This window comes from Litoreibacter albidus (assembly GCF_900107015.1).
In the GTDB taxonomy this organism is placed as follows: Bacteria; Pseudomonadota; Alphaproteobacteria; order Rhodobacterales; family Rhodobacteraceae; genus Litoreibacter; species Litoreibacter albidus.
Genome location: NZ_FNOI01000002.1, coordinates 168,404 through 223,442 on the forward strand (window position 1 = coordinate 168,404; position 55,039 = coordinate 223,442).

Here is a 55,039-nt window from a genome sequence, read left to right on the forward strand (position 1 = left end):
GCAGTTGATCGACAACGGCCAAGACTGGATCGAGCGCATGGTGCTCATCGCCAGCGAAACCTCGGCCTTCGAGAACACCTTCCACGTCATCATGTCGGTGGCGATGAATATGGTGCCGAACTTCTGGTCCGAGATGGTGGGCGTCGTCACCGGCTTTATTCTGCCCGAGGTGCTGATCGAGATTGTTTTGGCCGTCATCGCGGCCCTAACGGGGGCCGGCGTGGCGCTTCTGGCGGGGCGGTTTGCGACGTTTATCGTTAAACTGCGCGGCTTGGCGGTGAAGGCCAAAAGCCTTGGTGTTTTGGCCGATATTCTTGAGGCCTTCGGGAAGGCCATCACAGCCCTCGCCAAAATCGGCAAAGGCCTGCATGATGAGATCGAAGCCGCGACCCGTGCTGGTGCCGACGGCATTGCTCGCATTCGCCACGCGTGAACCAATATAAGGTTGAGATTGATCCGAACACGTTGGGGATGAACGGTGGGAACATTCGGATTGTGCGCAAAGTAGGCAATCCACGTATTCTGGATGGAAGCTCCAGAAAGTGGTGGGAACATATTCAGAAACGCCACATGCCACCAGACGGTGAGGCAGATTTGTTTGCACCAGGGACCACACGGGAGCAGTTGCAGGCAGCGACAGACGAAATCGTGCAAAAAGGTGTGAGGCAAACGCCTCCTACTAGTCGCGTTCAGACGTTTGAGCGTCGAATGACGATTAACGGGCTGCGAGCAAATTATAAGGTTGTTGTCGATACTGTAGATGACAGCGTCATAACCATGTATCCTATGTTTGGAGGACGTTAATGAAGCTTTATATTAGTACAGTTGCTGGCGCTGAACCTGATCCTTATGATTTGGGGCGGATTCATCTTAGAGATGAGGCGGCTAGACTGTGTAGTGAGGATGCAAAACCCAAATCAGATTACTTAGTCTATGTTGAGCTGCTGAACCTTTTTGGCGCAGCTATGACTGCACGCATAAATTCAACTAAAACCTCCTACACATTGCCAGATGGAAGTAGGCTAGCATGCGATGGATCGAAGCTCACTGCTAAGCTGAAATTTCAAAATGTTAAGCTAGATTTGGGGTTGCTAGAATTACTAATTGAACTGAAAGATGTCCTTCAGGTTTCGTTCAATAGGTTGTCAAATTATTCAGACAAAAATGACTCTCTATTTTTAGATCTAGTTGACGCCCTAGAAGACAGTCAAAATGTCTAAGGAGGCTATTTGTTGGCTTTACCATGAGTTGTCGTGAGCGGATTTTGTATCTACCCTGCTGCTTAATCCCCATTTCAGAATAACCGAAAGATGTGGGTCATGTGACCCATTTCCGCTGCGATGGGACGCTCAAAACCGGAGGTCGCGGACATCTTCCGTGCCCATGGCGGTGCCTATCGTCGTGAACAAGCAGGGCACCTGAACCTGCCACAACTGAAGGTGATGTCGGCGATTGAGAATTGCCGCACGGCAGCCCTCGGCGGTCACGTCGCGGCTTGCACAAAATGTGACCATCAGCACCACGTCTTCAAAGTACGCTCTTACGATGGCCAAGGGCTCTAATGCGTTTGCAGCGAACTTCCGCTTTCCGCCCGAATGGCGATGACCGACGCCGTCAGGGAGGTTCTCGGTCGCGACGTGGCCCTCGCTCAGAACTATCTGGGCTACGATCAGGTAAAGACTAGTACTCCTGCGTTGCTGGGCGACTACGTCGATATCCGTAGGTTGGAGCGGTCGCCGGGGTATGAGGCCCTAAGCGGGTGTTCGAGGAGAGGATGTCCTATCTGGGTGAAGGGGTGGGGGTTAGCACCTCTCCCCCGCACACCCCCTATTCCATTACTCATACCTATCAACTCAGCCGCCCTTCTCAGACACAGGAGACGGCCTCGAACCAATAGATAGGGGAGCGCGATCGGTCAGACCTACGATGCTCCCTCAGCACTCGCCCGAGCTGGGGCATTCCTTGGGGCACTTTAGGTACACCCGTGGCCCGCGGGCCCGTTATTCTACTGAACAGTGGAGGTTGGCTGGGATGGTAGGAACCCCTGCACCCCGATGAACCCGTTGGCCTTTTCTCTCGGTTGAGGGCAACTGGGGCAGTTTTTGGGGCCTTTCGGGTGCCACGGGTGGCTGTGCGCGACGTCTCGAAGTGGGCTCGTTCATACCGCTACGACCGTCACCCGCAGCAACATCCCAGCCGCCACCCTTGCCCTCGGTCTCTTCCAATGGTGAGCGCACGCTGTCGGGGGGGGTAGAACGGCCCATTGCTGACATTGAATATGTGGCCAAGATTCTGCTGAGCGGTCCGACGAACCAGTCGTTCGCTCCGACAGCGAATTATCGATTAGTTTTAGGGCTGTTAGGAGTAACCGAATTACGCGCGATCCACCCAAAGTAGAGTCTGAGGTGTGAAATTGCCAATCGCGGCGACGTATTTCGCGACGTTTGAACTCGAATTACCTACGAAGGAGTCACAGCGGGCCGCCACATAGGTATCGAGAATGATCTCTTGGCCGTTGGCATGCCCGTCAGACCCTTCATCGAGAAAATTGGGTGTCATCGCGTTGGTACGGAAACAATCCTGAAGGATAATGCGATCTTCGGAAAAGGCATTTTGCCAGCGCTCGACGTAGTTTTGAGAATCTGTAAGCAAGAAGATGCTACGGTCCGCGCCGCCTTTCAGCCAAGTGCCAGCGGCCTCGAACGCGATCTCATTCTGGTCGAAGAGTGCTTTGTTCTCGACCACCTTGTCGGACCCCCGCATATGAACGGCCATTACTTCTCGACCTGCAAGTCGGTCGCAATAGAACCGATCGACACGATCCTTGAGATGGGGTTGCAGATGTATTCTTTCGTGCATCATCCATGCACGCAGTTCCTGCATGCTGAAACGTGAGCGCGTGTCATCCCGCGGCAAAGCGGCGATGATATTTTCAGGTTTGTCCCAACAATATGTGACAACGACTTCTTCGGAACGGCTCCGAAGTGCGCGAAATTTCCGATGCCATTTGGGGACATCGCGCTTCTCGCTGGACATGTGGTAAATGCCATATTTCGGATCAACCAGCCCGGTAGTTGGAAAAGGCAGATCGTTCGGCAGGTTTTCAATTGTCCAATTTTCAGGATAAATGGAGGCTGGCGTGTCACTTAAAATGGCGTCCGACACAGGCTGAAAATACAGGCTGAAGGAGTCCTGATTCCCATTGGCGTAAGGTCCCTCACGCCCCCATTGAACGATTGGTTGACGTCCCATAATTTCAGCTGCCAAAAGTTGTTCGACAACCAGATCTACATCTGCCCAAAATCCTGCACCCAGTCTTTTGATCAGCAGATAACCCGCACTTCCATCTTTTCGTGGTCGGCTCTTAGCAAATAGTCTGGATAGATCGCCCAAAACTGCCATAATCATACTCTCCTTCACCGACACTTTCCAAGTGGTCTGCTGTTTAGGGTACGATTACCTGACGTTTCCCCCAATGTTCAATTGTTTTCCGTCTCGGATCTTGGCTGCTGCCGCGCTATTGCCCGTTTTAGTGAGATCAAAACGAAGCTGCGTTGATGACACCGAAGGTTCTGTAGCCACCTTGAAAGGTGGACCCGTCAAGAAACGCGGTCTCACCAGAGAAGTCATCCTGCGGTTTCCTGTATTTGGGCTTGGAGGCGAGTATTGATCCAAACTTGACATCTTCTGAAGATGGTAGGCAACTCACGAGGGTAAAAGCCACGTTCAAGAAACCGCTGGAAAATTAAGTTTCTGAGTGCGAGAGAAGGGCTACCCATATCTGGTATCAGATACCATAGTCCCAATACTTGTGCAGTTCAGAACTTGATCCGCCCCACCTAAGGGGCCCGTTTGAATGTTCGTGCATGATTGGCCTAGGTTCCATTGGGATGATGGTTTCGGGAGCCAGTGAGCGGCAACCCAAAGCACTATGAGGTCGTGTGGTGTTGTAGTGTTTCCTCCCTTGTTCGATAAAAATTTAGGCTTCTCGTAGTCTGTAGAAGACCTCCCTGTTCAGTAGTTCGTCGCGAAGATGGTAGGGGATATCTTGGTAATGGGTTCCGCCAATGAAGATGAGCCACAGTCTTTCAGATTTTGCGTCTGAAATATACAATACCGCCTTCGCCGCCAATGTTCGCTTCGGGTATTCCGCCTGCATTTTTGCACCCGCAGCGAATTCACACTTTCCGCCCAACACCTCAAAACCGAGGAACTTCATGCATCTAAAATAGAAGCAATCAATGGAGTAACTCATGCCACTACGACTTCTATTTTCCCTCGCCCGATCGTCCCTGCGCCTTCGCCCCCGGAGCGAACTTGAGGCGGTCTTCGTGCTGCTGATGTTCGCGGCCCGTCACTGGAGAAAGCGATGAAGGGGCTGGAGCCCGGCGTCACCGTGGTTCTTCGGGCCTTCGACGACGTTCCTGAACACCTCTTCCTCGTGCACACCATCGAGGACGACTGCGTAACCGGTGTTGCGCTGACTGGCCCTCTCGCGGGGGCCTACGGCGAACCCCCGTTGGACCTGATCAAGTCGGTCCACCAACCCTAACCATCCCCACAGTCCAACCAACTCAAACTGGAGCACGGCTCCGGAAGGAAGACTCATGTCTAATCGTATTCGCTATGCCTACCTCAAGGGGCACACGTGGCTCTATCGCCGCAACTACCCCGCCGACGTCGCCCTCGTTCTCGGCGTCGCCGCCCTGAAGCAGAGCCTCAAGACCAGTGACCCGAAGATAGCCGGTCTCAGGGCCGCTGAGGTCAACACCCGCTACGAGGCAACTGTGGAGCAGGCCCGCTCGGGGCTGGAGGTGCGCCTCTCTGATCCTGCATGGGCAACCTCCACCACTGACGCTCTCGCCAACCTACGGGCCACTCTGGACGCCTCAGGGGCAGTTGCGTTCCCCGCGCGGGGTAGACAACCGGCTGCTACCGTCTTCGCCCTCTCACGGGCTTACCTGCGGCACCGCGCGGAGGAGTTGCGCCCCGGCGGCTACAAGAGCGTTCGCTACTCGGTCGACCTGTTCAGCACCAAGTTCCCTGATCGCCCGATCAACACCCTGACACGAGAAGACGGGCGGTTGTTCCTCTCACTGCTGCCCCGTCTCTCGCGGTTAATCGGCAAATCCCCCTCTACGCAGGGCAAACCGATGGATGCGCTCCTGGCGTTCTCAACCGATCGCAGGGACTGGATCACGCCGAGAACTCAGAGGCGTATCTGGGGGCAGGTGAACCACTTCCTCGATTGGGCGGTCTACAACGGGCATCTCACTCAGAACCCGTTCCGCACGATCAGGTTCGAGGGCAAGGTCAGACCCGCCCCCTACGCCGTGCCGACCGATGCTGAGGTGAAGGTTCTTCTGCGAGAGGTGAACACCCCGATCCATGACTTACTGAAGCTGTGCCTACTCACGGGGATGCGGTCAGGGGAAGCGACGGGGCTGCTCCGAGAAGACCTTCAGCAGAAGGGCAACCTCGGAACCTTCGCCCACGTCAGACCGAACCGATTGAGGGCGCTAAAGACCGACGCCAGTGAGAGACTCGTACCGCTGCATTCGGAACTGGATCAGGTGCTCAGTCGGTTACCAGCCGAGGGCCCTCTCTTCCCCCATCTCTCGGTGAACCAAGTGACCAAGGCGTTCACTCACCTGAGAGAGAAGCTGGGACTGGAAAGGCCCGGGTTGGTCTTCCACGGCACCCGCAAGTGGTTCATCACGCAGTGCGAGCGAACGGGCGTGCCCGAACACTTTACCGCAAGCCTCGTGGGCCATCAGTCGGCGCGGTCTGAGAACCAGCTGACCTACTCGATCTACTCAGCGGGTATCTCTGACGAGCAGAAGCGGGGCATCGTTGATCAGATACGGTTGCCCGCGTAAGCCAAGCCCTCGGCGGTTCCTCAGGGAGTTGCCGGGGGTGCACTTTGCTTTTTTTATCAAAAGTCAGCAACGCGTACGATGTACGTCCTGGTGCATTTTTGAAAAGTTTCGCCGAGGGGGCAAACAATCTGAAGCAGACCAGCTCGGGCAGGCCTTAACGAACCTTAGATGGCGGCCTTAGGCTCACTCGAAACAGTTTTCTTGATGCGCCTACGATCGGATCACGAGCGCCGCAAATCACTGCATAGGCACGAAGTAGAGACGCCCTGTTCCTGCAAGGCGCGAATTTATATTGATAATTCAAGTTAAAGTGAGCGATAACCTGAGGGTTCACTAGGAGTAAAGTAAAGCAATGGTTTCGATTAAAAACGCGCTTACAGCGGCTTGTTTCATGACAGCTTCCTGCGCAACCGTACAAGTAGCAAACGCACAATCCGCAACCGATTGGTCTGGTTGGTACGTTGGTGGTCAGGTTACCGGTTTGCGAGGAGACGATGACTGGACCTTCGGCAACGGTGCCTCGACAAGCAATGCCCCCTCTGGTGGTTCCGCTGGGGTACACGTGGGCTATAATTGGACGTCTAACGGCTGGGTCTATGGAGCAGAGCTTGAGTATAACACCTCAAATGCAGATGCTGCCGCCAGCTGCCCTAATACTAATTTTAGTTGTTCTACGGAAATTAAGTCCTTTGCGGCAGTAAAAGCTAAGATAGGTAAACCAATCACTAACGGGCTTCTTTACGGGTTTGTGGGCGGCACGGTTGCCGATGTTGGGCACACAACGACGTCTATTGCGACGGGGGCACAATCCGGATCGTCGAAGCAAACCCACGCAGGTTGGATCGCTGGATTAGGCTACGAAGCAATGATCGGTGCCACAGGCTGGTCTTGGCGCGGGGAATACGCCTATAGCGTGTTGGAGGCAGAGACCTTACCGGCCGGGATAATTGGCGGTATCTCGACAACAGATTTCAACTTATCTTATCAGACCCTTAGTCTTGGCGTCTCAAGACGGTTCTAAAGGCGGTCGAAACGGAGAAGCCGTGAGATCGGATACTTCTGCAAGGGTGATAGCAGAAGTATCCGATAGTTGAACAACGGTAATTTGGTCTATCCTGCGCGCCGACAGCAGTTGCCGAGAGCTATCATTGGGGCAGGCATGATAGAGTTCACCTTGTCGCACAGCCATCATTGAGCCACCGTGACAGCCCTCTCGCCCCCGTCGCACCGCCCCCCTTCGCCGCTCTGCTCCTCCGACGACCGAAAGGCACCCGAGCTGCCCCGAGGGCAGTGCCAACCGCCCCAAAAACTGCCCCAGTTGCCCTCACCCGAGAGAAAAGGCCAACGGGTTCATCGGGGCGCAGGGGTTCCTACCATCCCAGCCAACCTCCACTGTTCAGTAGAATAACGGGCCCGCGGGCCACGGGTGTACCTAAAGTGCCCCAAGGAATGCCCCAGCTCGGGCGAGTGCTCCCCCCGCTGTCTGCGGGAGGAACGGGTTTATATAATTTTACTTGGTGAAAGCAGGGCCTCAGCCCCGAAGCAGCAGCGCGAAGTCGACCCCATTCGCTCGAAAGTCACGATCGTCCTCAATGTTTTCCAGCTGCGTCCCGGCGACAAGGTGATCGGGGTTGATGCAGCGGCGATTGTTGCAGCGGTGGCGGACCACTTCTCCGGCTGGGGGTGATCTATTTGACATTGCTACGAATGGGTGAGAGAAGGCGCGCGTTCGGATGGCCTCCGGATGCCGATGCTCACATCGGGATATAAAGAACCGACAGCCTGTGCACGATGAGTGCAAATAGACCTTGAGGCTGACGTACAGCGCAAAAATAGCCGCTTCCAGCGATCCCGGAAATGTTTCTGGGACCAATTTTTTTGCTCAAATGAAGGTCGAAAACTATGAAAAATACCTCACTAAACCCCACTGCTGTGGCGGACCAAGAACGAAATCAGCCCTCTTCCACTGAGGAGAGACGCCCCTCGCAAACCCCTAAAACCAATAAGAAAAAGGAAGAACTCCTATCTCCGGAAATGCTCGCTCATCGAGAAACTCTCTGCAAGGCGGTGTCGAGCTGGTTTGTCAGAAGGGAGAACCGCTATTTCGATGTCGATCGATGGAACACATCTCTTAATTCAACGGATCTTCAGCGTATCTGTATCCTTCGATTTGAAGTGCAATTCCCTGAAATCAAGTTGACCAATGAGCTACTCTCAGCTGTTTTTTCTAAAGCAATTGAGGCGAAGCATACCGATCGCGAACAATCGATCCCCGTTTGGAGTGGTTCACGTGTGTGCAAGCCAGATGTGCAACTGCCATATGTATGGCGCGACGGACTCGTGACCCTTAACACTTGGACAGAACCAGCCTACCGGAGAGCAAATCCGAAAGGAGACGGTTTTGGCATTTGGACTCAGTTTCTTAACAAGGCAATTCCCAGACGCGAAGACCGTGTGATGTTTCTGAACTGGCTCGCGTGGTGCCTGCAGAACGAGGCTGACAAACCAATGTGGGCTCCTTTCTTCTACTCTCGCAGGAAAGGTACAGGGAAGAGTACCCTTTGCCAGATGGTCGTCAAATTGTTTGGGGAGAAGAACTCGAAAACACTGAATAGTGTCGACGGTCTTACCTCAAAGTTCAATTTGCCGATCTTGCTTTCCAAGTTTGTGGTCTGCGAGGAATTGCAACTCCGTCCGGACTCTTCGCAAGGCAATAAGCTGAAAACCTACATGACGGAGAAAGAGACAGCGGCGGAGGCAAAAGGAAAAGACCTAGAAGCCATTTCCCAGTGTTGCTGCTTCATTTTTACTTCGAACCACCTGCCAATCTGGATAGAGGCCGACGAACGCCGCTACTACGTCATCGATTTTGATCACTCTGGTCATGCGTCAGGAGAGGATGCAGAGGAATTCGGCGAACTCGTTGGGCAGCTAAGGGCGTTCATGGAGGATGATGGCAATATTGCAATGCTCTATGAGCGCCTGATGGAACGGAGATTTCCCAACTCATTCAATGCGCTAACCCTTAACGTGTCGCAACTAACGTCTCCGATAATGAAGAAAATTCAAGGAGCTTCACGACAAGTCACTGTTGAGCAACTGGAGGAACTTCTCGCAGCGCGAAAGGTGTTTGCAATATCGCAAGAGGACTTGGTCGGCCTTTGCCATTCAGCTCTGAAGTGCAACCCCAATCAAGTGCGCCACATGATGACTGAGCTCGGCTGGACGCGGTCAAATGTTAAGTGGGGTGGGGTCGATTACGCCCGCTCAATTTGGGTTCATCCAGACTACTACGTGAATGAGGGCAAGGTTACTGGACCGGACGGGGAGTCGAAGAAAATCGAGGGTGAGTTTGATGACATCGAGATCGTAGGAGCTGACACCGATACGTTGCCCACACTTGGAAAGGTTCAATGATGCCCTCTACTGATTTCTTCGAGTATCAATCCCGTTCGCGGGTTTTCTACGACCGTATTCTGGTGGGGTATCACGACGAGGCGCTTAGGTTAGTTGAAAGGCTCCTAAACGACGCCGAAACTGATGCGAATGGGTGCATCGTTGCAGACACTATCCACCCAAAGAAAGTTCGTTTCATGGGATACCAAGATCGAGCCTATCGATTTGTGTTCTACGTAAGAAACCGCAGATCACCCCCAGCCGGAGAAGTGGTCCGCCACCGCTGCAACAATCGCCGCTGCATCAACCCCGATCACCTTGTCGCCGGGACGCAGCTGGAAAACATTGAGGACGATCGTGACTTTCGAGCGAATGGGGTCGACTTCGCGCTGCTGCTTCGGGGCTGAGGCCCTGCTTTCACCAAGTAAAATTATATAAACCCGTTCCTCCCGCAGACAGCGGGGGGAGCACTCGCCCGAGCTGGGGCATTCCTTGGGGCACTTTAGGTACACCCGTGGCCCGCGGGCCCGTTATTCTACTGAACAGTGGAGGTTGGCTGGGATGGTAGGATTCGAACCTACGATCTACTGTACCAAAAACAGTTGCCCTACCGCTAGGCCACATCCCAATACCGAGTTGTGATTTAATGCGCCTTTCCGGATGCTGCAACCCCAAAATCGCGCCTTGTGACAATGAAGAGTGCGGTTTAAGTCCAAGCCCATGGAAGCACAGGTCGTAATCATTGGCGCGGGCGCGGCGGGCATGATGTGCGCGATCGAATCGGCGCGGCGCGGGCGCTCCGTCCTGCTGCTGGATCACGCCAAGTCTGCCGGCGAAAAGATACGCATATCCGGAGGCGGGCGCTGCAATTTTACCAACCTCGACATCCAGCCCGACCGCTTCCTCTCGCAAAACCCCCGCTTCGCGCTCTCGGCACTGAAGCGGTACACCCAGTGGGACTTCATCGCGATGGTCGATGCCGCGGGAATCCCGTGGCACGAAAAGACGCTGGGGCAGTTGTTCTGTGACACTTCCGCGAAAGATATCATCGCGATGCTGGCGGGACACATGCAGGACGCGGGTGTAACCGTAAAACTAGGCACCACGGTCGACGGCGTGACGCGGGCCGCTGGCGGTTACAGCGTCGACACCTCGCTGGGGGCGATCCGTTGCGAGAGCGTCGTGATCGCAACGGGGGGCAAGTCCATCCCCAGGATGGGCGCCACCGGCTTTGGCTATCACGTGGCGGAGAGCTTCGGGCTCCCGATCGTTGAGACGCGGCCAGCGCTTGTGCCGCTCACCTTTGCCGAGCAGGAACTGGCGCAGACCCGTGCGCTTGCTGGCACCTCCGTGCAGGCGAATGTGGCCTGCGACGGGGCGAGCTTTAACGAGGGGCTTTTGTTCACGCACCGCGGTCTGTCCGGCCCGTCGATTTTGCAAATCTCGTCGTACTGGACGGAAGGCCGCACGCTGGCAGTCAACTTGGCCGCGACGCGCGATGTCGCAGCGGAACTGAAATCGCTGCGCGCGGAGGCTGGCCGCATTTCAATCAAGAACGCCTTGGCGCGGATCATCCCTGAAAAGCTTGCAGCTGTGGTCGTCGCAGAAACCGGCCATAGCGGCAATCTGGCTGACCAGAACAACGCGTCCCTAGACGCCCTCGCCGAGCGTGTTCACACTTGGATCATCAAGCCAGTGGGTTCTGAGGGGTACCGCACGGCGGAGGTCACCTTGGGCGGCATCAACACCGACGCTTTGAACGCCAAAACGATGGAGGCAAAAGATGCGCCCGGCCTCTATTTTATCGGTGAAGTCGTCGATGTGACCGGCTGGCTGGGCGGGTACAATTTCCAATGGGCGTGGTCGTCCGGCTGGGCTGCCGGACAAGTCGCTTAGCCTAAACGCGGCAGGGGTTGGCCTTGGCCAGTGCGTCAAACTCCATCAGGCTCTTCATGAGGTCCGGCATCTGATGCAGCGGAATCATGTTCGGCCCGTCAGACGGTGCGCGGTCGGGTTCTTCATGCGTCTCGATAAACACGCCAGCAATGCCCAGCGATACCGCAGCACGCGCCATCACCGGCGCAAATTCGCGTTGCCCACCGGAGGAGCCGCCCTGCCCGCCTGGCTGCTGCACGGAATGGGTTGCGTCCATGATCACCGGATAGCCGGTTTTCGCCATCGTCGGCAGCGACCGGAAGTCGGCAACCAGTGTGTTATAGCCGAAGGACGCGCCGCGCTCCGTCAGCATGATGTTTTCGTTGCCCGTGCTTTCCACTTTGGAAATCACGTTCGGCATGTCCCATGGCGCCAGAAACTGCCCCTTCTTGATGTTCACCACAGCGCCTGTTTCACCCGCCGCGACCAGCAGGTCGGTTTGACGGCTCAGGAACGCGGGAATTTGAATGACATCAACCGCGTTCGCGACGGCGGCGCAGTGATCAGGTGAATGAACGTCTGTCAGTGTCGGGCAGCCAATTTCGGCGCGCACCTCGTCCATAATGCGCAAGCCCTCGTCCAGCCCCAAACCGCGCATACCGGACACCGACGTCCGGTTGGCCTTATCGTAGCTGGCTTTAAACACGTAGCCCGCCCCTGCATCCGCGCAGGCCTTGGCCATCGCTTCCGCGATCATCAATGCGTGGTCCAGACTTTCCAACTGGCAGGGCCCCGCGATCACGGTCAGGGGCAAGTCGTTGCTGCACTTGAGCGCGCCGATATTGATAGTTTTCATGGGATTTACACCTGTTCACGAAGGATGGAAGCGGTCAGCGAGACCATCAGATAAATGCCCGCAAAGATCAAGAACGCCAAGATCGTATTCTCAAAGGCACGCGGGTATGTCGGCTCGTCGGGGGCCACCGGGCTCACGCCGACCGACAGGTAGCGCACTTGCCGGTTGGCCTCCAGACGGGCGGCCTCAAACTGGGCTTCTGCTGCGGCGAGGAACTCTTGACGCATCGCCAAATCGCCCTGCGCCACCATTAATTCGCCCGAAATCCGCGCCAACGATCCGGTGTTCGCGTTGCTCTCTGTCAACTGGCCACGGTACTCCGCGATCAGTTTTTGAAGCTCCGCGATTTTGTTTTCCTCAGCGCTCACCTTGGCTTGGTTGGGGCGCGCGTTCGCCAGATATTGTTGCAGTGAAATGCGTGATGTCAGCAACTCACTCTCAAGCTGGGTGATCTGGCCAAAGATGGCCTGCACTTCGCTCTCCGGACTTAGAACGCCCAGCTTTTCCTGCAGCTCCACGATGCGGTCTTGCGCAGCGCGCATCTTGGCCTCGGCCTCGATACGGCTGTCAGCGGCCCCCTGCATCTGATCCCCGCGCAAACGCGATGTCAGCTCATCCACGCGTTCTTCCGCGTAGGTAATCAGCTTCTTGGAGAACGCGGCGGAGGTCTCTGGATCAGCGGCGCTCACCTCCATTTTGATCACGCCCTCGGCGGGATCATAGCCAATTTTGACGTGCTTTTTATAAAGCGAGTATGCCGCCTCATTGGTGCTGTCCATTTCGATGCGTTGCAGCGCGTCGACGTTTTCTTGGGAGAAATGGGTCTTGAACCCCTCATCCTCGTTCAGGCGCAGCATCGCGTCGCGGGACTGTAAATACCCCTGCACGGTGATACTGTCCTGCGATGTCGCAAGCCCTGTGCCCGAGAACAAACCGCCAAGCTGGCCAGCTGATGACGGCTCTGCTGTCTGGATAATGAACTCTGACTTGGTGGCATACATCGGCGTCGCCACGGCGTAGTAATAGTAACCCGCAACAAAGGTCGGGAGCATGACAAACACCATCATCCGGATTGCCAGCAGGCTGGCGCGGCGGCGGCGGCGGCGTGCGATGTCGCGCTGAATGGCCATGATATCCGTCGCGCGGCGATCCTCGGTGATCACCTCGGTCGACGGCAACGACGGCTTGGACACAACGGTCGACGGCAACTGATCCTTGGACGGCGCTTCGGACGCATCCTCTGGGCCATCGCGCATCACCAGTTCAAGCATGTTGGAGCGCTTGAACGGGTCAATTCCCTTCTCGCGCAGAAGGCGAACCGCGTCGTAGTCCGACACCGGCGCCAAACCCTGCTTTTGCGCCACACGGCGGGCCATGCGCAGTTGACGTCCCGTCAAACCCTCGCGGCGAATGGCGTCAATCATGTCAGCGGGGCTTTGCGGGGCCGCAGGTGTCTGCGCCTCAACCTCGGCGGGCTTCGCCTCGGGCTTGGGGCGGAAGTCCTGCTTGCCGAAACCATCATCGGTCGAGGACGCGAACATCATCGGCTCTGTCTGCAACAGCTCCGTCACAGCGGCTTTGGTGGCGTCGGGCGTCTCCACATTTTGCGCGGGCGCGGGCTTAGGCGCCGCTGCCGACTGACCTTCACTCCGCCGCAGACGATACTTTTTAGCTTTGGGTTTCGTAATCATACAGTCGCTTCGCTTCTTCCAATGTGTCGAACATGACCAGCTTGCCCTTGCTCAGGACGGCGGCAGATCGACAGAATTTCTCCAGCGTTTCAGCTTGGTGCGATACCACAATTACGGTGGCTTTCTTCAAACGGTCCTTCAGGATGGAGCCCGCCTTGCGGTTGAACTCAACGTCCGTCGTCGCAGGCATCCCCTCGTCGATCAGGTAGATATCAAACTCCAGCGCCAACATCAGCGCAAAGGTAAACCGCGCCTTCATCCCTTGGCTATAGGTGCCGACAGGCATGTCGAAGTATTCCTCTAGCCCGCACAGATATCGGCAAAAGGCCTCGATGTAGTCCGGATCAAGCGAATACAGTTTGGCAATGTAGCGGGCATTTTCGCGGGCAGTGTGCTTGGGAACCACGCCCCCCATGAACCCCAACGGAAACGAGATGCGCGAGGTGCGGATGATCTCGCCCTCGTCAGGCTTCTCCAGCCCCGCCATCATGTTGATAATGGTCGTCTTACCCGTGCCATTGGGCGCCAAGATGCCGATAGAGTGTCCCACATCCACGCGGAAAGAGGCGCGATCAAGGATCACCTTGCGCTGCGTGCCGGTCCAGAAGGACTTGCTGACCTCTTGAAACTCAATCATCTCTGGGGAATCCCCCTACCTCATCTAGCCCACATGTCGCCTGCGGATCATTGGGGGCATTCTAGGCACCCTTTAAGGCCGCATTATGTCTGATTGGGGGCCTCTTGTTCAACGCTTTATAAGTGAACACCCCACGAATGGGCGCGAGACGGCACATTTGGGCGCGCCGTCTTGCCAAACAATCACACTCTGCGGCGATCAATCAGCCGTTTTGCTTCACCACGCGGAACAGCTTGCCCGCCATGATGGACACCCCAGCCGCGGCAAAGGAGAACAGCGCACCCATCTTGGCCGCCTCCTGCACAGGCCCCGTCTCAAACGCCACAGATGCCACGAACAGCGACACGGTAAAGCCAATCGCCGCCACACAGCCGATCACCACAAGGTCCACAATCCGCATCCCCTTAGGCAGACCCAACCCCAATGGACGCGCCGCAACCCAGCCGAACAGCAAAATGCCAAACGGCTTGCCGATCATAAGTCCCGCCAGCACCAGCCACGTCGCATCCCCGATTGAGCTGAACTCCACCCCCGCATTCAGCAGCCCGAAGAAGAACAAGATGATCTCCACCGGATGCTTCAACGCATGCTCGAATTGGTTCAGCAGGTCGGTCAGGTACTGCTCCGCCTCGGAAAAAATCCCGAACGCGCGGTCCGCGTGTGGGATCGTCGGCACGATTGGCAGCAGCCCCAACGCAGGATGCAGCCCGCTTTGCGCGAAGCCGTACCAGCTCAAACACGCCGCAATCAGATAGGGCACGAAATGCAGCTTCCGGCGCACGAATGTCGACACGGGGCGGTCTTGGTTACCACGATCCAGCTTGCGCGGCAGCCAGTTGGCTAACAAAAACACACCGACAGCCGCCACAAACGACAGCAGCAACCACTCCGGCGCCAGATCGCCCGACGGGTAGAAAATCGCCAAGATCACAAGCCCCGCCGCGTCATCGGCAATCGCCAGCAACAACAAAAACCGCACCGCAGGATGGCCCGCGCCAAACACCAAACGGCCAACAAGGTAGCTGAACGCAATATCCGTAGCAGTGGGGATCGCCCAACCATTGGCAACGGCGTTGTAGGTGTCGGACCCCATGAAGTAAGCCAGCCCAAGGTACACGGCAATCGGTCCGAACATGCCACCTGCTGTTGCAAACAACGGCGTCGCGGCCTTCTTGCCGCGCAAAGCGCCGTTTTTGAGGATCACTGCCTCCCACACTTCCTTCGCAGCAATCGCGAAAAACAGCGCCATCAGCACGTCGTTAACAAGGTAATGCAGGCTCAACACCCGCGTGATGTCGCCCACCTCATAGGCCTCATACCCCGCGCCGTAGGACTTCGCCCAATAGGAGAAATCGACGCCGATCAGGTCGTTGAACCACAAGGGGTGCTCAACGAAATGGTGGTAGGCCTGCGGGTCGGTGTTGGCCCAGATCAGCGCGATCACAGCGCCGATAATAAGCAACAGCGAGTAGTTGGTGACGAAATTCCAGACGCGATACATGTCGCTCCCCCGTGCATAGCCTGTTGGCTCGGAGGTAAACCAATCGCTACCGCAGGGCAATCAGCTCAAGCAACCACGTTCCAGATCAGGCCAGCCGTGACGCTGCCAATGAAGGCAAACCCAAGGTACGCTGCAAATATCCGTGGCTTCACCAAAGCCCAGACCGCGATGGCCGCTGGGATACAACTCACCCCGCCCGCCAACATAAACGACATCGCCGCGCCGTTGCTCATCCCTTGGGTCAGAAGCGCGTCCACCAGTGGCACCGCGGCATAGCCGTTCAGGTAGGCAGGGGCCCCGACCAACGCACCGATAAACACCGGCCCGATGCCCGACCCGCCCAGCACAGACGACACCATGCTTGCAGGGACATAGAGCAGCATCAAGTTTTCTAGTAGATACGCAAGGAACAGCCACTTGGCGAGGAACGCCAGATTGTCCAGTGCCGCCGACTTGAACACCTCAACCCGCGCTGGTTCGTTCCAGAAACGCCAGTTTGGCGTGCCTTTAAACGGGGAGCCACAGCCGCACCCGCCCTTGGTCACCGCGCGCAACGGGTCGGCAAATAGCGCGGTCTTGGCCAATGTCATCGTGGCAAAGCCGCCAAACATCCCCAGTCCGACCGCCGCCAATGTCTTGGCAACCGCGAACTCGAACCCCAGCGTGCCGGAGGTGATCAAAAACATCGCCGGATCCATCAACGGTGACGCCAGCCAGAACGCCATGACCGCCGAAAGCGGCACGCCCGCAACCAGCAATGCAGCAATAAAGGGGATCACCTCACAGGAACAAAACGGGGCTAATCCACCAAGGGCCGCTGCCAAGAAGATCATGCGGGATTCGCGTCCTTTGAACGCTTCCGCCACAACGGCCTCTGCGCCCGTGGCCTTGAGATAGCCAATTGCCAGAACCGCAAACCCGATAAAGATCGCCGTATGCGCCATCGCCTCCAATGTGCCGGTCAGCACCGGCAGCGCTTGTGCGCGGTCCAAGACGAACACCAACGCCAATATGACAGCACTCGCCACCCAGACTTTGGGCAATCTGCTCCAGAAGGCAGGTGTGGGGGATTGGGTCAAGTCAGCCATGTTCATGGTCCTCAAGATCGGCGCAGCATTCCGCCAGTAAAAAGTCGTTCAGACGTTTAAAGGTCGCGTAGTCCGCCATCGCGCAGATGATGGAGCGCCCTTGTTTGGTTTGCTTGATCAGCCCCGCCTGCGCCAAAATCTTCAGATGATGCGTCAGGTTCGCGCCGCTTAGGCCGGTCGCGGCGCCAAGCATTCCGATGTTCATGCCCTTGTCGCCCGCGCGGGTCAGCGTGCGCAGCAACGACAGGCGTTGTTCCGATCCGAGGGCAGCATAGGCGCTTGCGGCTTGGACAAGGGATAGGGTTGGGTCATCAAATGCTTTCATGATTCTATATTTATAGAAATATAAAATATTCGCAATTGTTTTCTGCGCCCTTATGATCGGCCCTATGCAAATCACGTCCCTCAAACATGACCTAGCAAACTGCCAGTTGTGTAAAACACGCTTCAAGGAAACCCACACCGGACACGCGCCGCGCCCCGTCGTTTGGTTCAACAAGTCGGCCCGCGTGCTTATCGCGGGGCAAGCCCCCGGTGCGCGCGTCCATGAAAGTGGCAAACCGTTCACCGATCCCTCCGGTGACCGCCTGCGCGACTGGATGGGCGTGGATGACACAACATTCTACGACCAATCCCACGTCGCGATCTTGCCCATGGCGTTCTGCTTTCCCGGCTATAACGCCAAAGGCTCGGACCTGCCGCCCCCGCCCATATGCGCCAAAACATGGCGCGCACCGATCCTTGAACAGCTGCCCGACATCCGCCTGACGCTGCTCATCGGGGGCTATGCGCAAAAGTACCATCTGGGCAAGACTGCGCCCAATGTAACGGACACGGTCGCAGCTTGGCGCAACTATGCGCCCGCCATTATCCCCTTGCCGCATCCGTCGTGGCGCAATACCGGATGGGTCAAACGCAACCCGTGGTTCGAGACAGACCTGCTCCCCGCCCTCAAATCACGCGTGAAAGAGGCCCTTGCCCCATGAACACACCGCTAGATCAGGCCCACGCGGCCATGGACGCCGCCCCTGAAGACGACACCGCACGTCTGCGCTTTTACGAACGCATGGGCGACTCCGAAATGTTCGTGTTGCTGGAGGCGGAGCCGGACGGCGATCAGATTTCACCGCAAGTGTTCGAGGTAGAGGACGCATCCTACATCCTCGCCTTCGATCGGGAGCAACGACTCGCCGAATTCGCAGAAGGCACCGCCCCCTACGTTGGCCTATCCGGTCGGGCTTTGGCACAAATGCTCAGCGGTCAAGGTCTGGGGTTGGGCGTAAATCTCGGCGTCGCACCCTCCTCCATTCTGCTCCCGCCCACCGCAGTGGACTGGTTGCACGAAACTCTGTCCCACGCCCCTTCTGAGGCCGCAGAAACACCCACCGAAATCAGCCCGCCAAAAGGCCTGCCCGACAGTTTGGTGACCGCCATCGACATGAAGCTGGCCACCGCCGCGGGGCTGGCGCAATGCGCTTATCTTGCGGGTGTTCGCTATGCCAGCGGCCAGCGGTCACACATTCTGGCTTTCGTCGGCGCAGAGCCGGGCGCACAGACAGCCTTGGCCCGCGCCGCGAATGAAGCTCTGGTTTTTTCCGGCATTGAGGCAGGCGCATTGGACGTCGCCTTCTTCGACGCCAGCCATGCAATTGTCGGCGCGCTAGAGGCGCAAGCCCTGCGCTTCGACCTGCCGCAACCGATCCAACCGACAGAGCGTCCTGCGCCCGGAAGCGACCCGTCAAAGCCGCCAAAACTGATCTAGCTTAATAGCCCGCAGCGCGGTCCACGACATGAACAAACGGCTGCCCTGCCTCGCCCAAAACGATGTTTTCGGCGATCACTTCGGATGCGGTGGTGGCCTTGGTTTCAGCCGCGATGTGCGGCGTCACCGTCACCTTAGGGTGCGCCCAGAACGGGTGATCTTCGGGCAACGGCTCCACGCGAAACACATCTAGCGTCGCGTGTGCCAGCTGCCCGCCGTCCAGCGCCGCAATCAATGCCGCGTCGTCGATCAACGGCCCACGACCGGGGTTCACCACAAAGCCGCCGCGCCGCATCAACGCCATACGCTCCGCGTTCAACACGTTCTCCGTTGCCGCAGTGTCCGGCAGCAAAAGCGCAACCATATCGGCATCGCGCAACGCATCTTTCAGCCCGTCTTCGCCGTGGTGGCACGTCACGCCGTCCACCGTCTTGGGGCCACGCGCCCATCCGTGAACGTCGAAGTTCAACCGCGCCAGCGCTTGCGCGCAACCAGCACCCAACACGCCCAGCCCCAGCACACAAACCTTGCGGTCCCGCGCAAGCGGCGCGGCAGTCCCCGCCCGCCAAACGCCGTCTTGTCCCGCCACAAACCGGTCCATGTCCAAATGATAGCGCAGCACATGCCCCGTGACCCATTCCACCATGCTTTCCGTTAGCCCGTGATCCACCATCCGGCACAGCGGCGCTGTCAGCGTCGGGTTGTGCACCATCGTCTCCACACCAGCCCAGAGGCTCAAAACCGCCTTTAACTTGGTGAAGGGGGTGAAATCCGTCACCGGACCGTTGGGCGCGTAAACGATGTAGTCCACGTCGGCTGGGGCGATATCCGTGCTCAGCACCGCGTCGATACCAGCCTTGGCAAACGCGCTGCGCAATGGGGCTTCATATTCAGCCCAGCTTTTGGGTTGGGCCGCGAAAAGTACGTTCAGGGTCAAATCTCTACCTCGGTCTGTGGACATGGGCGCTTTGCATCAGCCCGAACGCCAGCAAAAGCACAATCATGGCAGAGCCGCCATAGCTCACCATCGGAAGCGGCACACCCACCACGGGGGCAAGCCCCATGACCATCGACATGTTCACCGCGAAAAACAGGAAAAATGTCAGCCCGATCCCCATGGTCAGCAAAGACGCGAAGCGGTCCTTGTTGCTCAACCCCGACACGACACAGAACACCAACACCATGACATAAAGGCTCAGCAAGGAAATCCCGCCGATGAAGCCGAACTCCTCCGCCAGCGTGGTGAAAATAAAGTCGGTGTGTTTCTCCGGCAGGAAGTTCAACCGGCTCTGCGTGCCTTGCATATAGCCCCGCCCAGTCCAGCCACCGGACCCCAACGCAATCTTCGATTGGGTGATGTGGTAGCCCGCGCCCAAAGGGTCCGATGCGGGGTCAATAAACGTATCAATCCGGCGGTACTGGTAATCCTTTAGCAACTGCCACTCGGTGCCGCGGCTCTTGAACACAGCGCTGACCAGCCCCGCGCCCGCGCCGATCACCGCCGCAAAATACGCCCAGTGAACACCGGCCAAAAACATCACACCGCCGCCGCCAAACGCCAGCAGCAGGGACGTGCCCAGGTCCGGCTGGCGCAGCGTCAAATACATCGGCAACGCGATAATCACGACGGGGATAAGAACCCAAATCGGTCGCGAGATTCGCTTTACGCCGACCCAATCGTAATATGCCGCAAGAAACATGATCAGCGTGATCTTGGTCAGCTCTGACGGCTGCAAACGCATAAAGCCCAGATCAATCCACCGCTGCGCCCCCATACCGGTGGAGCCGAAAAACTCCACCGCAAGCAGCAGCAATACGGACAGCGCATAGGCCACCCCCGCAACGTTGCGCAAAAACCAAACCGGTATCATCGCCACGCACAGCATCAAGAACACGCCAATCGCAAACCGCTTCATCTGCGGCTCCGCCCACGGCGTCATCGACCCGCCAGCGACGGAATACAGCATCAAGAATCCGACGCTCGCAATCGCTGTCAACAACACCACAATTGGCCAGTTCAGGTACAGCACCTTGGACAATCCGCTGGGCACGGATTTTACGTTGTATTCCAGATAGCTCATGCCTGAGAGTCCGGCGCTTCTGGCTGATCAGGGTCCCACAGCTTCAACTTCTTAAGCGATGAGCTGATGCGCCCACGCTGCGAACTCGGGTAGGCGGACAATGGCGGCACGCCGTCCGTTTGGGCTGCCAGCATAATGTCGCGCGCAATCGGGGCCGCCGCGGTGGAGCCGCCGCCGCCATGCTCCACCACGACCGCCACCGCATATTTGGGGGCGTCGGAGGGGGCAAACCCGACATAGAGCGCGTGGTCGCGACGCTCCCATGGCAGATCAGCGTTTCGGAACACGCCGCGCGCGCGCTCCGCCTTGGAGATGTTGCGCACTTGGCTGGTGCCAGTCTTGCCCGACATCCGCAGTTCCTTGTCCACGATCCGCGTGGCTGCGCCCGTGCCGCCGGTCTCATTGGCCACAGCGAACATCCCGCCGCGCACTTGGCGTAGCATCTCTTCGTCGATGCCCAACGGCTCCCCGCCGCCCTCCGGCGTCTCGACGCCGTCTACCGATTTCACCAGTCGTGGCGATACTGCACGGCCCGTCGCAATCCGCGCCGTCATCACCGCCAGTTGCAGCGGCGACGCAAGCACGAACCCTTGCCCGATAGATGCGTTCAAGCTGTCGCCGATCACCCAATCGTTGCCACGGTTTTCCTTCTTCCACGCCTTGGTCGGCATCAGGCCACCCGCCACAGCGGACATCGGCACGTCGTGCCGCTCCCCCAAGCCAAGCCTGCGCGCCATGGCCGAAATCTTCTCGACGCCCACGCGCTGTGCCAGATCGTAGTAGTACACGTCGCACGACTGCTTCAGCGAGTTGCGCAGGTTCACCTTACCGTGCCCGCCACGTTTCCAGCAGTGGAACCGACGGCTCGCGACCTCTGTGTATCCGCCGCAGTAAACAGTTTCATCCGGCGTGATCTCCCCCGCCTCCAGCGCGGCCAAGGCCGTCACCATTTTGAAGGTGGAGCCCGGCGGGTAGGTGCCCTGCACCGCCTTGTTGGCCAACGGGCGGTACTTGTTGCCCGTCAGGTCGCCGTAATCCTTCACAGAAATCCCGCGCACGAACATGTTCGGGTCAAACGCGGGGGCGGAGCCGATCGACACCAGATCGCCCGTGCGCACGTCAATCACCACCGCCGCCGCACTTTCGCCAGCCAAACGTGCCTGCACGAAATTCTGCAACCGCGTGTCGATGGTCAGTTGCACGTTCGCGCCTTTTTGGCTTTCATCACGCCCAAGCTCGCGCATGACGCGGCCAATGGCGTTCACCTCAACCCGCTTGGTCCCCGCCTTCCCGCGCAACTGCCGTTCCAACTTATTCTCGGAGCCAGTCTTGCCGATTTGAAACTTCGGGATCAGCAGCAGCGGGTCTTTGTCGTCGATACGGCTCAGGTCATAGTCGCTGACCGGCCCGACGTAGCCCACGATATGCGCGTAATCAGCGCCGCGCGGGTAGCTGCGGCTCAACCCCACCTCGGGCGAAATTCCCGGCAACGCGGGCGCGTTCACCGCAACTTGGCTCAGATCTTCCCACGACAACCGATCCGCGATCGTAACCGGCACCAGCCGTGAGCGCTTGCGCAGTTCTTCGCGGGCGTGGTCCAAGTCCTCATCCGTCATCGGGATCAGGCGGGAGATGGCGCGCAGCACCTCTTCGGGGTCATCCACTTCGTCGCGGACCATCGTCACGCGGTAGTTCTGTTCATTGCCCGCAATCAGCAGCCCGTTGCGGTCAAATATCTGCCCACGCGCGGGCGGCAGCAGACGAATGTTGATCCGGTTTTCCTCGGCCAGCAGGCGAAACTGGTCCGCTTGGTCCACCTGCAAATGCCGCATACGCAGCCCCAACACAGCCGCAAACGCCGCCATGCCGCCACCCAGCACCAGCCCCCGACGGCTGATAATTGCTGCACTTTCTTCGGTGTCTTTGGGGGAGCGCCTCATCCGATAACTCCGTCGCTGTCCAACTCGCGAACGCCAGCACGCCGCACCCGCAATATAAAGTGCGTGAACGCAATAACCAACGGGTAGGCCAGCGCGGTGGTCAAAATGTGAAGGACGCTGGACAAGAAACTTGGCTGTGGCACCGCAAAAATCAGCTGCGCCAGCCCGTTGGCAAACACGGCCGCCGTGAACGTGCCCACGACCAGCGCGATTTCCAACGGCACCGACACCTCGTTGCTGGCGTTGGTTTGACGGCGCAAAAACTCGAACCCGATCAAGGAGATCGCAGGCCACAGCCCCAAGGGCCGCAAGAACAGGATGTCCGCCAAAAGCTGTACCACCACGATCAACGCCACAGGCGCCCAACGTGGGCGGCGCATCAAATAGGCAGCGGTCAGGCAAAACAGCAGGTCAGGGCCGGGCAGGCTGAAATACGCGCCGCCCACTTGCACCGCGCGCCCCGTCTCGGGGTCCAGCAACTTGATCGCCGCAGGGGCCGTGTTCAACGGCAGCAACTGGCTAAAAATGATGAGGGCGCAGACGACCAGAAACAAAACGCGGTTTTGAAAGCGCCGCCATGTGATCGGGTCAATCATTAACATCCTCCACGGCGGCGGTCTCGTCCGCCGCGATCAACCCGCCGGAGGAGCTGATCACCCCAGAATGCGGCGTTCGCAAGACCCGCAAGAACTCCAGCCGTCCGTAATCCGCCGCCAGCTTCACCCGTAAGCGCCGGTCCGGCCCCAGCGCGATCTGCCCGACAAGCACATCCGCCGGAAACACCTTGCCGTCCCCCGACGTCACCACACGGTCGCCCGGGCGCACGTCTTCGATGTTCTCGACAATGTCAACCGGCGGCGCCAACGTGTTGTCCCCGACCAGCAGGGCCTTCTGCCCAGAAGGCTGGATCGTCACCGGAACGCGGCTGCTTGTATCGGTCAGCAAAATAACGCGCGATGTCTTGTCGCCCACGCCCGCGATGCGGCCCACCAGTCCCAAGCCGTCCATCGTGGCCCAGCCGTCTTGAATGCCATCACGCGCCCCCACGTTCAGCAAAACCGACCGCCGGAACGGCGATCCGTTATCCGTCAGCACCACCCCTGTCACAAACGTCAGCTGCGCGTTCAACCGCACTTTGTTCAGGTCCAGAAGTCGTGCGTTTTCCTGCTCAAGCTGAATGGCAGCTTCGCGCCATGACTTCATCTGCTGCAACTCGCGGCGCAATTCTTGGTTCTGCTCGTAAATGCGGGCGTAGGACTGGAAGTCGTCGAACATGCGGCTCACCCGCGTGACGGGCACCAAGGCCCAGTCAAAAGATGGCACCACCTTGTCCACCAGATTGGAGCGGAACCGCTCCATACGCGGGTTATCAATGCGCCAAAGCCCGAAGATCGCCAGCAAGACAACGACCAACACCCCGATCAGAACGCGTCTGACGGGGCGGGCGTATTCTTCTTGTCCGCGTCGATCAATCGCCATGGGTTCAGTCCAGACTGCGCAGGGCCGCCCTATCGCGGCCCGATAGGGTTAACTATCGTAATCTATCACGTGGCGCAGTTGTTTTTCGTATTCAAGCGCTTTGCCGGTGCCCAGCGCCACGCAGTTCAGGCTTTCATCCGCCACCGAAATCGCCAGCCCCGTTTGCTCACGCAGCGCCAGATCCAGCTCGCCCAGCAGCGCGCCACCACCGGTCAGCATCACGCCGCGGTCCACAATATCAGCCGCCAGATCGGGCGGCGTGGCCTCCAGCGCTGTCATCACCGCTTCGCAGATTTGCTGCACAGGTTCGGCCAAAGCCTCAGCCACTTGGGCTTGGTTAATCTCTGTTTCCTTGGGCACGCCGTTCAACAGGTCACGCCCGCGAATTTCCATAGAAGCCCCACGCCCGTCGTCGGGCATCCGCGCGGTGCCGATGGATGTCTTGATCCGTTCCGCCGTCGACTCGCCCACCAGAATGTTCTGGTGGCGGCGCAGGTAGGAAATCAGCGCCTCGTCCATGCGGTCACCACCAACCCGAACGGACCGCGCATATACAATGTCGCCCAAGGACAGCACCGCAACCTCGGTCGTCCCGCCACCGATATCCACAACCATCGAGCCTGTCGGGTCCGTAATCGGCATACCCGCACCAATCGCCGCTGCAATCGGCTCCGCAATAAGGCCCGCTTTGCGCGCGCCCGCGCCCAGTACCGACTGGCGGATGGCGCGCTTTTCAACGGGGGTGGCGCCATGCGGCACGCACACAATAATCTTCGGCTTTGTAAAGGTGGAGCGACGGTGAACCTTGCGGATGAAGTGTTTGATCATCTCTTCCGCCGTGTCAAAATCCGCAATCACGCCCTCGCGCATCGGCCGGATCGCCTCGATGGAGCCAGGCGTCCGCCCCAGCATCAGCTTCGCGTCTTCGCCCACAGCCAAGACTTCGCGTCGGCCGTTCTTGGTGTGATACGCAACAACCGACGGCTCGTTCAAAACGATGCCCTTGCCCTTGACGTAGACCAGCGTGTTCGCTGTCCCTAGGTCGATAGCCATGTCAGACGAAAACAAACTCGAAAAGATGCCAGCCATGAATGTTTTTGTCCCACGCAATCAAAAGTAACCGCCGACTCAGCCGTCGACGGGGAAGGTTTGCGACTTATAGGCGGGCGACGCGCCGGTTGAAAGCCACCTGAGCCGTCATATCAGCACTATTCCGCCTCCCCTATGCAGGTTAGAAGCGCAGCATGCTTTCATACCAACACATCTTTCATGCGGGGAACCCCGCTGACGTCCATAAGCACGCACTTTTGTGCGCGATGCTCAGCTATATGACCCGCAAGGACAAGCCGCTCAGCTATCTGGAAACCCACGCGGGGCGCGGGCTCTATGATCTGTCCTCCGACGCAGCCCTCAAAACCGGGGAGGCCGCTGCTGGCATCGCGGCGCTCACGGATAAGTTCGCGCCGGATCACCCCTACATCAAAGCGCTCACCACACTGCGCGATTGGCACGGGCCCTCGGCCTACGCGGGCTCTCCGATGCTGGCCGCCCTGTCGCTGCGCCCCGCCGACAAGCTGCATCTTGCCGAACTCCACCCGCAGGAACATCAAGCCCTGCGCGATACCATGCGCCCCCACAACGCCACCTGCTACAAGCAAGACGGGTTTGAGATGGCGCAGGCCGTTTGCCCGCCAGAGCCGCGGCGCGGCCTCATGCTGATTGACCCTAGCTATGAGATAAAATCCGACTACGACGCCATCCCGCGCCACATCGCGAAGCTGCACCGTAAATGGAACGTCGGCGTGATCGCGCTTTGGTATCCGATCCTGACCTCAACAGCGCACGCCCAAATGGTGCGCGCCCTCTTGGATCAAAACCTGCCCGACGTGCTGCACCACGAGGTCACATTCCCCCCCGTGCGCGACGGGCACCGCATGACGGGCTCCGGCATGTTCATCGTGAACGCGCCCTACGGGCTGGACGCCGAGGCCAAATCCCTAAGCAAGATATTCTAAAGGCCCACCGCTGGGACCATATGACGGCGACGAAGGGCGCGACTTAGACACTGGTTGCAAGATGCTCTGCGCAGAGCCCAAAGTGACAAATACAGCGGCAGCCGACAATGCCTGCTTTACTCCAGTCAAAGCTACGCGACCACGCGCATTTCTTTCACGAACACCGCTGTTGCGACCACTAACAACCCAAGTGAAACAGCCGCAAGCACGACCCAACCGAAGCCCGCGATGATTGCACCAGCGGCAAAAGCACACAGCGTTGAAACCAGCGCGATCACCGTATCGTTCGCGCCTTGCACCAGCGCCCTCTCGTCTGCCGACACAGAATTTGCGAGCATCGTGGTCGCACCGATGAAGCCAAAGTTCCATCCAATGCCCAATAAAACGAGCGAGCCATAAAAGTGTGCCGACGTCAGACCACTTTGCGCCGCGATTGAAGACACGATCAGCAGCGCCAATCCAATAAGGGCAATTGGATGCACGCCAAATCTCTTGATCAAGAATCCGGTAAAGAAACTGGGGGCAAACATCGCCACAACGTGCCAACGGATGACGTCACCCGCTACCGCTTCGCTAAAGCCGCATCCAATCATGGCGAGCGGCGTCGGCACCATCAAGAAAACCATAATACCTTGCGAGACGGCTCCAAGCCCAACTGCCAGCCGGACGGGTTTTCGCTTCAATACTGATAGCGATGCCAAGCGTTCCTTGAAGCTTTGCGGAGCCCCGTTTGTAGGGGCGGGCAGATTCGTTAGCGCCAATGGGAGCAAGCCTACTAAAGAAAGCGCTGCGAGCGCGGCATATGCGCCAGCTAGCGGAACCGGTGCGAGCATATCTTTTGCGACGATGAACATTTGAGGACCAACAAAGGCGGCAATCAACCCCGACGTCAGCATCAATGAGATTGCAACAGGCTGCCACTCTGCGCTTACGGTCTCGGCCGCCGCGAACCTAAAATACTGATAGCACGCAAGCGCGGCGCCCAATGCAAGATGCGCGCTGCAGAGTAGAAGGAAGCTGCCTGTATACAGGGCCAAAACCCCGAGCAAGGCCCCGACGACTGCGCAGAAAACGCCCGTGACAAAACCGGCTTTTCGCCCACGCCTGCCCATCAAAAGCGAAAATGGCGCAGCCGCGACCAACCCCGCCAGCGCTTGAAGTGATGCAGGAAGTGTTGCCAATGCCGTCGAAGGGGCCAACATCAATCCGGCCAGACCTCCCAAGATAATCAGCATTGGCATGGCAGAGCCAAGAACCGTGTTCGCCAGCAGCAGGCCTAAATAGTTGCCGTTCCGAGAAATGAACGAGCTATACATATCAAATATCCAGATCAATTTGCGTTAGGGACTTGGTAACGCACCTCCCATCTGTCTAATATGTCAATATGGCATCAATTATGGACACTTCGCAAAAAACCCGTTCCATCGACGTCTTGCTCTTTGATGACGTCAATCTGCTGGATGTCTCTGGTCCGGTTCAGGCTTTCAATACAGCAAGGATGAATGGTCAAAAACGATACTCTGTTCGGTATGTTTCGTTTGACGGTAGTCCAGTCAGAGCGGGTTGCGGATTGCGTATGACCCCCGACGCGGCGCTGTCGCCAGAAACCACAAGCGACGATTTGTTGATCCCAGGCGGCGCCGGTGTTGATGCGCTGATCCCCAATAGCGCGGTCCGCGATATCGTGGCGAACCACCTGGACCGTAAGCCGAACGGGCGCGTCATTTCAATCTGTTCCGGCGCATTATTGCTTGCTGCGGCAGGCGTGCTGGATGGACGGGCCGCGACAACCCATTGGTCCCGTTTGGCAGATACGAAAGAATATGACCGTGTGTCATGGGACCTTGATCAGATCTTAACAGCGCAAGACCGTGTTTTCACGTCAGCAGGTGTTACGACAGGTATCGACCTTGCCCTTTCAATCATTCGCGCAGACTGTGGCGCGACCGTTGCGTTAGCGGTGGCACGCGAGCTGGTTGTTCAACTGCGGCGTACAGGCGGGCAAAGTCAGTACGCCATTCATTTGGCTGGGCAATTCACCAAAGACGACGCGCTCACCAAACTGATCGAACAAGTCGTCGCCCAACCACATTTAGACTGGTCACTGGATGCATTGGCGCAAACCGCGGGTATGAACCGACGGACGCTATCACGTCACTTCAAGCGCGATCTGCAAGAAAATCCTGCGCAGTTCGTGGAACGGATACGTGTTGATCATGCACGCGGGCTGATGGCTGATAAATTACCGTTGAAGCAAGTTGCACAGCTCAGCGGTTTTGGCGACCTTCAACGCATGCGCCGTGCCTTTCAGCGCAGGTTTGGCATTCATGTCAGTGACTACATGAGTTCATTTGTGACGTAGGTGAGGCTTAACGAAAGCAGCCATTTACGCAGCCGCAGATGGAGCCGGTAGCATACGTCACACCGCCGCCTGCCACGCGCTCCAGAAAGAAGCGCGCCGCAGGCGCTCATTGAGGTCAAGCCTAGTTAGCTGACATCTTTATAGGACACTTCCGCCTTGTCGCCGCCTGCCTTCTCGCGGCGCACCACCAGACGGTTCAGCGCGTTCACATAGGCCTTCACCGACGCGACCACAGTATCAACGTCCGCCGATTGGCCGGTCGCGATCTTGCCGTCTTCCTCCAAACGCACCGACACTGTCGCTTGCGCGTCCGTGCCCTCGGTCACAGCCGCCACTTGGTAAAGTTGCAAGCGCGCCGTGTGTGGGAACAGGGACTTCACCGCATTGAACGCCGCATCCACAGGGCCGTCGCCTGTTGCGGACACCGATTTGGCCACGCCATCAATTTCCAGCGTCATCTCGGCGGATTTCTCCAAGCCCATGCCGCAGGACACTTTCAACGCCGTCAGCTTGATGTGGTCCTCTTCCGCGTCACCCGTCTGCATCAGGGCGATAAGGTCCTCGTCGTAGACTTCCTTCTTCTGGTCGGCCAACGCCTTGAACCGCACAAAGACGTCTTTCAGCTGGTTGTCGCCCAAGTCGAACCCCAACTCCGCAAGTTTGGAGCGCAGCGCAGCGCGGCCCGAATGCTTGCCCATAACGATGTTGGTTTCGCTCAAGCCCACGTCCGCTGGACGCATAATCTCGAAGGTCTCCGCGTTCTTCAGCATGCCGTCTTGGTGAATGCCACTCTCATGGGCGAAGGCGTTCTTGCCGACGATCGCTTTGTTGAACTGCACCGCGAACCCCGACACAGATGCGACCCGGCGCGAGATGTTCATCAGCTTGGTGCTGTCGATGCCCGTCCGGTACGGCATGATGTCGTTACGCACTTTCAGCGCCATCACGACCTCTTCCAGCGCCGTGTTGCCCGCGCGCTCGCCCAAGCCGTTGATCGTGCACTCAACCTGACGCGCCCCCGCCTCCACGGCGGCCAGCGAGTTGGCTGTCGCCATGCCAAGGTCATTATGGCAATGCGTCGCAAAAATGATCTCATCCGCACCCGGAACCCGCTCCAGCAGCATCTGGATCAAGGCGGCACTTTCGCGCGGCGCCGTGTAGCCCACGGTGTCGGGGATGTTGATCGTCGTGGCGCCCGCCTTGATGGCAATCTCGACTGTGCGGCACAGATAGTCCTCCTCCGTGCGGGTCGCGTCCATCGGCGACCATTGCACGTTGTCACACAGGTTGCGCGCATGAGTTACCGTTTCATGAATGCGGTCGGCCATCTCGTCCATCGTCAGGTCCGGAATGGCGCGGTGCAGCGGCGAGGTGCCAATAAAGGTGTGGATGCGTGGCTGTTTGGCGTGTTTCACGGCCTCCCAGCAGCGGTCGATGTCCTTCAGGTTGGCGCGCGCCAGCCCGCAAATCACCGATGTCTTGGCCTGCTCAGAGATTGCCTTCACAGCGGCGAAATCCCCCTCCGATGCAATCGGGAAGCCGGCTTCGATGATATCGACGCCCATTTCGTCCAGCAGACCCGCGATCTCCAGCTTCTCTGCGTGGCTCATTGTGGCACCCGGAGATTGCTCGCCGTCGCGCAATGTGGTGTCGAAAATAAATACTTTGTCTTGTTCGCTCATGATCTCAATCTCTCAAATACGGGGTTTCGCGGCGGCAGTCTCTGCGGCGCCAGTGTTGGGAAGGCCTTGCGGCTCTGTTATCAGGGCTTGGCCCTCAGCACGGGCGCGGTGCGCCACCGCCTGCAAATCCCGACGGGACGAAAGCAGGCTCGGCTTTTGTTCAAGATTGACCTTCTGCACGGGGTCACTCCTTAGCTATTTGGTTTTTTGGGAATGTCCGGTGCTGGCACTACTGAGCGGCACGCACCGGGAAGGCACGCTCAGCGTAGGCTAAGAAGTAGGATATGTGCGTGGATGCTCATGGGGAGATAATACGAATCCCGCCTCAAAAGGAAAGATGCAAATTCAAATCACCTGAAGCTGCCTTCAAAAGGTCTGATTCTACGTTAACGATTCTTTAATATCGGCGGGGTTTCGCCGCCGAGAGCGCCTCCCCACATCCTAAAAATTCACATAAACACCTGACAACAAACGATAATACATGATTAACCGAATATGAACGCGGGGTTCTCACTTAGTTCAACATCTTTCCGCCATAAATAGACCCATGGACGGCAGGCCCCGACAGACCGGCCCGACAGACCAAACGAAGGAGACCACCATGACCGGACGATTTGCCGAGAAAGCCCGTACCCGCCGCATCGTAGCCCTCCAGGCGATGCAAGCGAAACGCGCAGGTGTGACCCCGAAAGCCGTGAACCTCTGCACGGCAAAAGCCTCACGCTTCCCGCCTATTGAAAAGGTGTTGGCAGCACTCGCAACGAAAGACCCCTCCCGCCTCGCGGCGGCATAAACCTCTGAAAACTACCTTCCCCCAGAAGCTAAACTATCCCTCCTTGAACGAAAGGCCGCCTCCTCTGGGCGGCCTTTTTCGTTGGTCGCCGCCAGTCTTTACGAAAAAAGTATGAAGAAAACCTTGGCCGTTCATCCTCCATTCATGTTCGTTCAGCTATACGGTCCCTCATGTTCAAGAGTGTGTTCCTCCTCGGCGTCGTTGCCATCGGTTTTAGTTCCCCTTCCTTAGCGTCCTCTGCGCGGGAAATGGGGCAGTCTGAACTTCGTCAGATTGCCAAATCCGGTGGCACCATCAGCATGAAAGATACACTAAGTTCAGTTTCCGACTCCCTCCATGCCACCGTTGTTGAAGCACGCGCCTTCAACGCGGATGGTGTTTACTACCGCCTCGTCCTCAAGCGATCCAACGGCAAGCTGATCAGCGTTATCATTAACGCCCAGAACGGCCGCCAAGTGTCCCCCAAGTCATTCAAGGGTCGGCAGGTCGTGGCGGCAGCCTCTGCTAAAGCGCGTACAAAAACCTCCTCTGTAAAGCCCCTTCTTGGTCGCTCCAACGGCCAATCAGGGGGCGTTAACTCCTCCAACGTCACAAGCACCGCCAGCCGGAACAGCGTCAATGTGGGCGGTAGCGCCTCGGTTGGCGTCGGCGTTTCGGTGGATGTTGGTGCGGGCCTGGGGTCGGTATCGCAGGCCGTCGGCAATACAATTTCCTCTCTTCAGCCATAAAGCCGCCCAAATCACGATCTAAATCTGCAGGCATGAGAATATTGCTTGCAGAAGATGACGTGACTCTTGCGTCCCAGGTTAAAACCCTGCTCACCGCGGAAGGCCGCGTCGTAGATGTGGCCCATGATGGCGAGGAAGTCGGTTTTCTCGGTTCAACCGAACCTTACGACATGATCATTCTGGATCTTGGCCTGCCCACCCGCGACGGCATCTCCATCTTGAAAGAATGGCGCTCCGAAGGTTTGGACGTGCCAATCCTCATTCTCACAGCCCGCGACGGCTGGACCGACCGTGTTGACGGGTTGGACGCCGGCGCTGACGACTACATGACTAAACCGTTCCACATGCCGGAACTCGCGGCCCGCGTGCGCGCCATGCTGCGCCGCAAATCCGGTCGCACCAATCCGCTGTTTGAAAAAGACGACGTCGCGTTCGACACACGGAACGCCAAGGTCACCCTTGGTGGCGTGCCCGTTGATCTGACGTCGCAAGAGGTCGCGGTGCTGTCCTACCTCATCCACAACGCCGGTCGTCTGATCTCGCGCACCGAGTTGAGCGAGCATATCTACGAATACGATCGCGACCGTGATAGCAACACCATCGCCGTCTTCATCACCCGTTTGCGTAAGAAGCTGGGGCCGGACTTCATCCAGACCATTCGCGGACGCGGCTACATGGTGGACGCGGCGTGAGACTCTCCCTACGCCGCAGAGCCATGATCGGCGGCGTTATGTCTGCGATGGCGTCCATCCTTGTGGGCGTCGTGGTTCTGCTCAGCTCCATCGAAGACAATGTGCTGGAACGCTTCGACCGCTCGCTGGCGGACCGCCATTCGCAGTTGGTCGCAGCCTTGAACAGCGCAGCGGATGCCCCCGAAACGCTTGAAAGCCGTCTCTTCGATCCCGCTTACGCCACGCCGTTTTCCGGTCGCTACTGGCAAATTTCCTCCGACGACGGTCGGGTCTACACCTCTAGCTCAACCTTCGGCTTCACCCTTCAAGAACCGCAAGGCGGCCCCGAAGACCTCAGCATCGCGTCCATCAGCGGGCCAGAGGACGAAAGAGTGCGCAGCGTGTTCCAACAAATCACGCTCGAAGATGGCAGCGTCTGGAACGTCAGCGTCGCCGAAAGTCTGACCGCCCTGACCAAGGAACGCATGCAAACGCGCCGCTCCTTGCTGCTTGCTTTCGTCTTCGTGGGCCTCCTCGGCCTCGCGGGCTCAATCGTGCAAACCACCAGCATTCTGCGCCCGCTCGACAAGCTTCGCCAAGACGTGGCAACCCGTTGGGAGCAGGACCGCGACTTGAAATCCACCGACTACCCCGAGGAAGTGGCCCCGCTGGTCGAAGACATTAACGAACTGTTGTCGCGCAACCGCGACGTTGTCACACGCGCGCGCCGTCAAGCCGCCGACCTTGCCCATGCGCTGAAAACACCGACCGCCATCCTGCGCAATGAACTGGCCCTTCTGTCGGCACAGAACCACGATATGGGCGCATCATTGGATGCCTTGGACCGCGTCGACGCGCAGCTTGGCCGCTCCCTTGCGCGGATGCGCGCCTCCAACAGCGGCTCCGCTGCCCGTGTCCGCACCGATCTATCCAAGTCCATCGACCGCTTCACACGGTTGTTCAGCGCAATGGCCGAGAAGCAAGGCAAAGGCATGCGCTCCGCTTCTGCGCCCTTCCTGACCATTCGCATGGACAAGCAAGACATCGAAGAAGTCATCGGCAACATGCTCGATAACGCGCTAAAATGGTGCGAAAACGAAATCTCGATCTCCGCCAGCAAGAAGAATTATGGCGTCGAAATCCTGATTGAAGACGATGGCCCCGGCATCCCGGAGGGCCGCGAACGCGACGCTTTGAAATCCGGCGGCAGGCTCGACAGCTCGAAACCCGGCACGGGCCTTGGGCTGGCAATCGCCATCGACCTGCTGCAAGCCTACGGGGCGGAACTAAACTTGGAACGCTCCGACGCGCTTGGCGGGTTGGCCGTGCGCATCTTCATCCCAAGCAGGGCGCGTCCCGCGTTGCCGCTGAAGGCCGCCGCTTAATTCTCCGGCGCGGTCTCCGTCTCAACCGGTTCCGCATCCGGCTCAATCAGCAGCCCTTCGCTCCAAACACCGCTGGCGACCTCGCCATTTGCGTAGGTCAGCACCCCTTTGCCCGACCGTTGGCCCGCTTTAAACGCGCCCTCATAGACATCGCCCGTGTCGTAGGTCGCGACGCCCTCGCCTTCCATCTGGCCATCGCGCCACATCCCTGTGTAGCTGAATCCGGTCGTCGTGGTTAACGTCCCGACGCCTTCGCGCTTCCCTTTGGCAAAAGCGCCCTCGTAAACCATGCCGTTGGGAAAAGTCGTTTTACCCTGCCCGTGCTTCTCTCCCGCAAGCCACTCACCGGTGTAAACCTTGCCGTCTGGAAAGGTCATCGTGCCCTGTCCTTCGTTCCGGCCGTCGCGAAACGCGCCCTCGTACCGCACGCCGCTGGGGTAGGTCGCAACGCCCGTTCCCTCAATCACGCCTTTGGTCCAGTCGCCCTCATAGGTTGCGCCGCTGGGGTAGGTAATTTTGCCTGTGCCATCCGCCAGATCATCCCGCAGCTGTCCCACATAAACGGAGCCATCCGGATAGGTCACCGTGCCTTCACCCTCCACGCGGCCATTAACCCACTGCCCTACATACGAAAATCCGTCCGCTAGTTGGGAACTGCCTTGCCCGTGGCGCTGATCCGCCTTGAAGCCACCCTCGTAGATATCACCGTTGGCGAACTCCAACCGGCCCTGCCCCTCGCGCGCGCCGGCTTTCAGGCTACCGGTGTAGACGTCGCCATTGCCACTGCGGCGCACGCCTTCGCCCTCCATCTGGCCCGCGACCCAATCGCCTTCATAGGTGGTGCCGTCAGGCATCTCCAACCGGCCGTTGCCGTGGCGCATCCCTGCGGCCATATCGCCGTCATACGTGGCCCCGTCCGCATAGGTGATCTTGCCGCGTCCTTCCTTGACGCCGCCCGCCCACTGGCCCTCGTAGCGATACCCATTAGGGTTAACCATCACGCCGATCCCGTGGTGCTGCCCGTTCAGGAACTCCCCCTCATAGCGCACGCCTTGGGCGTAAACCGCGATCCCGCGACCCGTAATTTTGCTATCAACCCAGTCGCCCTCATAGGTGCCGCCATCGGCGTAAATGATCTTGCCGAACCCGTTCGGCTTGCCGTCTTTGAACTGCCCTTCATAAAAAGACCCGTCCGGAAAACGCGCGGTGCCTTGGCCGCTGACCTCACCATTCACCCAGTTGCCCGAATATTCATAGCCATTCGGCAGGGTGAAAATCCCCTGCCCGTGGCGCTTACCTTCCTTGAACGTGCCGGTGTAGACGCCGCCGTCTTCGTACTGCTTGGTCCCCGTTTCCTGCGACAGGGCCGGACCGGTGGCAAGACCAAGACAAACGAGGGACACAACACTAAGGCGCATGGGTAGGTACTCCGACGGATAATTTTGCCAGAGCCTAGTGGAGCGCCCCGCCCCTGACAAGCGAGCGCGCCCCACAGGCGGCCCGTTTTCGCGCAGCCTCTTTCCCTCCGGCGCGGGTCTGCTAAATGTTGGCGCGTTGATCGAAGGACACATCACATGAGCGACACGTTCCGCCTCACTCTGGCCCAACTGAACCCCACCGTTGGCGATTTTTCCGGCAATGCCGCCAAAGCCCGCGATGCGTGGCAGCAGGGCAAGGACGCGGGCGCGCAAATGGTGTCCCTGCCGGAGATGTTTTTGACCGGATATCAGGTGCAGGATCTGGTGCTGAAACCTGCCTTCACCAAGGGTGCTATGGCCGCCGTGGATCAACTGGCACTGGATTGCGCAGATGGCCCCGCCTTGGGGATCGGGCACCCGATCCTGATCGACGATGTGCTCTACAACGCCTATTCCATTTTGGACGGCGGCAAGGTCAAATCCAGAACGCTGAAGCATGAATTGCCCAACACCGGCGTCTTTGACGAACGCCGTCTATACGCCAAAGGCCCGCTCGGCGGTCCTTATTCCATCGACCCGCTGCGCATTGGCACCCCCATCTGCGAGGACGCGTGGCACGAAGATGTGAGCGAAACCTTGGCCGAATCCGGCGCAGAGCTGCTGCTGGTGCCCAATGGCTCCCCCTATTATCGCGGCAAACATGACGTGCGCCTCAGCCATATGGTGGCCCGTGTTGTGGAAAACGACCTGCCCCTCGTGTACCTCAATATGGTCGGCGGGCAGGATGATCAGGTCTTCGACGGCGGCTCTTTCGTGTTGAACCGTGGCGGCAAGCTGGCCGTGCAACTCCCCGCCTTCGACGAGGTGATCGCCCACGTGGATTTTATCCGCGACGTGGAAGGTTGGACAGCCGTTGAGGGTGAAAAAGCCGCACTCCCCGATGATTTTGAGCAAGATTACCGCGTCATGGTGGAAGCCCTGCGCGACTACATGCGCAAGACAGGATTTGAGAAAGTGCTGCTTGGCATGTCCGGCGGGATCGACAGCGGGCTGGTGGCAACCATCGCCGCCGATGCGCTTGGCCCCGACAATGTGCGCTGCGTCATGCTGCCCTCGGAATACACCTCCGAACACTCGCTAGAAGACGCGTCGGAAGCCGCCCGCCTGCTTGGAACCCGCATTGACACGGTGCCAATCGCAGGGCCGCGCGCCGCCGTGACCGACGCCCTCGCCCCGCTTTTTGAAGGCACCACACCGGACCTGACAGAGGAAAACATCCAAAGCCGCCTGCGCGGCGTTCTGCTGATGGCGCTGTCCAACAAGTTCGGTGAAATGCTGCTCACCACCGGCAACAAATCCGAGGTCGCCGTGGGCTACGCCACCATCTATGGCGACATGGCGGGCGGGTATAACCCTATAAAAGACCTATATAAAATGCGGGTGTTTGAAACCTGCCGCTGGCGGAACGCCAACCACCGCCCGTGGATGATGGGCCCTGCTGGCACCGTCATCCCCCAGCGCATTATCGACAAGCCCCCGTCAGCCGAGCTGCGCCCGGACCAGAAGGACGAGGACAGCCTGCCACCCTACGAAATTCTTGACGACATTCTGGACCGGTTGGTCGACAAGGACCAATCCGTCGCCGAAGTTGTCGCCGCTGGGCACGACCGTGCGGTGGTCAAAAAGATCGAGCATCTGATCTATATTTCGGAATACAAACGCTTCCAATCCGCCCCCGGGCCGCGCCTGACTGACCGCGCGTTCTGGCTGGATCGCCGATACCCGATTGCCAACCGCTGGCGCGACGACAGCTAGATCGCACGGTGTTGTGATTTGTCTGGCGCGCCGCGTTTTGGCACCAATTCAGGCATGCAATTCTTGAACACGCTGCTGGCAGCAACAAGCCTGACCGTCGCCGCCGCCACATCCGCCTTTGGCTGTGGGGCGGATAGTGACTGCACCGTGGGCGACCGCACGTACCGCATTGCCATGCCCGATGGCCACGACGGCACAACGCCCGTGGGGGCTATCGTGTTTTCGCACGGGTATCGCGGGTCGGCCGCTGGGCTGATGCGCAACCGCAACCTGCGCGGGCTCATCTCTGATATGGGGCTGGCGCTTATCGCCCTGAAATCCAAGGGCGATGACTGGGTTTTACCCAATTCCCCACGTCACATGGACAGCACCGGCGCGGCAGAGTTTTCCTATGTGGACGCCGTCATCGCCGACGCCAGCAGCCGCCACCCCCTTGATCAGGACCGTTTGGTCGCGGCAGGTTTTTCGGCGGGCGGCATGATGACATGGAACCTTGCCTGCGCGCGCCCCGCGCTTTTTGCGGGGTTTGTTCCGATCTCCGGCACCTTCTGGAAGCAGCCGCCCCCCAGTTGCGCGGGGCCCGTGGCCAGCATTGTTCACATCCACGGCGATGCCGACCCGACCGTACCGATGGATGGCCGCCCCATCATGGCGACCCGACAGGGCAAAGTGACCGACGCGCTGGACATGTATCGGGACTTCGGTGATTTCACCTCAACCGCCCCGAGCCGCACCGCGCGGCTGTCCTGTGACAACAGCACCAATGCGCAAGGCGCAGTGCTGAACCTGTGCATGTTCGAGGGTGGGCACAGCTTTCGCAGCGAATTCCTGCGCTACGCATGGGAAACGCTAGAGGATGCGGGTCGGCTGTAAGCGGCGTCGATCTACCCCACGCCCATCTGCTTGTGCGCCGCTTTGGCGTAGTGGATCACCCCCGGCAGCGTCACACGCACCGTCGCGCCATCCGTCAAGCAGGAGGTGGTCGTCAGCTCCCCGCCGCGTTCTTTCACAAGGGCCGCAGCCATCGCCATGTCGCCACCCCACTCCGCGCCGTTCTGCTCGAACGCGCTGTCATCCGTGATGGTGAACGCCAAAACGCCGCTTTGTAATTCTTCAACCGTCACCTCGATTGAACTCGCCGCGCGGAACGTTGCCTGCTCCAGCAAGCAACGTAAAACCACCTGTGTCACGGCCCAATCCCCATCAATCGGCAGGTTGGGCAACGTCATGGCGATACGGCCCTCAGGATCAACCAGCGCGGCAATGTCGCGGCACATATGGGCCAGATCAATCTCCACAAATTCGACCGGACTTTCGCGCAAATGGTCCGTGCTGCACAGCACCTCGTCCAACTCATCTATCGCATCCACCACGATCGTTTGGATCGTGTTCAAATGTTGCGCCTTGCCGTCACCCAGATCTAGAAACCCGTCGCGCAGCATATCAAGGTAGGCAAGGATCGAGCGCAGCGGTGATTTGGAATCGAGGATCGAATTCGTTGCAAAAGCCCGCACCTTCTCCGACGCCGCCCGTTGGGAGCTAAGCTGCTGCGTCAGCTCTATCTCGTGCTGGTTGGCTTGGGTCACGTCAACAGCCACACCAATGATCTGCGTCACAGGCCCGCCTTTGCCCGCGCCGAAAATTGGGGACAATGTCGTGCGCCACCACCGTGGTCCCGACGGCAGTTCCAACAGCTCGACATAGGATTCAATCTCGCGGCTTATGCGGCACCGCTCGTAATTCGCCACGACGGTATCCGCCTGCCGCTGCGGCAGGACGTCATGCGGAGACTTGCCAATCAGTGCCGCGACGTCGATCCCCGTCTCGGTTTCGTGCTGGCCGTTAAGATGACCGAAGCGAAACTGCCCCTGTCCAGAAGCGTCGGCGCTGACATCCAGCAAGAACGACGGCAGCCCGACCAGTTCCATGACCTGCTTGATCTGTGGCGACCCAATCCAACGCAATTTTCCCGACATGCTACCCCCTGACTTTCACAAGTAACGTAGCGGTCAGCAGGTTTAGAACTTGATAACACCCGCGAGGCAGATCAGGTCATATCGAGGCAAAATTGCCTAAAATGGTTTGGGTCGCGCAGAGGGTTACAGCATCATTTGGTAACTCATCGGCACGTATTCAAAGCCATCGTCCTTGGCCGCGACATACCCCATCGCGGGGAACGGCATGTGGTAGCCGACCATTGGCACGCGGTCCGCGGCCAACATGCCCAACACCTTGCGGCGTGACTTGGCGGCTTGCGCCTTGTCCATGTCGAAACGCACTTCCCAGTCCGGCTTGGCCAAGGACCACACCGGATGGTTCGCCAAATCGGCGATCAGCATAAGCTGTGCGCCGTTGCTCTCGATCATATAGCCCATGTGGCCCGGCGTGTGCCCAGCGGCGGATACCGACGTGATGCCCGACGCGACGGTGGCGCCGTCCTCGATCATTGTCATTTTCTCGGACAACGGGGCAACCTTGGACTTGAAGCCGTCATTGTCGGCTTTGGCCCAGTGGTTATGCTCCACCGATCCCGCGATGTAGGAGGCGTTCTTGAACGTCTCGCCCGCATCCCCCATTAGCCCGCCGATGTGGTCGCCGTGCATGTGGGTGATCACCACTTTGTCGACCTGATCGGTGGTATATCCGGCGGCCTCCACGGCGGCGGTGATGCCGTCCGCGTTTAGCCCCGTGTCAAACAGGATCACTTCGGAGCCGGTGTTGATCAGCGTCGGGGTAAAGAAGAACTGCACCTTATCCGTCGGCAAAAACGCGTCTTCGGAGACTTTGGCGAATTCCTCAGGGCTGACGTTCATCCCGAAAATGCTCTGCGGTTCATCCCGCGCGGCGGTGCCCGCCAGCAGTGTGGTCACTTCGAATTCACCAAGTTCCACGCGACGGGATTTGGCGATATCCATGCCCTTCATCTCGGCCTTGGCGGCGGCGGCCTGTGGCAAAGCGGCGGCGAACGGTAAGCTGGCCCCAAGGGACAGCGCGGTGCGGCGGGTCAGTGTCATGGCAGGAACTCCTATGTTGAACGTGGACAGTATAACAAAATAGGGCTTCGCCTCCTAAAGCCAATCAACAGCCGGTGAAGACGCGCAATACGGGCACATATGGACAAATGCGGGCCGTTGTGGTTCACGAACCCCAACCCGAAAAGGACCGACCACATGACTGTTACTCGCTTCGCCCCGTCCCCTACCGGCTATATTCACGTCGGCAACCTGCGCACTGCGCTGTTCAACTACCTGATCGCACGCAAGGCGGGCGGGCAGTTCATCCTGCGGCTGGATGACACCGATCCCGTGCGCTCGACGCAGGAATACGCGGATGCGATCAAGGTTGATCTCGAATGGCTCGGGATCGAGTGGGACCGCGTGGAGACACAATCCTCCCGTCTGGACCGCTACATGGAAGCCGCCGAGACCCTGCGCACCAACGGTCGCTTCTACGAGGCATTCGAGACCCCGACGGAGCTGGACCTGAAGCGCAAAAAGCAGCTGAACATGGGCAACCCGCCAGTCTATGACCGCGCGGCACTCAGCCTGTCCGACGGCGACAAAGAGGCCCTGCGCGCGGAGCGCGGCGATGGCGTTTGGCGCTTCTTGCTGGACCAGCAGCGCATTGAATGGACCGACGGCATTGTCGGCGACATCTCCATTGACGCGGCCTCCGTCTCCGATCCCGTGCTGATCCGTGGCGACGGGCAGGTGCTTTACACGCTGGCCTCTGTGGTCGACGACACGGAAATGGGCATCACCCACGTCGTGCGCGGCTCTGACCACGTGACCAACACCGCGACCCAAATCCAGATCATTCAGGCCCTCGGCGGCAATGTGCCCAGCTTCGCGCACCACTCCTTGCTGACTGGCCCGCAAGGCGAGGCGCTGTCGAAGCGTCTGGGCACGCTGTCCTTGCGCGATCTACGCGAATCCGGTGTGGAGCCAATGGCCCTTCTGTCCCTGATGGCGCGCCTTGGCTCCTCCCAGCCGGTAGAGCTGCGCACTACGATGGACGAACTGGTCGAGGGCTTCGACCTGTCCCACTTCGGCGCGGCCCCCACCAAGTTTGACGAGCAAGACCTCTACCCGCTGACCGCGCGGTTCCTGCACACTCAAAGCACGTCGCAGGTGAAGGCCGATCTCGACGCATTGTCGATCCCTGCCGACAAGCAGGACGCGTTCTGGAACGTGGCCCGCGAGAACATCACCACCCGCAAAGACATCGCAGGCTGGTGGGATCTCTGCGTCAACGGTGCCGATCCGGTCGTGGACGACGAGGATAAGGATTTCGTGGTCGACGCCATGGCCATGCTCCCCGACGCGCCATTCACCGACAGCAGCTGGTCCGAATGGACCGCCGCCGTGAAGGAAGCCACTGGCCGCAAAGGTCGCGGGTTGTTCATGCCCCTGCGCAAGGCGCTTACCGGCATGAACCACGGCCCCGACATGAGCGCGCTCATGCCGCTGCTACAAAAGATCAAAGCGAAGGGCTAAGCCCGAGGCAAGCCCATCCGGCGTCTCGTCGGATGGGCGGCGACCCTATTTGCGACCGCCGTTGAAAAACGAAGACCGCTGGTTTTTCCTGATAAAAGTCCAAGCGATGAACCGGCTTATTTTCTGCCCTTGCGCCATTTCCACGACCCTGTAATCCGCAACGCTCGCCTTCTTTAAGGCTCTAATAAGCGGCTGAAGGTTGTCCTTCTTCGACACCAGTGACGTAAACCACAGGCACTGGCCCGCGAATTCTGCGCTTTGCTCTATCATGCGCGCGATGAACTTCACCTCACCACCGGGGCACCATAGCTCCGCGTCTTGGCCGCCGAAATTTAGCGCCTTTGAGCGCCCCTTCCCAAGGTTCTGCCACTTACGTTGCGTGCCCTTGCTCGCCTCCTCCCTTGAGGCATGAAAAGGCGGGTTGCACATGGTGACGTGGAAAACATCGCGAGGCTCGATCACGCCTCTGAACACATTCTCCGGCAGGTTTTGCCGCCTGATGGTGATTGCCAACTCGTTAAGCTGGCAAATTCGCTGGGCCGATTTGATCGCGCCCGCGTCTATGTCGACGCCTGTGAAATGCCATCCGTATTCGCTCTGGCCAATCAACGGATATACCAAGCTTGCACCAGTCCCGATGTCTAGGGCCTTGACCTCCGGCCCACGTGGGGTTTGCCGGTTGTTGCTCTCCGCAAGCAAGTCCGCCAGATAATGGATGTAGTCGACACGGCCGGGGATCGGGGGGCAAAGGTAATTCGCGGGGATATCCCAATACGCGATACCGTAATGCGTCTTCAGCAGCGCGCGATTAAGCATGCGCACCGCCTCTGCGTCTTGAAAGCTGATCGTGGTCTGGCCCACGGGGTTGAGGGTCGTGAACGCGTCCAGCTCAGGCAAATCCGCGACCAAACGCGCAAAATCATACCCGTCCGCGTGTTGATTGCGCGGGTGCAGTTTAGCTTTTTTGTCCATTGGGACGCCCCCCCGTGTAACCCGCTGGGCGTCACGCGCCAGCCCGTTCGCTACCCTTAGGCGGTCACGCCTGAATAGTAAAACAAGCGGCTGGCAGGGAAATGGCCCGCCGCCCCACCGCCTGTCTTAGCTCATCCAGCCGCGCAGCATGGCGAGTGCGGCTGGGCTGTCCCATTCCGCATCGCCACTAAAGCGGGCGACCTCGCGGCCATCCGGCCCGATCAGCACCGTCAGCGGCAAGCCAGCGCCGCCGATGTCACGCATCAGCTTCATCTTCGGGTCGAACAGTTTTGGCAGGTTGTTGATGTTCTTCTCGGTGAAGAACTTATCCACCGCAGGGCGCGCGTTGCGGCCTGTGGCGACGGTCACCACCTCGAAATCAGCGCCGCCCAGTTCCGCGTCCAAGCGGTCCAGCGCCGGCATTTCCTTGACGCAAGGCGCACACCACAGCGCCCAGAAGTTCAACAGCACGTATTTCCCGTGGTAGTCGGACAAATCAACGGCTTTGCCGTTGGCGTCTGTGACGGGCGTTGTGGGCACCGCGCGGGGCTCCCCATGCAGTTGCAAGCTGGCCAAGTCACCCTCCGCCATCGTGAACAACGCATCCGTGCCCGCAACAGCAGGGTTTGCACCCGAGGCTAGGCCCGCGTATAGCACCAAGAGCTTCAAAAACCGCATTTCATTACTCCAAAGAGCCAGTCCCATGACCGACCAGAAAAAAGACACATCCAACGCCATGTGGGGCGGCCGCTTCGCCGCCGGTCCAGACGCCATTATGGAGGCGATCAACGCATCCATCGGGTTTGACCAGCGGTTCGCCCGCCAAGACATTGAGGGCTCCCGCGCCCATGCCGCCATGCTGGGCGCCAAAGACATCATTACGGGTAGCGATGCGGAGACGATCAGGGAAGGCCTCCTCACGGTCTTGTCAGAGATTGAGACCGGAAAGTTCCAGTTTTCCGCCGCCCTTGAAGACATACACATGAATGTGGAGGCCCGCCTGCGCGAAGTGATCGGCGAACCCGCTGGCCGCTTGCACACCGGACGGTCGCGCAACGATCAGGTCGCGCTGGATTTCCGCCTGTGGGTCCGTGATCAGGTCGATGCCGCGATTGAAGCCGTGCAAGCCCTGCAAAAGGCGCTTTTGGCGCAGGCCGAGGCCGGAGCCGATTGGGTCATGCCCGGCTTCACCCACCTGCAAACCGCGCAGCCCGTGACATGGGGTCACCACATGCTGGCCTATGTGGAAATGCTGGGCCGCGACGCGTCGCGCTTCAAGGATGCGCGCGCCCGTATGAACGAATCCCCCCTTGGGGCTGCGGCCTTGGCTGGCACGTCCTTCCCGATTGATCGCCACATGACCGCCGAAGCCTTGGGGTTTGACCGCCCGTCCGCCAACTCGCTGGACGCCGTGGCGGACCGCGACTTCGTGCTCGACTTCCTTGGGGCCGCGTCAATCTGCGCCATGCACCTGTCGCGCTTGTCCGAGGAGCTGGTGATCTGGTCCTCCGCGCAATTCCGTTTTGTGACCCTCAGCGACCGCTTCTCTACCGGCTCCTCCATTATGCCGCAAAAGAAGAACCCCGACGCGGCAGAGCTGATCCGCGCCAAAATTGGCCGCATCTACGGCGCGAATACCGCGTTGATGATCGTCATGAAGGGGCTGCCGCTGACCTACTCCAAGGACATGCAGGAAGATAAGGAAATGACCTTTGACGCCGCCGATAGCCTGATGCTGGCGCTGGCCGCGATGACGGGCATGGTCGCCGATATGACGGCCAACCAGCCCGAGCTGGAGAAAGCCGCCGCCTCTGGGTTCTCCACTGCGACAGATTTGGCCGATTGGTTGGTGCGCACCCTTGATATGCCGTTCCGTGAGGCCCACCATGTAACAGGAGCGCTGGTAAAGCTGGCCGAGGACAAGGGCTGCGACCTGCCCGATCTCAGCTTGGCTGACATGACCGGCGTTCATGCTAAGATCACACGGGACGTCTTCGACGTGCTCGGGGTCCACAACTCTGTCGCAAGCCGCACCAGCTATGGCGGCACGGCACCGGACAACGTGCGCGCGCAGGTGGCCCTTTGGAAGGAAAAGCTGGCATGAAATACGCACTGGCACTGACAACAGCCGCGCTGTTGACCGCATGTGGCATCGACGGGGAGCCAAGCTCTCCAGAGCCGGTGGCCGCCACAAAATCCGGCGTCACGATCACCGGCCGCGCCGAAATCGGCGCGCGCAAGAAGTGGTAGCCGCAGGCTGAACCAAACGAAATAGGCGATCCCCCGCTGCTACTACTGCTTGCAAATGGACAGCGGCCCGGGTGAAGTGAATAAAGGGCGCGGACAACGCGCCGCGCACTAAGGGTAAGTGAGACAATGGAAAAGATCCCTATGACCCCTAAGGGGCTCAAAGCGCTCAACGATGAGCTAAAGAACCTCAAGGTGGTGGAACGCCCCGCAATCATCCAAGCCATCGCGGAAGCCCGCGAGCATGGGGATTTGTCGGAGAACGCGGAGTATCATTCCGCCAAGGAAAAGCAGTCCTTCATTGAGGGCCGCATCAAGGAACTCGAAGGCATGATCAGCCTTGCGCAGGTCATCGACCCCGCGACCCTGTCCGGTGCCATCAAGTTTGGCGCGACGGTCAAGCTGGTCGACGAGGAGACCGAAGAAGAAAAGATGTACCAGATCGTGGGCGAGCAGGAGGCCGATATCCACAACGGTCTGCTCAACATCGCCTCGCCCTTGGCCCGCGCCCTGATCGGCAAGGAAGAGGGCGACAGCGTCGAGGTCAAAACCCCCGGCGGCACCCGCGACTACGAGATTTTGGAAATCATTTACGCCTGACGAAACCGGCAGAGACAGCACCAACACCATGCCCGACCAAGAGCCCGAAATCATCACGGACAAGCCCATGGATTTGGGCGTCTACGCGCGCCCTGATCGGGGGTTGGCGGCGGCGGATTTGATCGCCCTTGCGCTGTCGGCGGTGTGGTTGCTGTCTGCGGCGATTTACTTCCTCGTGCTCCCCTCCGACGGGGAGGCCACGCGCGGTGGCTTCGTGGTCGGCATGCTGGCCGTGTTCCTCCCCATCGCGCTGATCTGGATCGGCGCAACCGTGGTGAAAACCGCGCGCGTCATGCGCGAGGAGGCGGCCCGCCTGCAAGCCGCCATCGACGGCATGCGCCAAGCCTATGTCTCGCAGGCGCAAACCTCCGGCATGGGCGTGAAACCCGCCGTGGAGCGCAAGCTCGACGAGATCGCCTCCGCCACCAAGCAAACCCAAAACGCGGTCGCGACCTTCGCCACCTCCCGCCAGTCGGTGGTGGAACAGGCCCCGCGCCAACCCGCCCTGATCAACCCGGGCGTCAGCGCCGACAGCCAGCCCGTTCTGGCCCTTGGCACCCCTGTAGAATCGCTGAGCCCGCCCCTGTCGGTGGAGGATTTCATCGGCGCGTTGAACTTCCCCGAGGACGAGAACGACGTCGAAGGCTTCCGCCAGCTGCGCCGCGCCTTGGCCGACCACGAAAGCTCCAAGCTGGTGCGCTCCTCGCAAGACGTGCTCACTCTGCTGAGCCAGGACGGCATCTATATGGATGACCTGAACCCGGACCGCTCCCGCCCCGAGTTGTGGCGCCTGTTCGCCAAGGGCGAACGTGGTCCGGCTGTGGCAGGGATCGGCGCGGTCCACGACCGCTCTTCGCTGGCATTGGCATCCGGCCGCATGCGCTCCGACGCGGTGTTCCGCGACGCGGTGCACCACTTCCTGCGCCAGTTCGATAAAACCTTCGCCCAATTCGCCGAAGGTGCGACCGACCAAGACATCACCAAGCTGGCCGACACCCGCACCGCAAGATGCTTCATGCTCCTCGGCCGCGTCACCGGAACGTTCGACTAAGCTAAGGCTAAGGTTAAACCCCTTACGCCCATATTTTTCTAGGCGAGCATCACTCGAAATAACACACGCGGACATCGCAACTCGCGTTTCAGAGCCGCGTCGAATGCGCGGCCAGCCCAATTGATCGGTGACAAAGAACCAAATCTGCGTAACAAATTGAGCCATGAGAAATTTCCAGTGGCGTATTTTATTCAATGTCTGACAGAAACATAGGTGAGGGAACTACACCACTAGAAGCGTTTCTAGTTATCGCATGCTTGATGTTTGGAGCATTTGCAACTTTCTCAATCGGCGAGTGGGTAGGCGTACAAGCAGGACGTGATCAAGTAACCGCCCAAGAGCATTATGAAAACGAAAAGCGTTACTCGCTTCTCGCCTGCACAGATGCGAGCCCTGCTAGTCTGAGCGACTGTGTGACTAAGGCCATAGAGGCCGCATACGAAAAATCCGAGTCCAGACAAGGGCTTAACGCGCAAAATGATATGTCAAAGTGGACATTCATTATGGCTCTCTCTTCAATCGGAAGCTTCGCATTAACTGCTCTGGCGGTGCTCTACGTTCGCAACACCTTGAACCAAACCGCTGACACTAACAGAGCGGCCCTCAACGCCGCCAAAGAAGCCGCCAGAGCCAACCAGATCATGCGCCAAGAGCAAAGGCCTTGGATTGTTACCACCAGTGGTTCTATACCTTTTGAGCTTTTACGTAGAATGTACCGCAGCGGCTTGGACAGAATTATCACTATTGAAGTGACGAATAAAGGTAAGACCCCTGCGCAAGACGCTATGGCGACCTTTGTCACTTTTAGTTGCGACACCTTAACCCCTTATGATGTCGTCGAGGCCATTGAGCCTATTATCATCGAACTCTCCAGTCGTCTTGATGCTAGGACCAACACTGCCTACCAAGGCGAGACTGCGAGAATCCCCATCACTCCGCTGCCAAATGGAAGCCGTACAATTGGCGCGGGCGACGACTGGCAGATAATGGTGGTCTGCGCCTACAAATGGGATGGGCAGTTTAAGTTTTCTTGGTCTATCGATGACACCCCCCGCCCACCAAGCGATGTTTTGAAGCACCAGAAAACATAAGGGCTTAATCGCCCGTTACACTCCACCCGGTGCGTTTCCCGCTTCATCTTGGCCGCAAATATTCCCCCCGGAGGGTCGCCCTCCCAAACCCCTACCTCGCTATGCGGTACACCATCGTTGTCGCCTTGCGGAAGCCGAAGACGTGGTGCAGCGGCCACGCGTCGACCTCCCCTGACGGCACGAACCCGCGCCGCTCATAGAGCGCCCGTGCGCGGGGGTTGGTGTCGATCACGTCCAGCCGAACCTCCTGCGCGCCAACCTCGCCCGCGTGGCGGATGACCGCGTCCAGCAGCGCCGTGCCGACGCCTTTGCCCCGTGCGGCCTCATCCACGAAAATGCCGTCCATCAGCAGTTGGCCGTCCGTCAAATCTCGCTCCAGTTGGTCCAGCAGCACCCCGCGCCACAGCCCGCCAAAGCGGCCGTAGATCGGCGTCAGGTCGGACAGCTCCCCGCCGACCAACCCGCCTTGCGACGTCTTGAACCCCGCAACGCCCAACAGCTGCCCCGCCTCAACCGCGCACAGCGCAAATTGCGGCTGCAGCACCGATGAGATGAAGTGCCGCGCCTTGGCGTCCGGCCCCAAAACGCGGCCCAGCTTCCCACCGAACGCGCCCCAGAACAGCCGCGCGACATGGTCGCGCTGCCCCTCCTCAAATCCGCGGGTAATCTGCATCATAGCCCGAAGCTGCCATAGGGGAGGTAGCGCACCAGATCACCCCGCGTGATTGTGGCCGCCCCGTCGGGCAGCTCCACCAGCCCGTCGGACCAGCTGAGCCCCGAAATGCGCCCCGACCCTTCGGAGCCGAACACCTCCACCCCGTCCGGCCCCATGCGGGCGCGCAGGTACTCGCGCCGCCCCGGCTTTTTGCGCTTCTCGAACGCGGCGGGGACCATGAACCCCTGCGGCGCGGCCCATGCCGCCCCAGCCAGCTTCAGGCACGCGGGGCGCGCGAAAATAAGCGCACAGACGAAGGCCGCCACCGGATTGCCCGGCAGGCCGAACACCGGCACCCCTTGCCACAAGGCAAGCGCCAAGGGGCGTCCGGGCTTCAGCGCGATGCGCCACGCCTGCAAATTGCCGTGCGCGCGCAGCAGCGCCGACACGTGGTCTTCGTCCCCCGCAGAGGCCCCGCCAGATGTCAGGATGACGTCGCATTGCGCGGCCCCCCCGTCCAAACGCGCCTTGATCGCCGCGCGGTCATCGGCGGCGTGGCCAAGGTCCACCGCCTCAAAGCCCCACGCGGTGGCAAGCTGCAATAGCATCGGGCGGTTGGCATCATAGGTGCGGTCGGACGGCGCGTCCTGCGCGGCGGGGTCCAGCAACTCGTCCCCCGTCGACAACACGCCCACCCGCAACCGCGCGAACACCGTCAATTGGTCCACGCCAAGCGCCGCCAACAGGCCCGCATCCTGCGCACGCAGCACATGGCCCGCGCCGAACACCTGCGCGCCCGCGACCACGTCCTCCCCTGCTTTGCGCGTGTTGGCGCGGGGGCGCAGCGGGCCGCGAAACGCCACATGCGTGTCGGTCACGGTGCAGTCTTCCTCAAGCACGACCGTATCCACGCCCTCGGGCAAGACCGCGCCCGTCAAAATCCGGATCGCAGCGCCTTCCGGCACCGTTCCCTTGTAAGCACCGCCCGCAGCGGCGCGCCCGTCCACAAGCGGCAACACGTGATCGCCCTCGCCCGTCACGCTATGCGCAAAGCCGTAGCCATCCACGGCGGAGTTCGGCGCTGGCGGGTTGGAGCGACGGGCGCTCACGGGGGCGGCAACCACGCGCCCCACCGCATTTGCGTGCGACACGGTCTCCGTGCCTACAACGCGGTCAATCGCGGCCTCCAGCCGTGCCAGCGCATCATCCACAGGCGTCCAGTTGACGCCCGCAGGCAGGGCAAAACAATCGTCGCGCAGGGGCGGCGGGCGGGGAAGGTCATCAGCTGTCATCGCGCCCTCACAGCCCCACACGCGCCAGAATGAAATCGGCAATGGCGGAGGTGTCATCAAGGTCCATCACGGGCACCGCCACATCCGGCGTCGCGTCGGAGGCAACCGCCACAATGGTCGCATCCTGCGGCGCGATCAACGGCTTGCCGGTCACGGCGCGGTGCGCCTCGATCTTGTCGTGGCCCTCGCGTTTGTAGCCTTCGACCAGCACCAGATCGACGGGCTCCAATTTGGCCAGCAGCTCCTCCAGAGACGGCTCCGGCGCGCCGCGCAACTCCGACATCAGCGCCCAGCGGTTGCGCGACGCGAGGATCACCTGCGACGCCCCCGCCTCGCGGTGGCGGTAGCTGTCCTTGCCCTCATGATCCACGTCAAACGAATGATGCGCATGCTTAAGCGTCGAAACGGTGAATCCCATGGACACGATCTCCGACACCAGCCGTTCCATCAGGCCCGTCTTGCCAGAGTTCTTCCATCCGGTGATGCCGAATACCTTCATAACAAACCTTCCGCACGCGCCATGTCCTCGGGCGTATTCACGTTGAAAAACGGGTCAAATGGCTTGGCGGAAAACTCTGCCGTTGCGGCCCCGTGTTTATCTGTCCAAGCCACCACCTTGCGCACGCCATCCTTCAGCGCCGCGCGCAGGTCGTCGCGCAACGCGACGGACCAAAGCCCGAAGGTCGGGTGGCGCGACAGGCCCCGTTTCGGGTCCGGCGTCGCCGCCAAGGCAATCGGCGCGGTCTCGGCCGCCAACATCAGGCGCGGCACCAGATCGCAGGGGAAAAACGGCGTGTCAGCGGCGGCGGTCACGATGTGGCTGTGCCCCTGCGCTGCGGCCCAATCCATGCCCGCCAAGACCCCCGCCAAGGGGCCGGGAAATTCCGCGACGCTGTCCGCGATGATCGGCAGGGCGAAGCCGTCGAACCGCGCGACATCGCCGTTCGCGTTCAACGCGACCTCGGCCACCTGCGGCTCCAGCCGGTCGATGACCCGCGCCAGCAAGGTCTCCCCGCCCAGACGGAGCAGCCCCTTGTCGCCGCCGCCCATGCGCCGCGACTGGCCACCTGCCAGAATTACGCCTGCGGGTTGTTTCATGCTATCGCCTCTCGGTGCCACGCGGTCATTTGTTCAAACGCGGCCTTTGCCGCCTCAGGTGTGTCAAACGCTGCGTGCGGCACGGGCAGCGCGACACCACCGGTGCACACGGCCATGGCCGTCCGGCCATTCACCACGTCGTCGATGTCCGCCCAAACCATGCGCCATTCACTCTGCCCGCCAGCAAAAACAAAACCGTCTGGCGCGGCAGAGATACGAACCCTGCGGCCAAAGCGCGAGGTGACGGCGGCCCGCGCCATAACGACATATATCCGATTGCTTAACCAAAAGCTCAGCCCCCCGCCGAGCACAAAGAGAGCCGGAAACCAAAACGGTTGCGCAAAGGTGCCACTGCCCGTCACCAGTATTTTCACAATCAAAACCACCGCCATGAATCCGGCTGGCACAAGCAGCGCCGTCACCAAGATCTGCGCCCAAAGCAGCGGTGCCTTCGCGCCCTTGAACATGGCGCCGCCTGCAAGCTTCATCCCCTCCAGCGTGGTTTTCACGTCGGGCGTGTATTCCAGATCATAGCGGGTCATGCAGCGCCCTTTCGGCCCGACTTTTTAGGCTCCTCGGGCACGCTGGCCAAATCCGCGTCCCAGATCAGCCGCTCGGCGCCCGACAGGCACACGAACCGTTGCCCGCGCATGCGGCCAATCAAGGTCAGCCCCACCTGCTGCGCGATTTCCACGCCCCATGCGGTGAACCCCGACCGTGACACCAGCACCGGAATGCCCATCAGCGCGGTCTTGATCACCATCTCCGATGTCAGCCGTCCCGTTGTATAAAGCACCTTGTCGGCAGGTGTGGCGTCGTTCATCGCCATCCAGCCGGACACTTTGTCGACGGCGTTGTGGCGGCCCACGTCTTCCATATAGACCAACGGGCGGTCCCCTTGGCACAGCACCGTGCCGTGGATAGCCCCTGCGCTCAGATACAGCGAGGGGACGGTGTTGATTTTCTTCGCCAACGCATAAAGGTCCGACGTGCGGACCTGCGTGGCGGGCAGCGTCAACCCCTCCAGCCCCTCCATCATATCGCCAAACACCGTGCCCACCGCACAGCCGGAGGTGCGGGTTTTGCGGGCCAGCTTTTCCTCGTGATCCGTCACCACGGCGGTGCGCACAACAACGGTGGCAATTTCTTCGTCGTAGTCGATGCCGGTCACCACGTCTTCCGCGCTGATCATTCCCTGATTGCGCAAAAAGCCAAGCGCCAGATACTCAGGGTAGTCGCCGATCGTCATGGCGGTGACGATTTCGCGGGCGTTCAGGTAGATCGTCAGCGGGCGCTCCTCCACCACACGAATATCCGTGACACGGCCCGTATGGTCCGTGCCCGTGACGGCGCGGGTCAGATCTTCGCGGTCGGGATCAGGCGCCAGAAGCCAGCCGTGATCCAAGTTATCACCATTTGCCATTTGAACCCTCTCTCAAGGCGTACTAGCACTGTTCAGGTTACAACCATAAAGGCACACCATGTCCCCTTCCACCACCAAATCCGCCCTATGGCGAGGGGTTCGCGCCAGCCTGCCATTCATTATTGTTATCATCCCCTTCGCCATGCTTTTCGGCGTCGCGGCGACAGAGGCAGGCCTGCCCATTGCGCAGGTTATGGGCTTTACGGTTTTGGTGATCGCGGGGGCGTCGCAGTTCACGGCCCTGCAGTTCATGATCGACAACGCACCAGTGCTGGTGATCATCGCGTCGGCCTTGGCGGTGAACCTGCGGATGGCAATGTATTCCGCCGCAATCACCCCCTATCTGGGCGAGCAGGCTTTGTGGAAACGCGCCCTGCTCAGCTACATCGTGGTGGATCAGACCTACAACCTCGCGATCCTGGAGTATGAGAACAACCCCGACCAAACCGTCGCCCAGCGCACGGCATTTTTCGTCGGCTGTTCGATACCGATTGTACCCCTGTGGATCGGGTTCACATGGGTGGGCGCGGCGCTTGGCGGGCAAATCCCACCCGAATACGGGCTGGATTTCGCGCTGCCGATTGCGTTCCTTGCGATGGTCGCCCCCGCGCTGCGCACCATCGCCCACGTGGCGGCGGCGGTGACATCTGTGGTGCTGGCCTTGGCGCTTGGCTTTGTGCCGTTGAACCTTGGTTTGCTGGTCGCGGCGATTGTCGCAATGATGGTGGGCGCGGAAGTTGAAAGGCGCATGGCATGAATTATTCGGACACAACAATCTGGTGGATCATCGCCATTCTTGGCGTTGGCACCTTCCTGATCCGCTTCTCGTTCCTTGGGCTTATCGGGTCGCGCCCGATGCCGCCGTGGGTGCTGCGCCACTTGCGCTATACCTCCGTGGCGATCCTGCCCGGACTGGTTGCGCCTTTGGTGGTGTTTCCTGCCGCAACAGGTGGGGTGCCTGACCCCGCGCGGCTGTTGGCCGCCTGTGTGACCATCGCAATCGGCTATTGGACCAAAGGCGTTGTGGGCGCGATGCTGGCGGGGGCGGCGACGCTTTTCGCCGTGCAACACCTGCTCGGTTAACCCTTTTTCAGACCAGGATGGCGGGCCCCATCGACCCGCGCGCGCGACCCGTCAAAATCAAGCCACAGCTTGCCTTTGTGATACCCGCCGTGGACCAAACGCCCGCGCTCGCGCACCTCGGGGAACTCATCGGCCCAGTCGCGAAACAGATCATTGGTCACAATACGCGCGCCGAACTCGCGGGCGGCTTTCAGCAAGTCCTGATCGGCGGGAACATTCTTGTTCGCGACCAACACCTGATCCGCAGGCAGGCCCAGCATATAGGCGAAATCCGCGTCGTCCTTGTACCCAGCCGCCACGCGGTACCCCGCGTTCGCGTCAAACATCACACCCGGCGTCATGCCCTGCGCCAGCAACAGGCACACCGCCTCTTGGACCGGCTGGATGGAGGGCGACGCCCCGTTCCAATACATCAGGTTAGAGCCATCAATCAGGATGTGTTTCTCTGTCGGTCGCGCGCGCGCGCCTTCGCGTGGCTTTGGCGGCTTACGCGGTTTGACCGGCCGCTTGGCTGCCGCTTGCTTGCGGCGCATGAACCACACCACAATGATGGAAAAGCAGATGACGGCGATCAGCAAAAAATCAATCATGAACGTACTCTCACACAGGTAGGGCAGTCGTTTTAAACACGGTGCGCAACGCAAAGCTGGATTGCATCTGCGCGACACCAGGCAGGCGAGCCAAGGAGCGGCGGTGTATGGCGGCAAAGCCCTCCGTATCCTCGGCTACCACTTTAAGAAGATAGTCCGCCACCCCTGCCATCAAGTGACATTCCAGAACTTCTGGGATTTTTGCAACCTCGCGCTCGAAGGCGTCTAGAACTTCATCCGCCTGACCGCTGAGCGTGATCTCCACAAATACGGTCGTCGGGCGCCCGACCTTCCGCGCATCCAGCATCGCCACATAGTCACGAATGATGCCCTCCTTCTCCAGCCGCTGCACCCTGCGGTGGCAGGCCGATGCCGACAGGTTTACCTTCTCCGACAGGTCCGCGTTGGAGATGCGACCCGACTTTTGCAGCACGCGAAGGATGCGGGCATCCGTATCGTCATATTGGCTCAATTCGAAGATTCCTCTCGTCTTGCGGCGTTTCTTCGCACGAAACACGCATCAAAAGCCGCTGACAAGCGATAAGTCGCGAAAAACCACCTTCAAAGCCACGTTAGCATCCTCACAGGCTCAGAGGAGGAACCAGCCATGATTGTCGGATGCCCGAAAGAAATTAAGCCACAAGAATTCCGCGTCGGGATGACGCCAAACGCCGCCACGGAGGCGGTCGCCCACGGCCACACAGTCCTGATCGAGACCGGCGCAGGTCTGGGCGCGGGCTTTGACGACGCCGCCTACATCGACGCAGGCGCAAAGATCGCGGCAACCGCTGCGGATGTCTTCGCCAAGGCCGACATGATCGTGAAGGTCAAAGAGCCACAACCCGCAGAGCGCAAAATGCTGCGCGAGGGGCAGTTGTTATTCACCTACCTGCACCTCGCCCCCGACCCCGAACAAACCAAAGACTTGCTGGCCTCCGGTTGTACCGCGATCGCCTATGAGACCGTCACCGACAAATCCGGCGGCCTGCCCCTGCTGGCCCCGATGTCCGAAGTCGCAGGCCGTCTTGCGCCGCAAGTGGGCGCATGGACCCTGCAAAAAGCCAACGGCGGGCGCGGCGTGTTGATGGGCGGCGTGCCGGGTGTCGGGCCTGCGAAGGTCATGGTCATCGGCGGTGGCGTTGTCGGAACCCATGCCGCGAAAATCGCGGCGGGCATGGGGGCGGATGTCACCGTGCTGGACCGGTCCCTGCCCCGCATGCGCTATCTGGATGACGTCTTCGGCGGGCAGTTCAAAACGCAATTCGCCTCAACCGGCAACATCGCGGAGCTGGCGATGGAGGCCGATATGGTCATCGGCGCAGTCCTGATCCCCGGTGCCGCAGCGCCCAAGCTGCTCACCCGCGCACAGCTGTCCACCATGAAGCCC

At 59.5% G+C, this 55,039-nt stretch carries 58 protein-coding genes, 1 tRNA gene and 2 pseudogenes (2 of these 61 cut by a window edge); 29 read left to right on the plus strand and 32 right to left on the minus strand.

The genetic code is table 11. The annotated features are described in order from the left end of the window. The 4 genes and pseudogenes from BLW66_RS05795 to BLW66_RS05810 form a co-directional block, all read left to right on the plus strand. Window positions 1–433, plus strand: the 3' portion of a protein-coding gene (locus BLW66_RS05795; protein ID WP_089945995.1) for a hypothetical protein. Its footprint begins 17 nt before the window's first position; the window shows 433 of its 450 coding nt (coding positions 18–450); the start codon falls outside the window, past its left edge; it ends in the stop codon at window positions 431–433. After that, window positions 430–804 (plus strand): hypothetical protein, encoded by a 375-nt coding sequence (locus BLW66_RS17860; protein WP_170833407.1) that lies wholly within the window; start codon window positions 430–432, stop codon window positions 802–804. The genes BLW66_RS05795 and BLW66_RS17860 overlap by 4 nt, the downstream gene beginning before the upstream one ends. Continuing rightward, entirely contained in the window at window positions 804–1,220 is a 417-nt protein-coding gene (locus tag BLW66_RS05805) for a hypothetical protein (protein WP_089945999.1), read from the plus strand. The genes BLW66_RS17860 and BLW66_RS05805 overlap by 1 nt, the downstream gene beginning before the upstream one ends. A gap of 120 nt (window positions 1,221–1,340) precedes the next feature. Then, window positions 1,341–1,520, plus strand: a pseudogene (locus tag BLW66_RS05810) (transposase zinc-binding domain-containing protein); the annotation flags it as partial. Between the two features lie 853 nt (window positions 1,521–2,373). On the opposite strand, the gene BLW66_RS05815 reads toward BLW66_RS05810, so the two are convergent. Beyond that, window positions 2,374–3,402 (minus strand): O-fucosyltransferase family protein, encoded by a 1,029-nt coding sequence (locus BLW66_RS05815; protein WP_073146410.1) that lies wholly within the window; start codon window positions 3,400–3,402, stop codon window positions 2,374–2,376. Between the two features lie 385 nt (window positions 3,403–3,787). After that, window positions 3,788–4,033: pseudogene (locus BLW66_RS18065) on the minus strand (integrase core domain-containing protein); the annotation flags it as partial. A 336-nt stretch (window positions 4,034–4,369) separates the two neighbouring features. Here BLW66_RS18065 and BLW66_RS05825 point away from each other — a divergent pair. The 3 genes from BLW66_RS05825 to BLW66_RS05835 all read left to right on the plus strand — a co-directional run bounded on the left by BLW66_RS05825 (window position 4,370) and on the right by BLW66_RS05835 (window position 6,900). Continuing rightward, the gene (locus BLW66_RS05825; RefSeq protein WP_089946005.1) at window positions 4,370–4,552 is read left to right on the plus strand and encodes a hypothetical protein; all 183 of its coding nucleotides are present in this window, start codon (window positions 4,370–4,372) and stop codon (window positions 4,550–4,552) included. Window positions 4,553–4,607: 55 nt separating this feature from the next. Beyond that, window positions 4,608–5,879: a DUF6538 domain-containing protein gene (locus BLW66_RS05830; RefSeq protein WP_089946007.1), complete on the plus strand. Its 1,272-nt coding sequence runs from the start codon at window positions 4,608–4,610 to the stop codon at window positions 5,877–5,879. A gap of 352 nt (window positions 5,880–6,231) precedes the next feature. Then, a complete protein-coding gene (locus BLW66_RS05835) occupies window positions 6,232–6,900 on the plus strand; it encodes an outer membrane protein (RefSeq protein WP_089946009.1) in 669 nt (222 codons plus the stop codon). Between the two features lie 510 nt (window positions 6,901–7,410). Here BLW66_RS05835 and BLW66_RS18180 read toward each other — a convergent pair. Further along, the gene (locus BLW66_RS18180; RefSeq protein ID WP_089946011.1) at window positions 7,411–7,578 is read right to left on the minus strand and encodes an HNH endonuclease; all 168 of its coding nucleotides are present in this window, start codon (window positions 7,576–7,578) and stop codon (window positions 7,411–7,413) included. A 203-nt stretch (window positions 7,579–7,781) separates the two neighbouring features. Between BLW66_RS18180 and BLW66_RS05845 the strand changes: the two genes are divergently transcribed. Then, entirely contained in the window at window positions 7,782–9,296 is a 1,515-nt protein-coding gene (locus tag BLW66_RS05845; RefSeq protein ID WP_139254528.1) for a primase-helicase family protein, read from the plus strand. Between the two features lie 176 nt (window positions 9,297–9,472). Continuing rightward, window positions 9,473–9,682 carry an HNH endonuclease gene (locus tag BLW66_RS18270; RefSeq protein ID WP_089946700.1) on the plus strand — a complete coding sequence of 70 codons (210 nt, stop codon included), beginning with the start codon at window positions 9,473–9,475 and terminating at the stop codon, window positions 9,680–9,682. Window positions 9,683–9,828: 146 nt separating this feature from the next. Here the strand turns inward: BLW66_RS18270 and BLW66_RS05855 are convergent. Next, window positions 9,829–9,903 (minus strand) — tRNA-Gln (locus BLW66_RS05855). A 92-nt stretch (window positions 9,904–9,995) separates the two neighbouring features. On the opposite strand from BLW66_RS05855, the gene BLW66_RS05860 reads away from it, so the two are divergent. Beyond that, entirely contained in the window at window positions 9,996–11,171 is a 1,176-nt protein-coding gene (locus tag BLW66_RS05860; RefSeq protein ID WP_089946015.1) for a BaiN/RdsA family NAD(P)/FAD-dependent oxidoreductase, read from the plus strand. Between the two features lies 1 nt (window position 11,172). Here the strand turns inward: BLW66_RS05860 and kdsA are convergent, their stop codons facing one another. The 6 genes from kdsA to BLW66_RS05890 form a co-directional block, all read right to left on the minus strand. Next, on the minus strand, window positions 11,173–12,006 hold the full coding sequence (gene kdsA / locus BLW66_RS05865; RefSeq protein ID WP_089946017.1) for a 3-deoxy-8-phosphooctulonate synthase: 834 nt from the start codon (window positions 12,004–12,006) through the stop codon (window positions 11,173–11,175). 5 nt (window positions 12,007–12,011) lie between these two features. Next, window positions 12,012–13,697, minus strand: coding sequence for a KpsE/RkpR family capsule polysaccharide export protein (locus BLW66_RS05870; protein WP_089946019.1), 1,686 nt, complete (start codon window positions 13,695–13,697; stop codon window positions 12,012–12,014). Beyond that, window positions 13,675–14,334 (minus strand): ABC transporter ATP-binding protein, encoded by a 660-nt coding sequence (locus tag BLW66_RS05875; protein ID WP_089946021.1) that lies wholly within the window; start codon window positions 14,332–14,334, stop codon window positions 13,675–13,677. Before BLW66_RS05875 ends, BLW66_RS05870 begins: the two co-directional genes overlap by 23 nt. A 202-nt stretch (window positions 14,335–14,536) precedes the next feature. Continuing rightward, entirely contained in the window at window positions 14,537–15,835 is a 1,299-nt protein-coding gene (locus tag BLW66_RS05880; RefSeq protein WP_089946023.1) for a Na+/H+ antiporter NhaA, read from the minus strand. A gap of 65 nt (window positions 15,836–15,900) precedes the next feature. Beyond that, a complete protein-coding gene (locus BLW66_RS05885; RefSeq protein WP_089946025.1) occupies window positions 15,901–16,923 on the minus strand; it encodes a permease in 1,023 nt (340 codons plus the stop codon). Continuing rightward, entirely contained in the window at window positions 16,916–17,248 is a 333-nt protein-coding gene (locus BLW66_RS05890; protein WP_089946028.1) for an ArsR/SmtB family transcription factor, read from the minus strand. The genes BLW66_RS05885 and BLW66_RS05890 overlap by 8 nt, the downstream gene beginning before the upstream one ends. A gap of 64 nt (window positions 17,249–17,312) precedes the next feature. Here BLW66_RS05890 and BLW66_RS05895 point away from each other — a divergent pair, with 64 nt between their 5' ends. Both BLW66_RS05895 and BLW66_RS05900 read left to right on the plus strand, forming a co-directional pair. After that, complete coding sequence (locus BLW66_RS05895) at window positions 17,313–17,909, plus strand: uracil-DNA glycosylase family protein (protein WP_089946701.1); 597 nt, start codon at window positions 17,313–17,315, stop codon at window positions 17,907–17,909. Further along, window positions 17,906–18,685: an SseB family protein gene (locus tag BLW66_RS05900; RefSeq protein WP_089946030.1), complete on the plus strand. Its 780-nt coding sequence runs from the start codon at window positions 17,906–17,908 to the stop codon at window positions 18,683–18,685. The genes BLW66_RS05895 and BLW66_RS05900 overlap by 4 nt, the downstream gene beginning before the upstream one ends. Before the next feature lies 1 nt (window position 18,686). Here BLW66_RS05900 and BLW66_RS05905 read toward each other — a convergent pair whose 3' ends face one another. The 6 genes from BLW66_RS05905 to BLW66_RS05930 are packed head-to-tail and all read right to left on the minus strand — an operon-like array spanning window position 18,687 to window position 25,274. Further along, window positions 18,687–19,646, minus strand: a complete 960-nt coding sequence (locus BLW66_RS05905; protein ID WP_170833408.1) for a 2-hydroxyacid dehydrogenase — start codon at window positions 19,644–19,646, stop codon at window positions 18,687–18,689. Continuing rightward, window positions 19,627–20,766 carry a rod shape-determining protein RodA gene (gene rodA, locus BLW66_RS05910; protein WP_089946034.1) on the minus strand — a complete coding sequence of 380 codons (1,140 nt, stop codon included), beginning with the start codon at window positions 20,764–20,766 and terminating at the stop codon, window positions 19,627–19,629. The genes BLW66_RS05905 and rodA overlap by 20 nt, the downstream gene beginning before the upstream one ends. Further along, complete coding sequence (gene mrdA / locus BLW66_RS05915; protein WP_089946036.1) at window positions 20,763–22,706, minus strand: penicillin-binding protein 2; 1,944 nt, start codon at window positions 22,704–22,706, stop codon at window positions 20,763–20,765. The genes rodA and mrdA overlap by 4 nt, the downstream gene beginning before the upstream one ends. Beyond that, the gene (locus BLW66_RS05920) at window positions 22,703–23,302 is read right to left on the minus strand and encodes a hypothetical protein (protein WP_089946038.1); all 600 of its coding nucleotides are present in this window, start codon (window positions 23,300–23,302) and stop codon (window positions 22,703–22,705) included. The genes mrdA and BLW66_RS05920 overlap by 4 nt, the downstream gene beginning before the upstream one ends. Beyond that, window positions 23,295–24,185, minus strand: coding sequence for a rod shape-determining protein MreC (gene mreC / locus BLW66_RS05925; RefSeq protein WP_089946040.1), 891 nt, complete (start codon window positions 24,183–24,185; stop codon window positions 23,295–23,297). Before mreC ends, BLW66_RS05920 begins: the two co-directional genes overlap by 8 nt. Before the next feature lie 48 nt (window positions 24,186–24,233). Further along, on the minus strand, window positions 24,234–25,274 hold the full coding sequence (locus tag BLW66_RS05930) for a rod shape-determining protein (protein ID WP_089946042.1): 1,041 nt from the start codon (window positions 25,272–25,274) through the stop codon (window positions 24,234–24,236). A gap of 155 nt (window positions 25,275–25,429) precedes the next feature. Here BLW66_RS05930 and BLW66_RS05935 point away from each other — a divergent pair, with 155 nt between their 5' ends. Further along, on the plus strand, window positions 25,430–26,200 hold the full coding sequence (locus tag BLW66_RS05935; RefSeq protein WP_089946044.1) for a 23S rRNA (adenine(2030)-N(6))-methyltransferase RlmJ: 771 nt from the start codon (window positions 25,430–25,432) through the stop codon (window positions 26,198–26,200). 131 nt (window positions 26,201–26,331) lie between these two features. On the opposite strand, the gene BLW66_RS05940 is transcribed toward BLW66_RS05935, so the two are convergent. Then, the gene (locus tag BLW66_RS05940) at window positions 26,332–27,237 is read right to left on the minus strand and encodes an MFS transporter (RefSeq protein ID WP_244508565.1); all 906 of its coding nucleotides are present in this window, start codon (window positions 27,235–27,237) and stop codon (window positions 26,332–26,334) included. A 359-nt stretch (window positions 27,238–27,596) separates the two neighbouring features. On the opposite strand from BLW66_RS05940, the gene BLW66_RS05945 reads away from it, so the two are divergent. Further along, complete coding sequence (locus BLW66_RS05945; protein ID WP_244508593.1) at window positions 27,597–28,562, plus strand: GlxA family transcriptional regulator; 966 nt, start codon at window positions 27,597–27,599, stop codon at window positions 28,560–28,562. A gap of 125 nt (window positions 28,563–28,687) precedes the next feature. Here the strand turns inward: BLW66_RS05945 and BLW66_RS05950 are convergent, their stop codons facing one another. Continuing rightward, window positions 28,688–30,244, minus strand: a complete 1,557-nt coding sequence (locus BLW66_RS05950; protein WP_089946050.1) for a 2-isopropylmalate synthase — start codon at window positions 30,242–30,244, stop codon at window positions 28,688–28,690. A 12-nt stretch (window positions 30,245–30,256) separates the two neighbouring features. Further along, entirely contained in the window at window positions 30,257–30,424 is a 168-nt protein-coding gene (locus BLW66_RS17870; RefSeq protein ID WP_170833409.1) for a hypothetical protein, read from the minus strand. 421 nt (window positions 30,425–30,845) lie between these two features. On the opposite strand from BLW66_RS17870, the gene BLW66_RS05955 reads away from it, so the two are divergent. From BLW66_RS05955 to BLW66_RS05970, 4 genes are all read left to right on the plus strand, one after another. Continuing rightward, window positions 30,846–31,037, plus strand: coding sequence for a hypothetical protein (locus BLW66_RS05955; RefSeq protein WP_089946052.1), 192 nt, complete (start codon window positions 30,846–30,848; stop codon window positions 31,035–31,037). A 170-nt stretch (window positions 31,038–31,207) separates the two neighbouring features. Further along, entirely contained in the window at window positions 31,208–31,765 is a 558-nt protein-coding gene (locus BLW66_RS05960; RefSeq protein WP_139254529.1) for a hypothetical protein, read from the plus strand. Window positions 31,766–31,797: 32 nt separating this feature from the next. After that, entirely contained in the window at window positions 31,798–32,457 is a 660-nt protein-coding gene (locus BLW66_RS05965) for a response regulator (RefSeq protein ID WP_089946056.1), read from the plus strand. Further along, window positions 32,454–33,821, plus strand: a complete 1,368-nt coding sequence (locus tag BLW66_RS05970) for an ATP-binding protein (RefSeq protein ID WP_139254530.1) — start codon at window positions 32,454–32,456, stop codon at window positions 33,819–33,821. The genes BLW66_RS05965 and BLW66_RS05970 overlap by 4 nt, the downstream gene beginning before the upstream one ends. Here the strand turns inward: BLW66_RS05970 and BLW66_RS05975 are convergent. Further along, window positions 33,818–35,239 carry an MORN repeat-containing protein gene (locus tag BLW66_RS05975; RefSeq protein WP_089946060.1) on the minus strand — a complete coding sequence of 474 codons (1,422 nt, stop codon included), beginning with the start codon at window positions 35,237–35,239 and terminating at the stop codon, window positions 33,818–33,820. The two genes, BLW66_RS05970 and BLW66_RS05975, sit on opposite strands and share 4 nt — an antisense overlap. A gap of 156 nt (window positions 35,240–35,395) precedes the next feature. Here BLW66_RS05975 and BLW66_RS05980 point away from each other — a divergent pair, with 156 nt between their 5' ends. Both BLW66_RS05980 and BLW66_RS05985 read left to right on the plus strand, forming a co-directional pair. Then, window positions 35,396–37,054 carry an NAD+ synthase gene (locus BLW66_RS05980; RefSeq protein ID WP_089946062.1) on the plus strand — a complete coding sequence of 553 codons (1,659 nt, stop codon included), beginning with the start codon at window positions 35,396–35,398 and terminating at the stop codon, window positions 37,052–37,054. A 54-nt stretch (window positions 37,055–37,108) separates the two neighbouring features. Beyond that, window positions 37,109–37,927 (plus strand): CE1 family esterase, encoded by an 819-nt coding sequence (locus BLW66_RS05985; RefSeq protein ID WP_089946064.1) that lies wholly within the window; start codon window positions 37,109–37,111, stop codon window positions 37,925–37,927. Window positions 37,928–37,938: 11 nt separating this feature from the next. Here BLW66_RS05985 and BLW66_RS05990 read toward each other — a convergent pair whose 3' ends face one another. Continuing rightward, on the minus strand, window positions 37,939–39,030 hold the full coding sequence (locus BLW66_RS05990) for a PAS domain-containing protein (RefSeq protein WP_089946066.1): 1,092 nt from the start codon (window positions 39,028–39,030) through the stop codon (window positions 37,939–37,941). A gap of 123 nt (window positions 39,031–39,153) precedes the next feature. Then, on the minus strand, window positions 39,154–40,068 hold the full coding sequence (locus BLW66_RS05995) for an MBL fold metallo-hydrolase (RefSeq protein WP_089946068.1): 915 nt from the start codon (window positions 40,066–40,068) through the stop codon (window positions 39,154–39,156). Between the two features lie 156 nt (window positions 40,069–40,224). On the opposite strand from BLW66_RS05995, the gene gltX reads away from it, so the two are divergent. Continuing rightward, window positions 40,225–41,550, plus strand: a complete 1,326-nt coding sequence (gltX, locus tag BLW66_RS06000) for a glutamate--tRNA ligase (protein WP_089946070.1) — start codon at window positions 40,225–40,227, stop codon at window positions 41,548–41,550. Window positions 41,551–41,595: 45 nt separating this feature from the next. On the opposite strand, the gene rlmF is transcribed toward gltX, so the two are convergent. Beyond that, window positions 41,596–42,522 carry a 23S rRNA (adenine(1618)-N(6))-methyltransferase RlmF gene (gene rlmF / locus BLW66_RS06005; protein ID WP_089946072.1) on the minus strand — a complete coding sequence of 309 codons (927 nt, stop codon included), beginning with the start codon at window positions 42,520–42,522 and terminating at the stop codon, window positions 41,596–41,598. Between the two features lie 126 nt (window positions 42,523–42,648). Further along, window positions 42,649–43,200: a TlpA disulfide reductase family protein gene (locus BLW66_RS06010; RefSeq protein ID WP_089946074.1), complete on the minus strand. Its 552-nt coding sequence runs from the start codon at window positions 43,198–43,200 to the stop codon at window positions 42,649–42,651. 25 nt (window positions 43,201–43,225) lie between these two features. Between BLW66_RS06010 and argH the strand changes: the two genes are divergently transcribed. The 5 genes from argH to BLW66_RS06030 all read left to right on the plus strand — a co-directional run bounded on the left by argH (window position 43,226) and on the right by BLW66_RS06030 (window position 47,511). Beyond that, window positions 43,226–44,626, plus strand: coding sequence for an argininosuccinate lyase (argH, locus tag BLW66_RS06015; protein WP_089946076.1), 1,401 nt, complete (start codon window positions 43,226–43,228; stop codon window positions 44,624–44,626). Then, window positions 44,623–44,772 (plus strand): argininosuccinate lyase, encoded by a 150-nt coding sequence (locus BLW66_RS17730; RefSeq protein WP_139254531.1) that lies wholly within the window; start codon window positions 44,623–44,625, stop codon window positions 44,770–44,772. The genes argH and BLW66_RS17730 overlap by 4 nt, the downstream gene beginning before the upstream one ends. Window positions 44,773–44,898: 126 nt before the next feature. Further along, window positions 44,899–45,369 (plus strand): transcription elongation factor GreA, encoded by a 471-nt coding sequence (gene greA, locus BLW66_RS06020; RefSeq protein ID WP_089946078.1) that lies wholly within the window; start codon window positions 44,899–44,901, stop codon window positions 45,367–45,369. 28 nt (window positions 45,370–45,397) lie between these two features. After that, complete coding sequence (locus tag BLW66_RS06025; RefSeq protein WP_089946080.1) at window positions 45,398–46,420, plus strand: hypothetical protein; 1,023 nt, start codon at window positions 45,398–45,400, stop codon at window positions 46,418–46,420. Between the two features lie 194 nt (window positions 46,421–46,614). Next, complete coding sequence (locus BLW66_RS06030; protein WP_089946082.1) at window positions 46,615–47,511, plus strand: hypothetical protein; 897 nt, start codon at window positions 46,615–46,617, stop codon at window positions 47,509–47,511. A gap of 91 nt (window positions 47,512–47,602) precedes the next feature. Here BLW66_RS06030 and BLW66_RS06035 read toward each other — a convergent pair whose 3' ends face one another. The 6 genes from BLW66_RS06035 to BLW66_RS06060 are packed head-to-tail and all read right to left on the minus strand — an operon-like array spanning window position 47,603 to window position 51,979. Next, a complete protein-coding gene (locus BLW66_RS06035) occupies window positions 47,603–48,187 on the minus strand; it encodes a GNAT family N-acetyltransferase (protein WP_089946084.1) in 585 nt (194 codons plus the stop codon). Then, a complete protein-coding gene (locus BLW66_RS06040) occupies window positions 48,184–49,458 on the minus strand; it encodes a molybdopterin-binding protein (RefSeq protein ID WP_089946086.1) in 1,275 nt (424 codons plus the stop codon). Before BLW66_RS06040 ends, BLW66_RS06035 begins: the two co-directional genes overlap by 4 nt. A 7-nt stretch (window positions 49,459–49,465) precedes the next feature. After that, a complete protein-coding gene (gene mobB / locus BLW66_RS06045; RefSeq protein WP_089946088.1) occupies window positions 49,466–49,957 on the minus strand; it encodes a molybdopterin-guanine dinucleotide biosynthesis protein B in 492 nt (163 codons plus the stop codon). Continuing rightward, complete coding sequence (gene mobA, locus BLW66_RS06050; RefSeq protein WP_089946090.1) at window positions 49,954–50,556, minus strand: molybdenum cofactor guanylyltransferase MobA; 603 nt, start codon at window positions 50,554–50,556, stop codon at window positions 49,954–49,956. The genes mobB and mobA overlap by 4 nt, the downstream gene beginning before the upstream one ends. Further along, complete coding sequence (locus BLW66_RS06055; protein WP_089946091.1) at window positions 50,553–51,098, minus strand: hypothetical protein; 546 nt, start codon at window positions 51,096–51,098, stop codon at window positions 50,553–50,555. Before BLW66_RS06055 ends, mobA begins: the two co-directional genes overlap by 4 nt. Then, window positions 51,095–51,979 (minus strand): formate dehydrogenase accessory sulfurtransferase FdhD, encoded by an 885-nt coding sequence (locus BLW66_RS06060; protein WP_089946093.1) that lies wholly within the window; start codon window positions 51,977–51,979, stop codon window positions 51,095–51,097. The genes BLW66_RS06055 and BLW66_RS06060 overlap by 4 nt, the downstream gene beginning before the upstream one ends. Before the next feature lie 58 nt (window positions 51,980–52,037). On the opposite strand from BLW66_RS06060, the gene BLW66_RS06065 reads away from it, so the two are divergent. Continuing rightward, complete coding sequence (locus BLW66_RS06065) at window positions 52,038–52,736, plus strand: AzlC family ABC transporter permease (RefSeq protein ID WP_089946095.1); 699 nt, start codon at window positions 52,038–52,040, stop codon at window positions 52,734–52,736. Beyond that, window positions 52,733–53,062: an AzlD domain-containing protein gene (locus tag BLW66_RS06070; protein ID WP_089946097.1), complete on the plus strand. Its 330-nt coding sequence runs from the start codon at window positions 52,733–52,735 to the stop codon at window positions 53,060–53,062. Before BLW66_RS06065 ends, BLW66_RS06070 begins: the two co-directional genes overlap by 4 nt. On the opposite strand, the gene BLW66_RS06075 is transcribed toward BLW66_RS06070, so the two are convergent. After that, on the minus strand, window positions 53,059–53,652 hold the full coding sequence (locus tag BLW66_RS06075) for an NYN domain-containing protein (protein ID WP_089946099.1): 594 nt from the start codon (window positions 53,650–53,652) through the stop codon (window positions 53,059–53,061). The two genes, BLW66_RS06070 and BLW66_RS06075, sit on opposite strands and share 4 nt — an antisense overlap. Window positions 53,653–53,662: 10 nt before the next feature. Beyond that, a complete protein-coding gene (locus tag BLW66_RS06080; protein ID WP_089946101.1) occupies window positions 53,663–54,124 on the minus strand; it encodes an Lrp/AsnC family transcriptional regulator in 462 nt (153 codons plus the stop codon). A gap of 135 nt (window positions 54,125–54,259) precedes the next feature. Here BLW66_RS06080 and ald point away from each other — a divergent pair, with 135 nt between their 5' ends. Further along, window positions 54,260–55,039, plus strand: the 5' portion of a protein-coding gene (gene ald / locus BLW66_RS06085; RefSeq protein WP_089946103.1) for an alanine dehydrogenase. It continues 339 nt past the right edge of the window; the window shows 780 of its 1,119 coding nt (coding positions 1–780); it begins with the start codon at window positions 54,260–54,262; its stop codon lies beyond the right edge, outside the window.

Excerpts from the sequence above, each read along its gene's own strand:
- BLW66_RS05875 (WP_089946021.1), bottom strand. The coding sequence starts at position 14,334 with ATGATTGAGTTTCAAGAGGTCAGCAAGTCCTTCTGGACCGGCACGCAG.
- BLW66_RS05890 (WP_089946028.1), bottom strand. The coding sequence starts at position 17,248 with ATGAAAGCATTTGATGACCCAACCCTATCCCTTGTCCAAGCCGCAAGC.
- BLW66_RS05985 (WP_089946064.1), top strand. The coding sequence starts at position 37,109 with ATGCAATTCTTGAACACGCTGCTGGCAGCAACAAGCCTGACCGTCGCC.
- BLW66_RS06075 (WP_089946099.1), bottom strand. The coding sequence starts at position 53,652 with ATGATTGATTTTTTGCTGATCGCCGTCATCTGCTTTTCCATCATTGTG.
- rodA (WP_089946034.1), bottom strand. The coding sequence starts at position 20,766 with ATGAGCTATCTGGAATACAACGTAAAATCCGTGCCCAGCGGATTGTCC.
- BLW66_RS06025 (WP_089946080.1), top strand. The coding sequence starts at position 45,398 with ATGCCCGACCAAGAGCCCGAAATCATCACGGACAAGCCCATGGATTTG.
- BLW66_RS05900 (WP_089946030.1), top strand. The coding sequence starts at position 17,906 with ATGAACACACCGCTAGATCAGGCCCACGCGGCCATGGACGCCGCCCCT.
- BLW66_RS05955 (WP_089946052.1), top strand. The coding sequence starts at position 30,846 with ATGACCGGACGATTTGCCGAGAAAGCCCGTACCCGCCGCATCGTAGCC.
- BLW66_RS05905 (WP_170833408.1), bottom strand. The coding sequence starts at position 19,646 with ATGTCCACAGACCGAGGTAGAGATTTGACCCTGAACGTACTTTTCGCG.
- BLW66_RS05965 (WP_089946056.1), top strand. The coding sequence starts at position 31,798 with ATGAGAATATTGCTTGCAGAAGATGACGTGACTCTTGCGTCCCAGGTT.
- BLW66_RS05825 (WP_089946005.1), top strand. The coding sequence starts at position 4,370 with ATGAAGGGGCTGGAGCCCGGCGTCACCGTGGTTCTTCGGGCCTTCGAC.
- BLW66_RS05950 (WP_089946050.1), bottom strand. The coding sequence starts at position 30,244 with ATGAGCGAACAAGACAAAGTATTTATTTTCGACACCACATTGCGCGAC.
- BLW66_RS05860 (WP_089946015.1), top strand. The coding sequence starts at position 9,996 with ATGGAAGCACAGGTCGTAATCATTGGCGCGGGCGCGGCGGGCATGATG.
- BLW66_RS05870 (WP_089946019.1), bottom strand. The coding sequence starts at position 13,697 with ATGATTACGAAACCCAAAGCTAAAAAGTATCGTCTGCGGCGGAGTGAA.
- BLW66_RS05995 (WP_089946068.1), bottom strand. The coding sequence starts at position 40,068 with ATGACACTGACCCGCCGCACCGCGCTGTCCCTTGGGGCCAGCTTACCG.
- BLW66_RS05845 (WP_139254528.1), top strand. The coding sequence starts at position 7,782 with ATGAAAAATACCTCACTAAACCCCACTGCTGTGGCGGACCAAGAACGA.
- kdsA (WP_089946017.1), bottom strand. The coding sequence starts at position 12,006 with ATGAAAACTATCAATATCGGCGCGCTCAAGTGCAGCAACGACTTGCCC.
- BLW66_RS05980 (WP_089946062.1), top strand. The coding sequence starts at position 35,396 with ATGAGCGACACGTTCCGCCTCACTCTGGCCCAACTGAACCCCACCGTT.
- BLW66_RS06055 (WP_089946091.1), bottom strand. The coding sequence starts at position 51,098 with ATGACCCGCTATGATCTGGAATACACGCCCGACGTGAAAACCACGCTG.
- BLW66_RS06040 (WP_089946086.1), bottom strand. The coding sequence starts at position 49,458 with ATGACAGCTGATGACCTTCCCCGCCCGCCGCCCCTGCGCGACGATTGT.
- mobA (WP_089946090.1), bottom strand. The coding sequence starts at position 50,556 with ATGAAACAACCCGCAGGCGTAATTCTGGCAGGTGGCCAGTCGCGGCGC.
- BLW66_RS06070 (WP_089946097.1), top strand. The coding sequence starts at position 52,733 with ATGAATTATTCGGACACAACAATCTGGTGGATCATCGCCATTCTTGGC.
- BLW66_RS05830 (WP_089946007.1), top strand. The coding sequence starts at position 4,608 with ATGTCTAATCGTATTCGCTATGCCTACCTCAAGGGGCACACGTGGCTC.
- BLW66_RS05975 (WP_089946060.1), bottom strand. The coding sequence starts at position 35,239 with ATGCGCCTTAGTGTTGTGTCCCTCGTTTGTCTTGGTCTTGCCACCGGT.
- BLW66_RS05930 (WP_089946042.1), bottom strand. The coding sequence starts at position 25,274 with ATGGCTGGCATCTTTTCGAGTTTGTTTTCGTCTGACATGGCTATCGAC.
- gltX (WP_089946070.1), top strand. The coding sequence starts at position 40,225 with ATGACTGTTACTCGCTTCGCCCCGTCCCCTACCGGCTATATTCACGTC.
- BLW66_RS06030 (WP_089946082.1), top strand. The coding sequence starts at position 46,615 with ATGTCTGACAGAAACATAGGTGAGGGAACTACACCACTAGAAGCGTTT.
- BLW66_RS05920 (WP_089946038.1), bottom strand. The coding sequence starts at position 23,302 with ATGATTGACCCGATCACATGGCGGCGCTTTCAAAACCGCGTTTTGTTT.
- BLW66_RS05880 (WP_089946023.1), bottom strand. The coding sequence starts at position 15,835 with ATGTATCGCGTCTGGAATTTCGTCACCAACTACTCGCTGTTGCTTATT.
- BLW66_RS17730 (WP_139254531.1), top strand. The coding sequence starts at position 44,623 with ATGAAATACGCACTGGCACTGACAACAGCCGCGCTGTTGACCGCATGT.
- BLW66_RS18270 (WP_089946700.1), top strand. The coding sequence starts at position 9,473 with ATGGGATACCAAGATCGAGCCTATCGATTTGTGTTCTACGTAAGAAAC.
- BLW66_RS05945 (WP_244508593.1), top strand. The coding sequence starts at position 27,597 with ATGGACACTTCGCAAAAAACCCGTTCCATCGACGTCTTGCTCTTTGAT.
- BLW66_RS05815 (WP_073146410.1), bottom strand. The coding sequence starts at position 3,402 with ATGGCAGTTTTGGGCGATCTATCCAGACTATTTGCTAAGAGCCGACCA.
- BLW66_RS18180 (WP_089946011.1), bottom strand. The coding sequence starts at position 7,578 with ATGTCAAATAGATCACCCCCAGCCGGAGAAGTGGTCCGCCACCGCTGC.
- rlmF (WP_089946072.1), bottom strand. The coding sequence starts at position 42,522 with ATGGACAAAAAAGCTAAACTGCACCCGCGCAATCAACACGCGGACGGG.
- BLW66_RS05885 (WP_089946025.1), bottom strand. The coding sequence starts at position 16,923 with ATGGCTGACTTGACCCAATCCCCCACACCTGCCTTCTGGAGCAGATTG.
- BLW66_RS06010 (WP_089946074.1), bottom strand. The coding sequence starts at position 43,200 with ATGCGGTTTTTGAAGCTCTTGGTGCTATACGCGGGCCTAGCCTCGGGT.
- greA (WP_089946078.1), top strand. The coding sequence starts at position 44,899 with ATGGAAAAGATCCCTATGACCCCTAAGGGGCTCAAAGCGCTCAACGAT.
- mrdA (WP_089946036.1), bottom strand. The coding sequence starts at position 22,706 with ATGAGGCGCTCCCCCAAAGACACCGAAGAAAGTGCAGCAATTATCAGC.
- BLW66_RS06065 (WP_089946095.1), top strand. The coding sequence starts at position 52,038 with ATGTCCCCTTCCACCACCAAATCCGCCCTATGGCGAGGGGTTCGCGCC.
- BLW66_RS05935 (WP_089946044.1), top strand. The coding sequence starts at position 25,430 with ATGCTTTCATACCAACACATCTTTCATGCGGGGAACCCCGCTGACGTC.
- BLW66_RS05835 (WP_089946009.1), top strand. The coding sequence starts at position 6,232 with ATGGTTTCGATTAAAAACGCGCTTACAGCGGCTTGTTTCATGACAGCT.
- BLW66_RS05805 (WP_089945999.1), top strand. The coding sequence starts at position 804 with ATGAAGCTTTATATTAGTACAGTTGCTGGCGCTGAACCTGATCCTTAT.
- BLW66_RS06060 (WP_089946093.1), bottom strand. The coding sequence starts at position 51,979 with ATGGCAAATGGTGATAACTTGGATCACGGCTGGCTTCTGGCGCCTGAT.
- BLW66_RS05895 (WP_089946701.1), top strand. The coding sequence starts at position 17,313 with ATGCAAATCACGTCCCTCAAACATGACCTAGCAAACTGCCAGTTGTGT.
- mreC (WP_089946040.1), bottom strand. The coding sequence starts at position 24,185 with ATGGCGATTGATCGACGCGGACAAGAAGAATACGCCCGCCCCGTCAGA.
- BLW66_RS06035 (WP_089946084.1), bottom strand. The coding sequence starts at position 48,187 with ATGATGCAGATTACCCGCGGATTTGAGGAGGGGCAGCGCGACCATGTC.
- mobB (WP_089946088.1), bottom strand. The coding sequence starts at position 49,957 with ATGAAGGTATTCGGCATCACCGGATGGAAGAACTCTGGCAAGACGGGC.
- BLW66_RS05990 (WP_089946066.1), bottom strand. The coding sequence starts at position 39,030 with ATGTCGGGAAAATTGCGTTGGATTGGGTCGCCACAGATCAAGCAGGTC.
- BLW66_RS05960 (WP_139254529.1), top strand. The coding sequence starts at position 31,208 with ATGTTCAAGAGTGTGTTCCTCCTCGGCGTCGTTGCCATCGGTTTTAGT.
- argH (WP_089946076.1), top strand. The coding sequence starts at position 43,226 with ATGACCGACCAGAAAAAAGACACATCCAACGCCATGTGGGGCGGCCGC.